The sequence below is a fragment of the Paraplanobispora takensis genome, assembly GCF_016863195.1.
Classification (GTDB): domain Bacteria; phylum Actinomycetota; class Actinomycetes; order Streptosporangiales; family Streptosporangiaceae; genus Planobispora; species Planobispora takensis.
In genome coordinates this window covers 1-57512 of the sequence record NZ_BOOK01000050.1, presented here as the reverse complement: position 1 = coordinate 57512, position 57512 = coordinate 1, and the positions used below count along the sequence as shown (strand labels likewise).

At 73.7% G+C, this 57512-nt stretch carries 46 protein-coding genes and 1 pseudogene (1 of these 47 running past the window's edge); 14 read left to right on the top strand and 33 right to left on the bottom strand.

Features of this window, described 5'->3' with window-relative positions:
* From Pta02_RS31970 to Pta02_RS31960, 3 genes are all read right to left on the bottom strand, one after another.
* Positions 1-518 carry the 5' portion of a hypothetical protein gene (locus tag Pta02_RS31970; protein ID WP_203878714.1) on the bottom strand. The gene continues 445 nt to the left of window position 1, outside the view, so 518 of the gene's 963 nt are visible here — the first part of the coding sequence; its start codon is at positions 516-518; the stop codon falls past the left edge of the window.
* Positions 519-600: 82 nt separating this feature from the next.
* Entirely contained in the window at positions 601-1299 is a 699-nt protein-coding gene (locus Pta02_RS31965) for a DUF4328 domain-containing protein (RefSeq protein ID WP_203878713.1), read from the bottom strand.
* Positions 1300-1461: 162 nt separating this feature from the next.
* On the bottom strand, positions 1462-2427 hold the full coding sequence (locus tag Pta02_RS31960; RefSeq protein ID WP_203878712.1) for a helix-turn-helix domain-containing protein: 966 nt from the start codon (positions 2425-2427) through the stop codon (positions 1462-1464).
* 52 nt (positions 2428-2479) lie between these two features.
* Here Pta02_RS31960 and Pta02_RS31955 point away from each other — a divergent pair, with 52 nt between their 5' ends.
* Entirely contained in the window at positions 2480-2905 is a 426-nt protein-coding gene (locus tag Pta02_RS31955) for a cupin domain-containing protein (RefSeq protein WP_203878711.1), read from the top strand.
* Positions 2906-2907: 2 nt separating this feature from the next.
* Here the strand turns inward: Pta02_RS31955 and Pta02_RS31950 are convergent, their stop codons facing one another.
* From Pta02_RS31950 to Pta02_RS31920, 7 genes are all read right to left on the bottom strand, one after another.
* Complete coding sequence (locus Pta02_RS31950) at positions 2908-3882, bottom strand: sensor histidine kinase (protein ID WP_203878710.1); 975 nt, start codon at positions 3880-3882, stop codon at positions 2908-2910.
* Positions 3883-3962: 80 nt separating this feature from the next.
* Positions 3963-4652 (bottom strand): response regulator transcription factor, encoded by a 690-nt coding sequence (locus tag Pta02_RS31945; protein WP_203878709.1) that lies wholly within the window; start codon positions 4650-4652, stop codon positions 3963-3965.
* A 95-nt stretch (positions 4653-4747) separates the two neighbouring features.
* The gene (locus Pta02_RS31940) at positions 4748-6085 is read right to left on the bottom strand and encodes a cation:proton antiporter (RefSeq protein ID WP_203878708.1); all 1338 of its coding nucleotides are present in this window, start codon (positions 6083-6085) and stop codon (positions 4748-4750) included.
* Entirely contained in the window at positions 6073-7545 is a 1473-nt protein-coding gene (locus tag Pta02_RS31935) for a cytochrome P450 (protein ID WP_203878707.1), read from the bottom strand. Before Pta02_RS31935 ends, Pta02_RS31940 begins: the two co-directional genes overlap by 13 nt.
* Positions 7530-8654, bottom strand: a complete 1125-nt coding sequence (locus tag Pta02_RS31930; RefSeq protein WP_203878706.1) for an alpha-hydroxy acid oxidase — start codon at positions 8652-8654, stop codon at positions 7530-7532. The genes Pta02_RS31935 and Pta02_RS31930 overlap by 16 nt, the downstream gene beginning before the upstream one ends.
* Positions 8655-8667: 13 nt before the next feature.
* Positions 8668-10239, bottom strand: coding sequence for an NAD(P)-binding domain-containing protein (locus Pta02_RS31925; protein WP_203878705.1), 1572 nt, complete (start codon positions 10237-10239; stop codon positions 8668-8670).
* Between the two features lie 84 nt (positions 10240-10323).
* Complete coding sequence (locus tag Pta02_RS31920; protein ID WP_203878704.1) at positions 10324-11901, bottom strand: class I adenylate-forming enzyme family protein; 1578 nt, start codon at positions 11899-11901, stop codon at positions 10324-10326.
* A 227-nt stretch (positions 11902-12128) separates the two neighbouring features.
* Here Pta02_RS31920 and Pta02_RS31915 point away from each other — a divergent pair, with 227 nt between their 5' ends.
* Positions 12129-12818 carry a sulfotransferase family protein gene (locus Pta02_RS31915; RefSeq protein ID WP_203878703.1) on the top strand — a complete coding sequence of 230 codons (690 nt, stop codon included), beginning with the start codon at positions 12129-12131 and terminating at the stop codon, positions 12816-12818.
* A 27-nt stretch (positions 12819-12845) separates the two neighbouring features.
* On the opposite strand, the gene Pta02_RS31910 is transcribed toward Pta02_RS31915, so the two are convergent.
* Both Pta02_RS31910 and Pta02_RS31905 read right to left on the bottom strand, forming a co-directional pair.
* The gene (locus tag Pta02_RS31910) at positions 12846-13361 is read right to left on the bottom strand and encodes a hypothetical protein (protein ID WP_239131384.1); all 516 of its coding nucleotides are present in this window, start codon (positions 13359-13361) and stop codon (positions 12846-12848) included.
* 167 nt (positions 13362-13528) lie between these two features.
* Positions 13529-14680, bottom strand: a complete 1152-nt coding sequence (locus tag Pta02_RS31905; protein WP_239131383.1) for an acyl-CoA dehydrogenase family protein — start codon at positions 14678-14680, stop codon at positions 13529-13531.
* A 467-nt stretch (positions 14681-15147) separates the two neighbouring features.
* Here Pta02_RS31905 and Pta02_RS31900 point away from each other — a divergent pair, with 467 nt between their 5' ends.
* Together Pta02_RS31900 and Pta02_RS31895 are read left to right on the top strand one after the other, a co-directional pair.
* Positions 15148-15471 carry a hypothetical protein gene (locus Pta02_RS31900; RefSeq protein ID WP_203878701.1) on the top strand — a complete coding sequence of 108 codons (324 nt, stop codon included), beginning with the start codon at positions 15148-15150 and terminating at the stop codon, positions 15469-15471.
* Entirely contained in the window at positions 15471-16046 is a 576-nt protein-coding gene (locus Pta02_RS31895; protein ID WP_203878700.1) for a collagen-like domain-containing protein, read from the top strand. Before Pta02_RS31900 ends, Pta02_RS31895 begins: the two co-directional genes overlap by 1 nt.
* A gap of 5 nt (positions 16047-16051) precedes the next feature.
* Here Pta02_RS31895 and Pta02_RS31890 read toward each other — a convergent pair whose 3' ends face one another.
* On the bottom strand, positions 16052-16300 hold the full coding sequence (locus Pta02_RS31890) for a DUF5999 family protein (protein ID WP_203878699.1): 249 nt from the start codon (positions 16298-16300) through the stop codon (positions 16052-16054).
* Between the two features lie 307 nt (positions 16301-16607).
* Here Pta02_RS31890 and Pta02_RS31885 point away from each other — a divergent pair, with 307 nt between their 5' ends.
* On the top strand, positions 16608-16772 hold the full coding sequence (locus Pta02_RS31885; protein WP_203878698.1) for a hypothetical protein: 165 nt from the start codon (positions 16608-16610) through the stop codon (positions 16770-16772).
* 25 nt (positions 16773-16797) lie between these two features.
* Here Pta02_RS31885 and Pta02_RS31880 read toward each other — a convergent pair whose 3' ends face one another.
* Positions 16798-18135: an alpha-amylase family protein gene (locus Pta02_RS31880; protein ID WP_203878697.1), complete on the bottom strand. Its 1338-nt coding sequence runs from the start codon at positions 18133-18135 to the stop codon at positions 16798-16800.
* Between the two features lie 222 nt (positions 18136-18357).
* On the opposite strand from Pta02_RS31880, the gene Pta02_RS31875 reads away from it, so the two are divergent.
* Both Pta02_RS31875 and Pta02_RS31870 read left to right on the top strand, forming a co-directional pair.
* The gene (locus tag Pta02_RS31875) at positions 18358-20469 is read left to right on the top strand and encodes a beta-glucosidase (protein WP_203878696.1); all 2112 of its coding nucleotides are present in this window, start codon (positions 18358-18360) and stop codon (positions 20467-20469) included.
* Positions 20470-20574: 105 nt separating this feature from the next.
* Positions 20575-21471, top strand: coding sequence for a TIGR03564 family F420-dependent LLM class oxidoreductase (locus Pta02_RS31870; RefSeq protein WP_203878695.1), 897 nt, complete (start codon positions 20575-20577; stop codon positions 21469-21471).
* Here the strand turns inward: Pta02_RS31870 and Pta02_RS31865 are convergent.
* The 8 genes from Pta02_RS31865 to Pta02_RS31830 all read right to left on the bottom strand — a co-directional run bounded on the left by Pta02_RS31865 (position 21455) and on the right by Pta02_RS31830 (position 35326).
* On the bottom strand, positions 21455-23401 hold the full coding sequence (locus tag Pta02_RS31865; protein WP_203878694.1) for an ATP-binding cassette domain-containing protein: 1947 nt from the start codon (positions 23399-23401) through the stop codon (positions 21455-21457). The two genes, Pta02_RS31870 and Pta02_RS31865, sit on opposite strands and share 17 nt — an antisense overlap.
* The gene (locus Pta02_RS31860) at positions 23383-25152 is read right to left on the bottom strand and encodes an ABC transporter ATP-binding protein (RefSeq protein ID WP_203878693.1); all 1770 of its coding nucleotides are present in this window, start codon (positions 25150-25152) and stop codon (positions 23383-23385) included. The genes Pta02_RS31865 and Pta02_RS31860 overlap by 19 nt, the downstream gene beginning before the upstream one ends.
* A 173-nt stretch (positions 25153-25325) precedes the next feature.
* The gene (locus tag Pta02_RS31855) at positions 25326-25460 is read right to left on the bottom strand and encodes an ALQxL family class IV lanthipeptide (protein ID WP_203878692.1); all 135 of its coding nucleotides are present in this window, start codon (positions 25458-25460) and stop codon (positions 25326-25328) included.
* A 135-nt stretch (positions 25461-25595) separates the two neighbouring features.
* Positions 25596-27422, bottom strand: a complete 1827-nt coding sequence (locus Pta02_RS42080) for a prolyl oligopeptidase family serine peptidase (RefSeq protein WP_203878691.1) — start codon at positions 27420-27422, stop codon at positions 25596-25598.
* A complete protein-coding gene (lanL, locus tag Pta02_RS31845; RefSeq protein WP_203878690.1) occupies positions 27422-30319 on the bottom strand; it encodes a class IV lanthionine synthetase LanL in 2898 nt (965 codons plus the stop codon). The genes Pta02_RS42080 and lanL overlap by 1 nt, the downstream gene beginning before the upstream one ends.
* 343 nt (positions 30320-30662) lie before the next feature.
* Positions 30663-30905: a hypothetical protein gene (locus Pta02_RS31840; protein ID WP_203878689.1), complete on the bottom strand. Its 243-nt coding sequence runs from the start codon at positions 30903-30905 to the stop codon at positions 30663-30665.
* Between the two features lie 130 nt (positions 30906-31035).
* The gene (locus Pta02_RS31835; protein ID WP_203878688.1) at positions 31036-34362 is read right to left on the bottom strand and encodes an ATP-binding protein; all 3327 of its coding nucleotides are present in this window, start codon (positions 34360-34362) and stop codon (positions 31036-31038) included.
* Positions 34363-34531: 169 nt separating this feature from the next.
* Positions 34532-35326, bottom strand: coding sequence for a PaaX domain-containing protein, C- domain protein (locus tag Pta02_RS31830; RefSeq protein WP_203878687.1), 795 nt, complete (start codon positions 35324-35326; stop codon positions 34532-34534).
* A 112-nt stretch (positions 35327-35438) separates the two neighbouring features.
* Here Pta02_RS31830 and Pta02_RS31825 point away from each other — a divergent pair, with 112 nt between their 5' ends.
* Positions 35439-37190, top strand: a complete 1752-nt coding sequence (locus Pta02_RS31825) for an acyl-CoA dehydrogenase family protein (protein WP_203878686.1) — start codon at positions 35439-35441, stop codon at positions 37188-37190.
* Positions 37191-37202: 12 nt separating this feature from the next.
* Here Pta02_RS31825 and Pta02_RS31820 read toward each other — a convergent pair whose 3' ends face one another.
* Together Pta02_RS31820 and Pta02_RS31815 are read right to left on the bottom strand one after the other, a co-directional pair.
* Positions 37203-40502 (bottom strand): type 2 lanthipeptide synthetase LanM family protein, encoded by a 3300-nt coding sequence (locus Pta02_RS31820; RefSeq protein ID WP_203878685.1) that lies wholly within the window; start codon positions 40500-40502, stop codon positions 37203-37205.
* An 18-nt stretch (positions 40503-40520) separates the two neighbouring features.
* A complete protein-coding gene (locus Pta02_RS31815) occupies positions 40521-41516 on the bottom strand; it encodes a hypothetical protein (protein ID WP_203878684.1) in 996 nt (331 codons plus the stop codon).
* A 497-nt stretch (positions 41517-42013) separates the two neighbouring features.
* On the opposite strand from Pta02_RS31815, the gene Pta02_RS31810 reads away from it, so the two are divergent.
* A complete protein-coding gene (locus tag Pta02_RS31810; RefSeq protein ID WP_203878683.1) occupies positions 42014-42901 on the top strand; it encodes a haloalkane dehalogenase in 888 nt (295 codons plus the stop codon).
* A gap of 54 nt (positions 42902-42955) precedes the next feature.
* Here the strand turns inward: Pta02_RS31810 and Pta02_RS31805 are convergent, their stop codons facing one another.
* Positions 42956-43534, bottom strand: a complete 579-nt coding sequence (locus tag Pta02_RS31805) for a TetR/AcrR family transcriptional regulator (RefSeq protein WP_203878682.1) — start codon at positions 43532-43534, stop codon at positions 42956-42958.
* Positions 43535-43642: 108 nt separating this feature from the next.
* Between Pta02_RS31805 and Pta02_RS31800 the strand changes: the two genes are divergently transcribed.
* Entirely contained in the window at positions 43643-43852 is a 210-nt protein-coding gene (locus tag Pta02_RS31800; protein ID WP_203878681.1) for a hypothetical protein, read from the top strand.
* A 37-nt stretch (positions 43853-43889) separates the two neighbouring features.
* On the opposite strand, the gene Pta02_RS31795 is transcribed toward Pta02_RS31800, so the two are convergent.
* Complete coding sequence (locus Pta02_RS31795) at positions 43890-46154, bottom strand: LLM class flavin-dependent oxidoreductase (protein ID WP_203878680.1); 2265 nt, start codon at positions 46152-46154, stop codon at positions 43890-43892.
* Between the two features lie 100 nt (positions 46155-46254).
* Between Pta02_RS31795 and Pta02_RS31790 the strand changes: the two genes are divergently transcribed.
* On the top strand, positions 46255-46767 hold the full coding sequence (locus Pta02_RS31790) for a MarR family winged helix-turn-helix transcriptional regulator (RefSeq protein ID WP_239131382.1): 513 nt from the start codon (positions 46255-46257) through the stop codon (positions 46765-46767).
* A 20-nt stretch (positions 46768-46787) separates the two neighbouring features.
* On the opposite strand, the gene Pta02_RS31785 is transcribed toward Pta02_RS31790, so the two are convergent.
* The gene (locus tag Pta02_RS31785) at positions 46788-47477 is read right to left on the bottom strand and encodes a CBS domain-containing protein (protein ID WP_203878678.1); all 690 of its coding nucleotides are present in this window, start codon (positions 47475-47477) and stop codon (positions 46788-46790) included.
* Between the two features lie 165 nt (positions 47478-47642).
* A complete protein-coding gene (locus tag Pta02_RS31780) occupies positions 47643-48659 on the bottom strand; it encodes a zinc-dependent alcohol dehydrogenase (protein ID WP_239131381.1) in 1017 nt (338 codons plus the stop codon).
* A gap of 128 nt (positions 48660-48787) precedes the next feature.
* Between Pta02_RS31780 and Pta02_RS31775 the strand changes: the two genes are divergently transcribed.
* The 3 genes from Pta02_RS31775 (at position 48788) to Pta02_RS31765 (ending at position 51535) form a co-directional block, all read left to right on the top strand.
* On the top strand, positions 48788-49555 hold the full coding sequence (locus Pta02_RS31775; protein WP_203878677.1) for a hypothetical protein: 768 nt from the start codon (positions 48788-48790) through the stop codon (positions 49553-49555).
* Between the two features lie 148 nt (positions 49556-49703).
* Entirely contained in the window at positions 49704-50579 is an 876-nt protein-coding gene (locus Pta02_RS31770; protein WP_203878676.1) for a bile acid:sodium symporter family protein, read from the top strand.
* A 254-nt stretch (positions 50580-50833) separates the two neighbouring features.
* On the top strand, positions 50834-51535 hold the full coding sequence (locus tag Pta02_RS31765; RefSeq protein WP_203878675.1) for a hypothetical protein: 702 nt from the start codon (positions 50834-50836) through the stop codon (positions 51533-51535).
* Here the strand turns inward: Pta02_RS31765 and Pta02_RS31760 are convergent.
* The 5 genes and pseudogenes from Pta02_RS31760 to Pta02_RS31740 form a co-directional block, all read right to left on the bottom strand.
* The gene (locus Pta02_RS31760) at positions 51484-52830 is read right to left on the bottom strand and encodes a sensor histidine kinase (RefSeq protein WP_203878674.1); all 1347 of its coding nucleotides are present in this window, start codon (positions 52828-52830) and stop codon (positions 51484-51486) included. The genes Pta02_RS31765 and Pta02_RS31760 overlap by 52 nt on opposite strands.
* A complete protein-coding gene (locus Pta02_RS31755; protein WP_203878673.1) occupies positions 52824-53492 on the bottom strand; it encodes a response regulator in 669 nt (222 codons plus the stop codon). Before Pta02_RS31755 ends, Pta02_RS31760 begins: the two co-directional genes overlap by 7 nt.
* Positions 53493-53731: 239 nt before the next feature.
* Positions 53732-55273: an FAD-dependent monooxygenase gene (locus Pta02_RS31750; protein WP_203878672.1), complete on the bottom strand. Its 1542-nt coding sequence runs from the start codon at positions 55271-55273 to the stop codon at positions 53732-53734.
* Positions 55252-56214 (bottom strand): MBL fold metallo-hydrolase, encoded by a 963-nt coding sequence (locus tag Pta02_RS31745; RefSeq protein ID WP_203878671.1) that lies wholly within the window; start codon positions 56212-56214, stop codon positions 55252-55254. The genes Pta02_RS31750 and Pta02_RS31745 overlap by 22 nt, the downstream gene beginning before the upstream one ends.
* Before the next feature lie 147 nt (positions 56215-56361).
* A pseudogene (locus Pta02_RS31740) lies at positions 56362-57392 on the bottom strand (IS5 family transposase).
* Between the last annotated feature and the right edge of the window lie 120 nt (positions 57393-57512).

The window sequence follows — 57512 nt, the reverse complement described above, 5'->3', positions numbered from 1 at the left end:
GAGGCGGTGAACACGGCGCGCTGCCGGGGGCCCAGCGCCATGGCGGGGACGTGTGGCGGCGGTGCGGCGGTGGCCTCCGGCGACGGCGGCAGCGGGCCCGCCAGCGCCCAGCCCAGCGCGGGCGCTCCCACACTGACGGCGATCTCCACCACCAGGTGCCAGCCGGGCCGGGCGGTCGCGCCCGAGGCCGCCGCGAGCATCGACAACGTCTCCGTCACCGGCACCGACAGGCCGAGGAAGAAGGCGAGGGCGACCAGGACCCGCTGGACCCGGGGCAGATGCCGGTAGCGCAGGAAGGTGATGAGCAGTATCGCCTCGAAGTAGACCATCACGACGACGGCGTGTCCGGCGGACCAGCCCTGCCCGGGGCGGCGGTCCGGAAGGTGCTCGCCGTACAGGCCGAACAGGGCCAGGGGGATGAGCAGGAGGAACACCGGGCCGGCGGCCGTCAGGACCAGCCGGCGCCGCCGCCCCGGCGCGGCGGGGTCGAGGGAGCGGGGAGACGTGAGAGTGACCATGGCCCGACCTCCACTGTTTGGTTTTGAATATAACACTCCAAACAGTTTTGGAAAGCGGCCGATGCCGGACGCCTCTTTCTCATCAGTGGAACAGAGGGCCTGCCTGGCGGCGGCGTTCCTGGAAGTCGGTGATCTTCCAGACGATCACCGCGGCCAGGACGGCGCAGGCCAGGGTCGGTGCGGCGAAGAGGGCCTCGCTCTTGGCGGCCAGGAGATCGGACTCCAGGTCTTTGCCGAGCATGAGGTAGAAGTAGACGGCGGTGGGCACGATCGCGCCGGTGATCCACAGCAGCCACCAGGCCAGTACCAACCCAGGGCGGCGGATGGTGCTCAGGGTGAGCCCCGACAGGGTGGTGATGCCCCTGGCGCCCAGCCGGGAGGTCGTCCAGATGTCGTCGACGATCTGGCGGGGGAACCAGAAGCCGGCGATCGGCATGGCCCAGCCGAAGACGATCCAGGCGGCGTGGCGGCGGTGCGGGACGTCCATCATGGCCTCGGCGTTGGAGCGGGCCCGGAACAGCCAGATCACGAAGACGACCGCGGTGATGAGGTAGGTCGCCATCTGTGCCAGTGAGCTCAACGCATTGAGAATGTCACTGGCCTCCGCCTTGGCCGTCTCCACCGAGTAGGGATCCTCCATGAGGGCGGACAGGACGGGGATTCGTTCGAAGGCGGCGGCCAGGGCGAACAGGTCGGCGAGCGCGGTGAAGCCCAGGAGGGTGATGACGGTGATCGCCAGTCCGCCGACGGGACGGATCGGCCGTACGGGCGCATGCGGCATGGTTGCTACGGGCTGGGGATACATGGCTGTCCTTGTGGTGGGGCGAGGAGCCGCGTTCCCGGGGGCGCTGCCTAGCGAAAAGGGTAAAGCGGCTTTATGTACGATTTATGGCTTTTCGTACTGATTGAGAAGTATATGAATGCCTGCGGAGTGTGATGACGCTCAGCCGACCCGCGCGAACCGGGCCCGGTAGGCCGAAGGGCTGAGGCCGGTCTGCCGCCGCATCTGCGCGCGCAGGTTGGCGGCGCTGCCCAGGCCGCTGGCCCTGGCCACCGCCTCCAGCCTGGTCTCCCCGCGCTCGATGAGCCTGCAGGCCAGGCAGACGCGTTCGGCGGTGAGCCAGGCCAGCGGGGTGGTGCCGAGCTCGGCCTGGAAGCGCCGGTGCAGGGTCGCCGGGCTGACGGCGGCCCGGGCCGCCAGGTCGGCGACAGTCAGCGGGCGGTCCAGGTTCTCCTGTGCCCAGCGCAGGAGGGGCGCCAGTGAGACGTCCGGCGCACCGGCCACCGGGCGTTCGACGAACTGGCGCTGCCCGCCGTCGCGGTGGACGGCGAACACCAGCCTCCGGCTCACCGCGTTGGCGACCTCGGCGCCGTGGTCGCGGCGGATCAGGTGCAGACCCAGGTCGAGCGCGGAGGCGCTGCCGGCGGAGGTCAGCACGTCGCCGTCGTCCACGAACAACACGTCCGGCTCAAGCCGTACGGCGGGGAAGCGGGAGCGGAACAGCTCGGCCCAGCGCCAGTGCGTGGTGGCCCGGCGGCCGTCGAGCACGCCCGCGGCCGCCAGGGCGAAGGCGCCGGTGCAGAAGCTGACCAGCCGGGCGCCGCGCCCGGCGGCGCGCCGGACGGCGTCCAGGACCGCCGGGTCCGGCGAGACCTCCGGGTCGGGCCGGTTGGGCACGATCACCGTGTCCGCGCGCTCGACCGCCTCCAGCCCGGCGACGCCCGACATGGTGAAGAACCCGGCGTGCATGACCACCTCGCCGCCCGCGGCGCACAGGCCGAAGTCGTACCACGGCCGGTCCAGTTCGGGACGGCGCAGGCCGAACAGCTCGGTGGCCACCCCCAGCTCGAACGGGTTCGAGCCGGAGCCGACGATCATCACGATCCGGTGCGAGGATCCTTGCGACATATGCGATTCCTAGCACTCGCCGTTCCGTCCGGCCAGCGGGCATGGTGACCGGGTGAGCAACGAACCGATCGAACTGCAGGCTGCACTGGCCACCTTCACCGACCTGTGGAGTCCGCGGATCGTCACGCGGGTGAACGACTACGACGTCCGGATCGCCAAGGTCGAGGGCGAGCACGTCTGGCACGCCCATGACGACACCGACGAGTTCTTCCTGGTGCTGGACGGCGAACTGGACATCAGCCTGCGCGAGGGCGACGGCGCCTCCGCGGCGGAGCGGACCGTCACCCTTCCCAGAGGGGCGGTGTTCGTCGTCCCGCGGGGTGTCGAGCACCGGCCGTCCTCCTCCGGCGGGGCCTCGATACTGATGTTCGAGCCGACCGGCACCCTGAGCGTGGGCGACCGCCACGAGACCGTGCCCTCCCACGTCGACGTCACCACGGGACACGCGCTCGCCGGCCGGCACGGTACGGCGCGCTGACCTCAGCCGGCCGGCGGCCGCCCGTCCCCGCCGCCGCCGGCCGCGGGGAGGCGGACGGTGAACACCGCCCCCGCCCCCGGCCGGCCGTCGGCGGTGATCGTGCCGCGGTGGCCGTCCACCACCTCGCGGGCCAGGGCGAGACCGAGGCCGAAACCCCGCCGGTCGCCGTTGCCCCCGCCGACGAACCGGGTGAACAGGCGTTCGGCGTCGCGGGGGTCGAGGCCCACGCCGTCGTCCCTGACGGTGAGCTGGACCGTGCGCGGGTCGCCGGAGAGGGTCATCCAGACGTGGCCGCCCGCGCCGGTGTGGCCGAGGGCGTTGTCGAGGAGCGCCGAGATCACCCGGCGCAGCGCCGGCTGCGCCCCGCGCACGATGTGGTCGCCGGCGTCCTGGCGGCGCACCTCGATCGTCACCTCGCGCTCCCGGGCGCGGGCCGCCTCGGCCGCGGCCAGCTCCTCGGCCAGCGCGGCGAGGTCGACGGGGCCGAACGACCCGCGCGCCTGTTTGAGCTGGGCCGCCAGCAGCAGGTCCTCCACCACCTCGCCCAGCTGCCGGGTGCCGGAGACCAGCTGGTCCACGTCGTCCATGACCAGGGCCGGGTCGGTGCCGCGCCGCAGCCGGCAGGCGACGAGCTGGGCCCGGGTGTGCAGGCGGGTCAGCGGCGTGCGCAGCTCGTGGCTGACGTCGGCGGTGAAGCGGCGCTGGCGGGTCAGGGCCTCGCCCAGCGGGGCGATCGCCCTGCGGGAGAGACCCTGGCCGATCAGCAGCGCGGCCAGCAGCCCGGCGGCCTCGGCGGCGATGAGCGTGCGCAGCAGCCGGTCCCGCTCGGCGCCCTGGTAGCGCTCGGCCGCCGCGGCCTGGTAGCGCTCCGTCACGGCGGCGGGCCCGCGCCGCGCGGAGGCCTCCTGGCCGTTGACGGTGACGCAGTACACCGTCGTCGCGACGAGGGCGAGCAGCACGGAGAACGCGCCCGCCACCTGGAGGGTGATCCGGCGGCGGGCGCGGATCAGCAGCCGCCGCTCGGGATCGGGCGGACGCCCCCTGGCGGGAGGTCCCCCTACAGCTCGCCCAGCCGGTATCCCACGCCTCGTACCGTGCATACGACGCCCGCCCCCAGCTTGCTCCGCAGGTAGTAGACGTAGGTGTCCACGACGGACTCCGTGTCGGCACCGTCGAAGACCCGCTGTCGCAGTGAACTTCGCGTGTGAACCTGCCGCGGACGGGCCGCGAGCTCGCGCAGCAGCCGGCACTCCCGGCCGGACAGCGCCACCTGCCCGCCGGCCGGCAGCCGTACCAGGTGGGCCTCGGGATCCAGCCATCCCGTTCCGAGCGGCAGCAGCCCCGCCTGGTCCAGGTGCCTGCGGTGCAGCGCCCGCACCCTGGCCAGCAGCTCGTCGAGCTCGAACGGCTTGACCAGATAGTCCTCGGCGCCCGCGTCGAGCCCGGCGACCCGGTCGGCGAGGCTGCCGAAGGCGGTGAGCACGAGCACCGGCGTGGTGACGGCCCGCCGCCGCAGCCGCAGCAGCAGGTCGATCCCGTCGACCGCGGGCAGTCCGCGGTCGACGATCATCGCGTCGTAGGTGCGGCTCAGTCCCAGGTGCAGGCCGCGCTGCCCCTCCAGCGCCAGGTCGACGGTGTATCCCTGCTCGGTGAACACCTCGACCAGCATCCGCCCGAGCTCGCGGTCGTCTTCGATCAGCAGCAGCCGACGGGAGTGCGGGCCGGCTGTGCCCGATGTCCCAGCCACCCACCAACCGTTGCATCCCCACCGCCGAATTACCAGGGTCCGGCGGGGCGGACGGCCGCAGGGCGCGCCGGGGCCGGGCGGACGACGGCGGGGGCTCAACCGGACGGCCGCGGCGGGCCGGAGGGGACCGGCTCACGGTCGGGGGCCCCGGGCGCCGCGCGCCGGGCGCGCTCGTGGCGCTCCGGCAGCGCCAGCTTGTACAGCGGCAGCGCCCCGCCGGTGGTGATGACGGCCACCAGCACGAGCATGGCGAAGAGCTCGGAGGTGATCATGCCCTGCGCCAGGCCGATGTTGATGAAGATGAGGATCATCAGCCCCCGCGCGTTCATGAGCGCGCCCACCGCGTAGGACTCGCGCCAGCCGAACCCCATGGCCCTCATCGTCAGCGAGCAGCCGAAGTACTTGCCGCAGAAGCCCGCGCCCAGGACCGTCGCGAACGCCAGGAGCATGGCGCCGCCGGTGATGCCGCCGAGCCGGGTGTTCAGCCCGGAGAAGGTGAAGAAGACCGGCAGCAGCAGGGTCGAGACGAGGTCCATCATCCGGCCGTGCAGCGCCCGGCGGAAGGCCGGGTCGCGCGGCATCGCCAGCCCGGCGAAGAACCCGCCGAAGACCGCGTACACGCCGATCCAGTCGGTGAGCCAGCCCGCCGTGAGCGGCACCAGGACGACGACGTACATGCCGGTCGGGCCGATCCGCCCGGTCAGCGCGACGCTCCTGCCCAGCGGGCGCAGCATCGGGGCGACGATCTTCAGCATCACCACAGCGAACACCGCCGTCAGGGCGATGGTGGGCAGCGCGCCGTGCGCCCCCGATCCCAGGTGCATCGCCGACAGCACGGCCAGCAGGCACCAGGCGAGGGCGTCGTCGACGGAGGCCGCCAGCAGGGTGAGCCGGCCGATCGGGGAGTTCTCCAGCCCTCGCTCGTACAGGATCCTGGCCAGCATCGGGAACGCCGTCAGCGACAGTGCGCCGCCGACGAACAGGGCGAACTCCAGCGGGCTGACGTCGGGGCGGGAGAGCGTGCCGTACAGCAGGAACCCGGCGCCGCAGCCCAGCAGCATGGAGGGGAGGATCCCCGAGCCCGCCAGCGCCACGGCCCGGCGGACCTCGCCCGGCGGGCTCGCGCCGTGATCGATCCCGGCGCCCACCAGGAACATGTACAGCGTCAGCCCGATGGTGCTCAGCACGTACAGGATCGGTTTGATCTCCGGTGGGAACAGGGCGGCCTGGACCTCGGGGAACAGCCATCCGAACAGCGTCGGGCCGAGCAGGACGCCGGCGATCATCTCGCCGAGGACGCGCGGCTGCATCACCGTGAGCGCCAGGCGGCCGCACACCGCCGAGGTCAGCAGGATGACGACCAGGGCGGGCAGCACCTTGAGGATCAGTTCGAGGTCGGGGTCGGCGGCTGCGGCCCCGGTCAGAGCGGGCATGGCTTGTCTCCGTCAGAGGTTCGGCCCGGGGGTGCGGCGCCCGCGAAGTGGCGCTCGCACAGCCGCTGGCGGCGCGCGTCCCAGACCATGTAGGTGCCGAGGACGAGTTGCAGGAGGCTGCGCCAGAGGTCCTCCCAGCGGTCGCGGACCCGCATGGACAGCAGCAGTACCGCGCGGCGGCCGGGCCGTACGGCGGCGCCCCGGGGGGTCAGCAGGCACGGCCCGCGGTTGGGCAGGGACCGGGTGTGGGAGGCGGTGGAGGCGAGGGCGTACCTGCGCAGGACCTCCAGGGCCGCGACGCGCATGACGATCGGCGCCAGCCGCCAGGCCGGGCAGGGGCGGTTGGCGGCCACGCCGAACGGGATGTGGTTGGGCTCCCCGGCCGCGGACCGGCCGGGGCCGGAACGATCGGGGCCGGAACGATCGGGGCCGGAACGATCGGGGTCGAATCGGCCAGGGTCGAATCGGCCGGGATCGGCCGGGCCCGAGCGGTGGAAGGCGGGGTAGTCGAAGCACAGCACCGAGCCGGCCGGGATCGTCGTGCGCCCGTCGAGCGGGATGGCGCCGGTGGTGATGCGGTGGGCGACGCCGAAGAGCGGATAGAGCCGCAGCGTCTCCGCCATCACCAGGTCGAGGTGGCGTGCGTCGCCCGCGTGCACCCTGGCCTGCGAGTCCGGGTGCTGCGCCAGGACCATCAGCAGGTGCGCCACGGCCTCCGACAGCTGGACGACCGCGGTGGTGAAGAAGACGCCCTGCAGGTACAGCGCCCGTTCCCGGTCCGTCAGCCCGGCCGGCAGGGGGCGCCGCACCTCGGGCAGGCGGCCGAGGAGATAGCGGGTCAGCCGGTCGCGCCGGTCCATGTGCCGCAGCCCGCAGCACTTCAGGGCGGTGACGACGTCGCCGGCACCGGCGGTGATCAGGTCGCGCGCCGCCCGCGGGCAGCGTTCGCCGAAGACGAGCTCGTAGGCGAACTCCGCCCAGACCGGCATCATCAGATCGCGCAACCGGACCGTCCCCCGTGCCTCCGGCCCCCGCCCGTCCGGCCCCCGCACTTCCGGCAGGGCCCGGGCCACGCAGCGGCGGGCGAGCTCCTCGGCCTCCGCCCGCGGCACGGCCAGGAAACCGCGCGTGGCGCGGGCGACCTCGTCGTAGCGCCCGCCCGCCTCCAGGTGCTCCTGGTGCACCTCGGCGCCGGGTGAGAGCCAGTACCAGAACAGGTCCGACAGCGCGGCCCCCCGGCTCCTGCCCCCGGCCGCCGGGTGGGAGTAGACCTCGGTGAAACGCTCGACGCCCACCAGGTCACCGGGGACGGGGATGCCCTCGTCCCCGTTGACGCGGGCGAACAGGCGCATGCGCAGCGCCACGATCCTGCCGGGCAGCCACCACGGCAGGCTCACCGCCGCGGACGCGGCGAGCGCCGCCGCCACCGCCCTGCCCGGCGCGTTCACCGTGACCGCCACGCCGCGCCGGGCCCGCCGTCCGGTCCCGGGTCGCGGACGCGCGCCGTGCCCGGTCCCGCGCCGTGGACGCGCACCATGTCCGGGCCGAGGTCGTGGATCGAGGTGCAGCCGCACAGGGTGAGCGCGTGCTCGATCTCCTCGCGGAGCAGGCCGAGCACCCGGGCCGCGCCCCGCTCGCCGCCGGCCGCCAGGCCCCAGACCACCGGGCGGCCGACCGCGACCGCGTCCGCGCCCAGCGCCAGCGCCTTCAGGACGTCGGTGCCGCGGCGCACGCCTCCGTCCAGCAGCACGGGTACGGCTCCGCCGACGGCGGCGGCGATCTCCGGCAGCGCGTCGACGGCGGCGGGGACGGCGTCGAGCTGACGGCCGCCGTGGTTGGAGACCAGCAGCGCCGCCACGCCGTGGTCGAGCGCCAGGCGCGCGTCGGCGGGGTGCAGGACGCCCTTGAGCGCGATCGGCAGCGCCGTCATCTCCCGGAGCAGGCCGATGTGCTCCCAGGTGATCTCCGGGGACAGGACGACCGGCCGCACCCGCCCGCCGTCGCGCATGTTCTCGCAGTACAGGCCCGGCGGCAGGTCCAGGAAGCCGTTGCGCCGGTCACGGTCCCGCAGGCCCAGGACCGGCGAGTCCACCGTGACGACCAGCGCCGCGCAGCCGGCCGCCTCGGCGCGCCGGACGAGCCTCTCGGTGAAGGCCATGTCCGGCTGGAGGTAGAGCTGGAACCACAGCCGGGCCCCCGGCGCCGCCGCGGCCACGTCCTCGACGGCGACGGTGGCGGCCATGCTCACGATCATGATCGTCTCGGCGGCGGCGGCCGCCCGCGCCGTGGCCCGCTCGCCCTCGGGGTCGGCGAGCCGGTGGAAGGCGGTCGGCGCCACCAGCACGGGCACGGCCGCGCGGCAACCGAGCAGGGTCACGCCGGTCCGGAGTTTCGCGCCGCCGCGCAGCACGCGCGGCAGCAGCGTCAGCCGCTCGAACGCGGCCTCGTTGGCCCGCAGGGTCACCTCGTCGCCGGCCCCGCCGGCGAAGTAGTCGTAGTGCGCCGGGTCGAGGCGGGCGCGGGCCGCGGCCTCGAACTCGCGCAGGGTGCCCGGCGCCAGGGTGTCCATCCCGCCCCGCCCGTCATGCCGGGATCGGGGCGGTCCGGCGGGCGAAGAAGGCCCGGAGCGGTTCGAGGTGGACCTCCCGGGAGGTCCACTCGTTCTCCAGGTTCTCGGTGACGTGGTGCACCGCCGTCGGCGCCCCCGGCCGGTGGTGCCGCACCACCGGATGCAGGTAGTGGCCCTCGTCCGCACGCCCGGCGTCGCTCTGCCGGATCCGGCCGACCGAGACGTCGAAGGGGTCGGCCTTGTCGTGGTCCGGCCCGTACTCCAGCGTGATCGCGAAGTGGCCGCCGTCGCCGACCGGCGGTCCCTGCAGGCCGACCGGGACCTCCTCCAGATAGCGCGCCGTACCGTCGCCGCCGAGGACGACGACGTCGGCCAGCAGGCCGAACTGCTGCCACAGCGCCGAGGAGCGGTTGACCCGCTCCAGCACCGCGGCCGCCAGCGCTCCCGGCTCGGCGGGCAGCTCGCGGCCGGGCCACGGGACGCCGTGGTGCCGCTGCTCCAGGATGCGGTGCAGCGCGCGCACGCCGTACCGGAAACCGTGGATGAACCCGCTGGTGCCGTGCTTGAAGTCGCGCGACTGCGTCAGCGTCCCGGCGAAGTGCAGGCCGGGGACGTCGACCGACTCGTAGGCGGGGGTCAGCGCGGGGAACCTGTCCCCGATCGCCAGCTCCGGCCGGCACCCGGCGTCGAAGATCGAGGCGTCGAACCGGAAGCCGGTGCAGACGATCACCCGGTCGTAGGGGATGTCCTTGGTGACCTCCTCGGCGCGGACGAAGCTCACCGTCACCAGGTAGGAGCCGTCGGCCTGCCGCTCGATGCGCCTGACCTCGCCGTCCAGCAGCGCGTTCTGGGACTTGAGCTGGTAGGTGTCGAGCAGGCCGTTGTTGACCGCGCGCAGGTGCCCGACGTAGTGCGTCCGCCACGCCATCCGGACGGAGCGCGGCCCGGCGACGTGGATCACCGCCGCCGTCTCGACGAGGTTGTCGGCCGTCTCGAAGCCCGAGTTCCCCTTGCCGACGACGAGCACGCGCAGGTCGGTGTAGTCGGCCGGATCGGTGGAGGCGGTGCCGTACAGCTCGGCGGTCTCGACGCCCGGGATCGGCGGGACGTTGGGCCGGGTGACCCCGGTGGCGACGACCAGCCGCCGCGCCTCACGCGTCCGGCCGCGCTGGTCGGTCACCCGGAACGGGCCCGCGCCGGGCGCGCGGGCGATGCGGACGGCCCGCGTGTCGCAGGCGACGCGCAGAGCGCAGGCGCCGGCGTAGTCGGCGAGATAGCGGACCATGTCGCCGGCGTCGGGGAAGTAGCGGTCGCTGTAGCGGGTGAACAGCAGGTCCGGGTCGTCCGACAGCAGCGAGTTCCAGTCCATCCGGAGGTTGAGCTCCGGGTCGTGCCATCCGGTGTGCCTCTTGTTGATCGAGATGAGCCTGCGGTGGCGCGGGAAGGTCCGGAAGAACATGCCCGGCGCGGGACCCGCCTCCAGGATCAGATAGCTGCGCCCCGCCCGGCCGAGGAAGTACCCCAGCTGCAGTCCCGCCGGGCCGGCGCCGATCACCAGATAGTCCAGGACGTCGTTGTCCGGCACGGGAACCTCCGTCACGACGATGTGATTGAACCTTCAACCGCAATGGTGGCGGGGCATTCTCAGAGAATTATCAGAGCGGGCCGTTCAGGGCGCCGGGCTCGCGTACCGCTCCAGCAGGGCGCGTTTGTCCGGCTTGCCGCCGGGGGCGAGCGGGACGCCGGGCACCGTGGTGACCGTCAGGGGGACGCTGTCCTCGCCGAGCTCGGCGCGGACCAGCGCGGCCAGCGCGTCGCGGTCCGGGACCCGGCCGGGGGCCGCCACGACGAAGGCGTGGACGGCCTCCCCGGTGCGCTCGTCCGGCGCCCCGGCCACGTACGCCTCCTCCACGTCGGGATGACCGGCCAGCACCTGCTCGATCGGGCCGGCGTAGACCACCATCGCGTTGACCATGATCACGTCCCGGGTGCGGCCGGTCAGGTACAGCAGGCCCTCCCCGTCCAGGCGGCCGAGGTCGCGGGTGCGCAGCCAGCCCTCGCGCAGGGTGTCGCGGGTCTCCTCGGGCCGCCCCCAGTAACCCGCCATCACGTACGGGCTGCGCACGTGGATCTCGCCGGTCGTCCCCGGGGCCGCCTGCCGGCCGTCCCCGTCCCGGACGCTGATCTCGACGCCCGGATGCGGGCGGCCGACCGAGGCCAGCACGCGTTCCGGTCCCCGGGCGATGTCGGCGGGGGTGAGCATCGAGATCGATCCGGCCTCGGTCTGGCCGTATCCCTGGTAGACCACGGGCCCCAGCAGGTCGGCCGCCGCCGCCAGCCGGCGCGGGCTGATCGGCGATCCGGAGACCATCAGCGCGCGCAGGCTGCCGACGTCGACCGGCTCGGTCCGCAGCAGGCCGAGCATCCGGCCCAGCCGGGGGACGGTGATGATGGAGCCGGTGATCCGGTGGCGCTCGATCGCGTACGGGAACAGCGGCCGTCCGTCCTCCTCGGGGATCACCGCGGTGCCGCCGCCCAGCAGGCACGGGGCCAGGAACTCCAGGACCACCATGCTGGCCAGGGTGCCGAACAGCAGGTAACGCTCGAAGTCGCGGGCGAAGGCGGCGGCGACCGGGGACCACGCCCGGGGCTGCCACGCCCAGTGCGCGCTCAGCGCCCGGTAGGTGATCGCGCATCCCTTGGGCCGCCCGGTGCTGCCGCTGGTGAAGGTCAGGGCGGCCACGTCGTCCGGACGGGCGGTGACGGCCAGGGGACTGCCGTCGTCCGGTACGGCCAGCAGGTCGGCCGCACCGGGACCGGCGGGTCCGAGGGACAGCACCGCGACCGGCCCGGCGGCCGCCGGCAGCTCCGGGGTGAGGGTGGACGCATCGAGCAGGAGGGCGTCGATCCCCGTGCCGAGGACGTGGGCGAGCTGCCCGGCGGGATAGCCGGGGCGCACGCCCACGACGCGGCAGCCCAGCGCGTGCGCGGCCATGTGGGCGGCGAACGCCTCCGGCGTCAGGGCGGTGCGGACGGCCAGGGCGCGGCCGGGACCCAGACCGGCCCCGCGCATCGCCCCCGCCAGGCGCCGTATCGTCTCCAGCAGCTCGCCCCGTGAGACGGTCCGGGGCCCGTGCTCGAAAGCCGCGCTGTCGGGCGCGTTGCGCAGCGACTCCAGCAGCGGGTGGGGGAAGGGGGGATCGGCGGGGCCGCGCGCGATCGCTTCCTCTGGCCGCGGACTGGGCATGATCGGCTCCTCTGGTCGCGGGCGGGTCGCCGCGGCATCCTCGGGGATCCGCGGCCGGTTGCCATAGGCGCGTCACGACATGTCGGCATATAACCGGATTGTCGGTTGACTCGACGGTAGACGGCGCGGATCAGAGACGGATCAGAGACGTGCCGCCCGGAGTCCGGGAGCGGGCACGGCGCGAGACCCTCCCGGCCCGCGGGCCCGGACGCCCTGCGGAGGTTCAGGTGAAGGTGATCGGCGCGGGTTTCGGCAGGACCGGTACGGCGTCGCTGAAGGCGGCGCTGGAGATGCTGGGGTACGGCCCCTGCTATCACATGTCCACGGTCATCGCGCAGCCGTACCGGGTCCGCCAGTGGCTCGACGTCGGCGAGGGGCGCAGCCGGGACTGGGAGGAGGTGTTCGACGGGTTCCCGGCGGCGGTGGACTGGCCCGCCGCGGCGTACTGGCGGGAGCTGGCCGAGCACTATCCCGGCGCGAAGGTCGTCCTCACCGTCCGCGACCCGGACCGGTGGTACGACAGCGTCAGCGAGACCGTCTTCGAAAGCGCCCTGGCGGAGCGGCGGCCGATGCCCCTGCACCGCAGGATCACGCGCCGGCTGGTGGCGTGGCGGGCCCCGGACTTCGCGCTCTACCCGCGCATGGCCAGGGCGACCGTCATGGACCGCGTCTTCGACGGCCGCATCGACGACCGCGCCCACGTCCTGGCGGTCTTCGAGCGGCACGTCGCCGAGGTGAAGGCCGCGATCCCGCCCGACCGGCTGCTGGTCTTCGACGTCCGGCAGGGCTGGGGGCCGCTGTGCGCCTTCCTCGCGCTCCCCGTCCCGGAGGCCCCTTTTCCCCAGGTCAACGAGCGTGCGGCGTTCCGGCGCAAGCGGCCCCGCAGGCGGTTGCGGCTGATCCTGCTCGGGCGCTGACGGCGCCGGAGCCGGGCGTCACCGGCATCAGGGGGTGTAGATCTCCTGAACCTGGACGATCTTGCCGCGGTACACCGTGATGAGCGCCGGTCGCTTCTCGTTCTCGACCCGCTTGATCAGCGTGCTCCCGGAGCAGCGCTTGGCGCCCAGCCCGGTGCGCCGGTCGACCGTCAGGCCGCCGGCGCTCGTGCATCCGTAGGCGCTGAGATAGCGCACACCGGAGGCGAAGGGGGAGGCGTAGGCGCGCACGTCGCCCTCGGGCGGGCCGACGAAGTAACCCTCGGTGTGCTTGTCCCGCTTCCAGCGGATCGGCTCGTACTCGGCGACCCGGCCGCGCACCGCGGTGATCCAGCCGCGGAGGATGCCGTCGCGGCGGGAGTGGATGCCCTTGGTGAAGTCGTGACCGGGATCGGCCTGGAAGGTCGTGCCGAAGATCTTCGGCTTCTTGAAGTCCGGAATCGTCGCGGCGTGAGCGGCGGTGCCCGACAGCACGGCGGCCGCGGCGGCGCCGGTCGCGATCAGGGTGCGGAATGTGTGTCTCACACCGTTTTGGATCACCGGCCGTCCCGGAGGGTTCGCGGCCCGGGCGGTGACGCCGGTCACATTCCCGGATCCGCGACCTCACCGGCCTCCTCGTTCCAGCGGGCGAGGCCGGCGCTCCCGGGACGGCGGGATGCCTGAACGCCTCGATCGCCCGGGTGGGACCCGCCTCAGACGAAGGCGCCGACGCCGGTGATCGCCCGGCCCACGATCAGGCTGTTGATCTCCCGGGTCCCCTCGTAGGAGTAGATCGCCTCGGAGTCGGCCACGAACCGGCCCATGCCGTAGTCCAGGACGATCCCGTTGCCGGCCATGATCTCCCGGCCCCAGCCCACGGCCTCGCGCATGCGCGCGGTGCAGAAGGCCTTGGCCATCGCCGAGTGCTCGTCCTTGTAGACGCCCGCGTCCTGCAGCTGCGCCAGCCGTACGACCATGCCCAGCGAGCAGGTGACGTTGCCCAGCATGCGTACCAGCAGGTCCTGGACCAGCTGGAATCCGGCGATGGGGCGGCCGAACTGCTCGCGCTCCTTGGCGTAGGACAGGGCGCGCTCGTAGGCGCCCATCATGCAGCCCACCGCCTGCCAGGCCACGCCGCCGCGGGTCTGGCGCAGGATCGTGGCGGTGTCGCGGAAGCCGTTCGCGTCCTGCAGCCGGTTGGTCTCGGGGACGAGGCAGTTGGTGAGGGTGATGTCGGCGTTCTGCACCGTCCGCAGGGCGATCTTGTTCTCGATCTTCGTGGCGGTGAACCCCGGCGTCCCCTTCTCCACCAGGAAGCCCTTGACCTGACCGTCGGCCTCGTCCTTGGCCCACACGACGACCAGGTCGGCGAAGGTCGCGTTGCCGATCCAGCGCTTGGCCCCGTTGAGCACCCACACCTCGCCCTCGCGCCGCGCCGTCGTGCGCAGCCCGGCCGCGACGTCGGAGCCGCCCTCGGGCTCGGTCAGGGCGAAGGCGCCGATCTTCTCCATGGCCGCCATCGGCTCCAGCCACCGCTCGCGCTGCTCCCCGGAGCCGAGCCGGTGGATGCTGCCCATCGCCAATCCGTTGTGCACGCCGAAGAACGTGCCCATCGAGGGGTCCACCCGGTTCATCTCCAGCACCACGAACCCGGTCAGCAGGCTCCGCGCCCCCCGGTACGCCAGGCCCGCGACGTCGAGCTTGGCGAACTCCGGGATCAGGTGGTGGGGGAACCTGGCGTTGGTCCACGCCTCGTCGGCGATGGGCGCGACCTTCTCCGCCATGAACTCGCGCACGCGAAGGACGATCTCCTTCTCGTCGTCGCCGAGCAGTTCGAAGTAGTCATAGAAGTCACCTGTCATCATGCGCCGCCCCCTGCCCAGGAAGCGCCGGGTCAACCGGTCGCGGGACGATCCGGCGGTAGACCGGGCGCCTTTCGCCGGGGTGCTTCCCGATGCGGTTCCCCGGCCGACTCGTCGGCCCGGATGCGCAGGTCGTGCCCCTGACGCCCGACACCGCCGTTTCCATGGACGCCTACGGCTTTCGCTCACGAATGACGGAAAGCGGGCCGATCCGGTGCGAGGGGCGCTCATCATCGGCGCGCAATTTCAAAGAAAGACAATGACGTCCTCACAATGCATTACTGAGTGATTACTTTTAGTAGTACGGTGATTCGGTTCGCGGCACCGTCGTACGACGTCCACCCGCCCGCTCACCACCCCCGGAAGGAGCCGGATGACGCTGCAGCAACCATGCGCGGCGCGAGCACGCCGTGTGGATCACAACCCCGTCACGGGAAGGCCACCGTCCACGGGCGGCCCGGGAGGTGATCATGCATCATGATCCCTCTCCCGGCGAGCTGGCCCGGCGCCTCAACGACCTGCAGTACGCCGCCCAGCGGCTCACCTCCCAGGAGCTGTTCCTGGCCGAGCAGCGGGCGAGCGAGCGTCGGTTCACCTCCATCGAGCGGGACCTGGAGGAGCTCCAGCGTCGCATCGACGAGGAGCTCAAGTCGGTCGTCAGCAGGATCGAGGCCCGCGAACGCGACAGAGGGGCCAACTGGCGGCAGAGCGTCTACGCCGGGGTCATCCCGGCGGGCCTGCTGCTGGTGTCCCTGCTGGTCCAGATCTGGCTCTCACTGAACGGAACCGCCTGATGCGCCTGGCCGGATTGCACGTCACCCGACGCGACCTGCTGCTCGCCCTGACCCTCGGGGTGCTGGTCGCTCTGGCGGTGTGGGTGTCGATGGCCATCCGCGACCTCGGGGAGCGGCTCCAGAACGCCCAGTACGACCGTGAGGTGCTCGTCCAGCAGGTCCGTCAGCTGGGCGGCGTGCCGCAGGTCGGCCCGGCCGGTCCCCAGGGGCGGACGGGCCGCGCCGGGCCGATGGGATCCCAGGGTCCCGCCGGGATCCAGGGCCCGCCCGGCCCGGAGGGATCACCCGGCCCGGCCGGTCCGCGCGGCCGCCCGGGTCTCAAGGGGAGGATCGGGCCTGTCGGCCCCGTCGGTCCCCGGGGTGAGACGGGGCCCAGGGGCGAGGCCGGCCCGCAGGGCGAGCGGGGAGCCGAAGGTGAGCGGGGTCCTCAGGGCGAACGGGGACCTCAGGGCGAGCAGGGTCCACGGGGTGAGCGGGGGCCCGCTCCCGACCGGGTGTTCTGCAGCCCCATGCCCGAGGGGACCCCGTGGCCGTGCACCACGGAGAGCGCGCCCGCCGGGACCACGTCCCCCTGATCGGGTCAGGCGGCCGGGGCCAGGCAGCGGCGGGAGGAGCGCGGCGCGCGGTGGGAGGCGGGCCGGCGGGGAGCCGGCACGGGCCGGTGCGGCGCGACGGCGCGGCCGTCGGGCAGCAGGGCGCCGGTGTCCTCGAACAGCACGACGCCGTTGCACAGCAGGGTCCAGCCCTGCTCGGGGCGGAAGGCGACGGGGCGCGCGGCCTCGCGGTCGGACGCGTCGGCCGGGGGACAGTGGGGTTCGTGCTGGCACATGACAGGCCTCGGGGGTTCGTCTCGGGTACGGATGCTGGCCGTCGAACACCCTCAGCATCGCCTCCCGGCCCCGGCCCGTCCTCGTACAAATACGGGTGAGAGCGCTCTGTGGAGAAGTACGGGTCCGTCGCGCCCGCCCGGCCGTCCAGGATTTTTTACCGGTTGCCGCTGTGCAGGGCTCCATGGTGGCGGACCCGCCGCCGGATGACACTCGGGGCATGTCCTCTCTCACCGATCGACTCCTGGAGCTGTGGCAGGCACCGCCCGCCGACCCCGCGGCCGCCGAGGCGGCCTTCCGCTGATCGACGTGCTCACCGTGGAGGACGGCCTGGTGAGCGCCGTGTGGATGGTCGCCGACGAGCTGGACCTGCTCCGCCAGCTCACCGCCGGGCTGCCCGCGGGCGGGCATCCGATCGACCCGGACAGGACGGTGGAGATCCGCCCCCGCGCGGCCGGTTCACGCGGGCGATGACCCCGGCCCCCGCTCGGGCCGGGGATCAACCGCCGCCCAGGATCCGCCAGCCGTGGGCCGGGACGAGGTACGGGTCCGCGGTGGTCCCGCCGGAGGACTCCAGTACGGCCCGGCCGGTGCTCCCGGCCGGGAAGCGGTGGGGCCGGTCGCCCGCGTTGAGCAGCGTCAGGAGCTCCTCGCCGGGGTGGTCGGGGTCGGCGGAGAGCAGGGCGACGGTCGTGTTGTCCAGGTTCCGGGCGCTGGTGCGGGCCCGCACCAGCCACGGGTGGCGCCGGCGCAGCCCGATCAGCCGCCGGTGCAGCCCGTGGACGGGCCGGCCGGCCGCGGGCAGCTCGGCGGGGGAGCCGGGGAAGGCCGGGCGCACCGCGTCGTCGCCGCCCGCGCGCTCCTCCTTGATCCCCCGGTAGGCCTGCTCGTCGCCGTAGTAGACGCTGGGCACGCCCCCCACGGTGAACAGCACGGCCAGGGCGTGGCCGAGGTGGCGCTCGTCGGTCAGACGGCTGGCCAGCCTGGTCACGTCGTGGTTGCCGGCGAAGGTCAGCGGCGCGAAGGTCTTCAGGAACCCGTTGTGCCGCTCCAGGGCCCAGGCGAGCTCGTAGAAGTTGCCGTCGTTGAGCGAGCTCCAGATCGCCTTCCACAGCTCGTACTGGGTGACCGAGTCCAGCCCGCTCGCACTGACGTACTCGGCGTAGTCACCGTGCAGCACCTCACCGGCGAACCAGGCGCCGGGGTGGCGCGGGCGGACCCGCTCCAGGGCCCGGCGCCAGAACTGCGGCGGTACGGCGTAGGCGGCGTCGAGCCGCCATCCCGACACGCCCCGGCCGAGCCAGTGGTCCATGACGCGTACGACGTGGTCGAGTACGGCGGGCTCGTCGTGGTTCAGGGCCACCAGATGACGGTGCCCCTCGAAGGTGTCGTAGTCCCCGCCGGTGTCCCCGCCGGTGTCCCCGCCGGTCTCCGCGCCGGTCGGGGAGCGGCGGAACCAGGCGGCGGCGCGCGGGTCGGCCTCCGCCCGCCCGAACACCGGGAAGCCCCGGGCGACGTGGTTGAACACCCCGTCCAGGAGCACGTGCAGGCCCCGGTCGCGGGCGGCGGCGACGAAACGGTCGAAGTCGGCGTCGTCCCCGAGGCGGGAGTCGATCCTGAAGTGGTCGACGGTGTCGTACCCGTGGGTCTCCGAGGCGAAGATCGGGCCCAGCTGCAGGCCGGAGCAGCCCAGCTCGACGGCGTAGTCCAGCCAGTTCTCCAGGTGCCGCAGGCGGTGCCGTACCGGCTCGTCGGCCGGGAGGGCGGCGGCCTCGGCACCGGTGAACCCCAGCGGGTACACCTGCCACCAGATCGCGTGGTCGGCCCATGACGCCACAGTCGCTCCTTCGCGGGCGGTCCCCGAGGGGAGACGGTCGGCTCCCGGTGTTTTCCGGTCCATCGGGTTCTCCCATGAATGGCGTACCGGAAACCGCCATGTCGTGTTTCTCGTATCACATGCCACATCGCTCCCGCCGTGTTGTGGCGGGAGGCCATAGATCACGGGCGGCGGGCGGGGCCAGGATCGGCTCCCACCGCCGTGACACTCCAGGGGGCGCCCGTGCCGAGCCTGAGACGTTCCGCCACCGGGGCCGCCGGTCTCCTCGCCGCGCTGCTCGCGGTCCTGTTCCCGGCCTCCCCGCTCCCGGCGACCGGCGCCGCGGCCACCGGGCCGGCCGCGGCGGGGACGGACGGGCGGGACCGGCGGCCCTGGCTCGACGGGAGCAAGCCCGTCGCCGAGCGGGTGGAACTCCTCCTCGACGAGATGACGACGGACGAGAAGCTGAACATGGTGCGCGGCCACGGCCTGGCGCTGGTCCCGCGGGGCCGGGTGAAGGGCGTCCCGAGGCTGGGGATCCCGGAGCTGCGCCTGCACGACGGCCCGCACGGCGTCAGCGACGTCAAGGGCGTGACCGCCTTCCCCGCGCCCATCACCCTGGCCGCCACCTGGGACCCCGCCCTCGCCCGCCGGTTCGGCGCCGCCCTCGGCGCGGAGGCCCGGGGCAAGGGGATCAACGTGCACCTCGCGCCCGCCGTGGACATCCTGCGGGTGCCCCAGTCGGGCCGGGTCTGGGAGAGCTTCGGGGAGGATCCGTACCTCACCGGGGAACTGGCCGCCCAGGAGGTCAGGGGCATCCGCAGCCGCAACGTCATCCCCACCGTCAAGCACTACGTCGGCAACAACCAGGAGACCGACCGCATGCTCGTGAACGCGGTCATCGACGAGCGCACGCTGCGGGAGATCTACTATCCGCCGTTCGAGGCCGCCGTCGAGGCCGGGGCCGGGGCGGTCATGTGCGCCTACAACCGGGTCAACGGCGCGTTCGCCTGCGAGAACCGCAAGACGCTCACCGACGACCTGAAGAGGTCCATGGGCTTCGACGGCTGGGTCATGTCCGACTGGCTGGCCACCCGGAGCGGGCAGAAGGCCGCGCGCGCCGGGCTCGACCAGGCCATGCCCGACGACCCGCTGTTCTCCGCCAACCTCAGGGTGGGGCTGGCCGCGGGGACCTTCCCCGAGGCCCGGCTGGACGACATGGCCCGCCGGGTGCTCACGCCGATGATCGCCGACGGGCTCTTCGAGACGAGGTACGGCACGCCGGGCCGGAACGTCCGCACCTCGGCGCACACCGCCCTGGCCCGCGAGATCGCGGTCTCCGGCACCACGCTGCTGAAGAACCGGGGCGGTCTCCTCCCGCTGCGGGAGGACACCGGCGGCATCGCCGTCATCGGGACCGCCGCCCACGACGACGTCCGGATCACCTCGGCGGGGTCGGGGCGGGTGCTGCCGCCGTACGTGGTCACGCCGTACGAGGGCATCAGGGGGCGGGCCGGCGGCGAGGTGACCTACACGCCGGGGGACGGCGAGGGGGAGGCCGGGCTGCGGGCCGCCGCCGACGCCGCGCGCGAGGCCGACGTCGCCGTGGTCGTCGTGGGGCTGGTCACCGAGGAGGGCGAGGACCGCAGGAGTCTGCGGCTGCCCGGGAACATGGACAGGCTGATCGAGACCGTCGCCGCCGCCAACCCGGACACCGTGGTCGTGCTCACCAGCCCCGCCCAGGTCCTCATGCCCTGGGCCGGGAGGACGAAGGCCGTGGTCTCCTCCTTCCTCGGCGGCCAGGAGCTGGGCAACGCGCTGGCCGCCGTGCTGTTCGGCGACGCCGACCCCGGCGGGCGCCTGCCGATGACCGTCGCCGGGCGCGCGTCCGACTATCCGGCGAACACCCGCCGGCAGTTCCCCGGGGTGGGCCTGCGGCAGGTCTACAGCGAGGGGCTGCGCGTGGGCTACCGGCACTTCGACGCGGCCGGCATCGAGCCGCTGTTCCCCTTCGGGCACGGGCTGTCCTACACCACGTTCTCCTACCGGGGGCTGTCGGTCTCCGGGACCACGGTCCGGGCCACGGTGCGCAACACCGGGAAACGGGCGGGCGTCGCCGTACCCCAGCTCTATCTGCAGTTCCCCCGCGGCGCCGCGGAGCCGCCGCGGCAGCTGCGCGGGTTCGCCAAGGTACGGCTCGCGCCGGGGGAGTCGGCCACGGTCACCTTCCGCCTCCCGGCCAGGGCGTTCCGGATCTGGCGCGGCGGCAGGTGGACGACGGTGTCCGGCGGGTACACCGTGCGCGTCGGGGCCTCCTCGCGGGACCTGCCGCTGCGCGGGACGATCCGCCGCTAGAACCTCGGTGGGCGCGGCCGTGGGGTATGAACGCGAGGCGCCGCTTCGACCGGGCCGAAGGAAGTTCTAGACTGGCCCGAACGACCAGAATGGAGTTCGGTAGCGATGCGAATCGGACTGTACCTCGACGAGCCCCAGGGCCCCGAGGCGCTCGGCAAACTGCGGGACAGGATCGCCCGCACCGCCGACGAAGGCTTCCCCTCGGCATGGGTCTCCAACATCTTCGGCCTCGACGCCCTGACCGCGCTCGCCGTGGCGGGCAGCCAGGTGCCGGGCATCGAGCTCGGCACCGCGGTCGTGCCGACCTACCCGCGCCACCCGGCCGTCCTCGCCCAGCAGGCGCTGACGGTCAACACCGCCCTCGGCGGGCGGCTGGCGCTCGGCATCGGGCTCTCGCACCAGATCGTCATCGAGGGCATGTACGGCTACAGCTTCGACAAGCCCGCCCGGCACATGCGCGAGTACCTGTCGGTCCTGGTCCCGCTGGTGCGCGGGGAGAACGTGGCGTTCGAGGGCGAGACCCTCACCGCGAAGATCGGCCTGAGCACTCCGGGCACGGGCGACATGCCGGTCCTCATCGCCGCGCTGGCCCCGCGCATGCTCAAGCTCGCCGGCGAGGTCGCCGACGGCACCGTGCTCTGGATGACCGGCCCCAAGACCGTCACCGAGCACGTGGCCCCCGCCGTCACCGAGGCGGCCCGCGCGGCGGGACGGCCCGCGCCGAGGATCGTCTGCGGCCTGCCGATCTGCGTCACCGACGACGTCGAGGCCGCCCGCGCCCGCGCGGCCGAGGTCTACGCCGTCTACGGCCACCTGCCCTCCTACCGCGCCATGCTCGACAAGGAGGGCGCGGAGGGCCCCGCCCAGGTCGCCCTCATCGGTGACGAGGACACCGTGGGCGCCCAGCTGGAGACCCTCGCCAAGGCCGGCGTCACCGACTTCGCCGCCTCCGAGTTCGGCCGCGACCAGCGCACGAGGGACTTCCTCAAGTCCCTGCTGTGACCTGACGGGGCGACGGCCCGCCCGCGGCGTCGTCGTCCCGCCAGTGGCCGACCAGCCCGGCGTACACGGGCGAGCGGGCCAGCAGTTCACGGTGCGATCCGGTGAGCGCGTCCGCGCCGTCCATCACCAGGACGCGGCCGGCCCTGCAGGCGGAGCTGATGCGGTGGGCGATCACGATGAGGGTGCCCTCGCGGGCGGCGAACGCCGTCTCCGCGCGCAGTTCGGCGGCGGGGTCGAGGTGGCAGGTCGCCTCGTCCAGGACGACGACGCGCGCCGGGGACGCGTAGGCGCGGGCCAGGGTGATGAGCTGCCTCTCCCCGGCCGAGAGCGCGGCCGGCTCCTCGATCACGGCGTCGAGCCCGCCCAGTCGTTCGACGAGCGCGCGGGCGCCCACGGCGTCCACCGCCTCCCGCACCCGCCTGTCCGCGGTCCGCGGGTCGGACGGGCACAGGTAGGCGAGGTTCTCGCCCAGCGTCCCGGCGAAGACGTAGGCCTCCTGCGGCACCAGCGCCACCACGGTCCGCAGGAGGTGCTCGGGTATCGCCTCGAGCGCAAGGCCGCCGAGCCGTATCCGGCCGCCGGTGGGGCGCTGAAGCCCGGTCAGCAGCATGGACAGCGTGGACTTGCCGACGCCGCTGGGACCGACCACGGCCAGGTGCTCCCCTTCGGCGACGGTCAGGTCGAGGCCGTGCACCACGGGCGCGGCCCGGGAGGCGTAGGCGAAGCTCAGCCCCTCCACCTCCAGCCGGTGGCCGGACAGCGGACGCTCCGGCAGCGGGCGACTCGGCAGCGGGCGACCGGCTCCGTTCCGGGCCGGAGTGAGGGCGGCCGGGGTGAGGGCGGCCGGGCTGGGGGAGGGCGGTCCGGGCGGGATCCGGGCGGGGACGGCGACGGTCTCGGCGAGCCTGCCCAGGACGACGGTGAGGGTCACGCCCCAGGAGCCGACGACGCCGACGAGCATGCGCATCGCCGGGTCGAGTCCGGTCGCCAGGTAGGCCGCCGCGCCGACGACCTCGCCGGGGCTGAGGTGGCCCGCCTCGATCAGCGGCCGGGCGGCGATCAGCAGGCCCGCCAGCGGCAGGTGCGCGCCGAGCGTGACGACGAGCCGCCGGCTCACACCCGCCCGGGCCAGCGCCCGGGTGGCCGCCGCCTGGACGGCGACGGCGGACTCCACCGCGGCGTGCGCCTGCGCCCGCGCTCCGCAGGCGGCGATGTCACGCAGGCCCGCCAGGATCGGGGTGGCCCGGGCGGTGAGGTCCTCGTCGGCGAGGATGAGCGCGCGCTGACGGGCCAGGAGTACGGGCATCAGCCTGGCGAACACGGCCAGTGCCGCGGCGACGGGCACGGCGACGGCGGCGGCGACCACGGGGGACAGGATCAGCAGCCCGCCCAGCGCGGCCACCAGCGACATGCCCAGCGTGCGGGCGCTTCGCAGGAGCGCGGAGACCAGGTTCCGCACCGTCTCCACCTGCTCGGTGAGGCGGGTGGCGGCGGCGGGGTCCGGCGCCGCCCCGCCGGCGGCCCGGGTCACGGTGGCGGAGACGAGCGCACGGACCAGGTCGTCGCGGAGCGGCTCGACCACCGCGGCCAGGCAGGGGAACATCATCCGCATGGCCACGGCTCTGAAGAGCATCGCGAACCCGAGCAGGCCGAGCCAGGCCAGGCCGGCGCCCGGCCGCCCGGCGAGGAAGCCGCCGTCGAGGGCAGCGGCGAGGAGCAGCCCGGACAGCAACGCCGGAACCGCCTCGACGAGGGACCAGGCCGCGGCGGCGGCCAGCGGGCGGCGGCGGGGCCGCAGCAGCGCCGGCAGCAGCCGCCACCCGCTTCCGCCCGCCGGGCCGTCACCCGCCGGGCCGGCAGTGGGGGGTGCGGCGGTGGAGGGTGCGGCGCTCCGTCCGGGCAGGGGGAGTCTCACGGACGGGCCGGGCACGGGTCCTCCTGATCCTGCGGGGACGCCTCGCCCGCGGCGGCGAACAGGGCCCGGTAGGCCGGGTCCCGCCAGAGCCCGCGATGGGTGCCGCGGGCCCGTATCCGCCCGTCCTCCATCCAGACCACCAGGTCGGCGCGGGCGGCGGTGGCGACGCGGTGGGCTATGACCAGCCGGGTGCGCCCGCGCATCCCCTCCAGCAGGGTGCGGGTGACCTGGGCCTCCGTGGCGGTGTCGAGGCCGGAGGTGGCGTCGTCGAGAACGGTCAGGCGCGCCCGCCGGACCAGCGCGCGGGCCAGCCCCAGCCGCTGGAGTTCGCCGCCGGACAGCGGGGCGGTGTCGGCCGGGGTGCCGTATCCCTCCGGGAGGCGGCCGATCACGTCGTCGACGTGCGCGGCGCGCGCCGCCTCCCGGACGGCCTCCCGGTCGACCGCGGGCAGGCCGTAGGAGACGGCCTCGGCCAGATCGCCGCCGAGCAGCACCGGACGTTCGAAGGCGTAGGCGACGGCACCGCGCAGCGCGTCCGGGTCGATCTCCCGCAGCGGGCGTCCGTCGAGCAGCACCTCGCCCCGGTCGGGATCCGTCAACCGTCCGGCCAGCAGGGCCAGTGTGCTCTTACCGGCGCCGGAGCGGCCCACGACGGCGGTCAGCGACCCGGCGGGGACCTCCAGATCCACGTCCTCCACCGGTGCGGTGTTCTCCCGCACCACCGTGACACCGCGGAAGGAGAGCGCACCGGGGCCCTCGGCCGGCGGGCGGGTGCCGGCGGAGGGAACGGGCAGGCCGAGCACCTCGCAGATCCGCCGGGCCGCCGAGCGGGAGTGCGCCAGGGCCATCAGCGCGTCGGTCTGGTCGACGAAGGACAGGCCCAGCGCGGTGTATCCGGCCGCGGCCAGCAGCTGCCCCGGCTCCAGGCGGCCGTCGGCGACGCCCAGCCCGGCGGCTCCGAGCACCGCCACCTCGATGAGCGGCAGCAGCAGGGCGATCTTCCACACGCTGCGGGCCTGCGCCCGCCACAGGGCGTGCCCGGAGCCGGACAGCTCCGGCAGCGGGGCGAGGATCCGGGTGATCTCACGCTCGGCACTGCCCGAGGCCCGCACCGTGCGGATGCCGGCCAGGGCGTCGGTCAGGCGGGCGGCCAACCGGCCCTGCGCCCCCTGGTAGTCGTCGTACAGGCCCGAGACCCGCTCGACGAACACGCGGAGGAGGGCGACCGCGGCGGGGGCGCCGGCCACGAAGGTGAGCCCCACCCGCCAGTCGATCACGAACAGGGCGACGACGCCGCCGACGGAGGTGATCAGTCCGGTCGCGATGCCCACCAGCGTCACCGGGACGCGTCCGGCGGTCGCGGTGTTGCTCACCAGCCGGTTGACCAGCTCACCGGTCGGTGACCGGCGGGCCTCGGCGATGTCGAGCGAGAGCAGGTGGGCGGTGAGCCGCACCCGCAGGGACGACGTGGCGGAGGCGGTGGCGGCGGCCCCGGCCATCATGCCGGCGATCTCGGCGCACGCCGTGAGGGCCAGCACCAGGATCAGGCACACCGTGGCGGTCGGCGGTCCGTGGCCGGTGAGGGCCTCGTCCACCGCGGCGGCCAGTACGGCGGGCAGGACCAGCACGGCGGCGCAGGAGGCGAGGGAGGCGGCGGCGACCACCGCCAGCGGCGCCCGGGAACCGCGCGCGAGGGAGACGAGCAGGCGGTCACCGTGTTCGCGTGTCGCCCGCTCGTGCGACGGGCCCGGCACGGGATCTGGCATCGTCTCCCTCTCTGCGTGGTGGATCCATCGGGACGGCGGCCCCGCGCCTCCGGCGGGGCGGAGCGGGAACCCGCCCCGCTCCGCCGGAAGGTCTACCGGGAGCCCGGCCCGTCACGCCGCGGGTGAACGCCCGCCGGCGCTCACCCGCGGTCCCCGGGCGGGAACTGCGGGGATCAGTACGTGTACCCGGAGCCGTTGCAGCTGTTGTAACAGGTACGGATGTTGATCTCGCAGGTGGAGTTGCAGTCGCGCAGCTGGGTCTCCTCGATCGCGGGGAGCATCTCCAGGGCGTTGATGTCGAGTTCCATCGCGGTTCCTTTCTCCTTGCGGGTTTCTTACGAGGGCGTCACCCCGTTCGGGGTGACCGCCGGTCACGTCCGGACAGGGACGCGACCGGCCACCGGCGAGGCCCCGGCGCGTGTCCGCCCGGGCTCGCCGGAGGTCTACGGAGGGCCGTGCCGATCGCACGGCGGCCGGGGGCGGTCGGCTCCCTCGCTGAGGAAGCCGACGACGCGGTCGAGGAGGAGGTGCCCGCCGGCCTCGGACAGCGGATCGTGGCTGGCGCCGGCGACCTCCAGGTAGGTCAGGCGGGCTCCGTCGCGGTGCCCGCTCCCGCGCAGCCGGTCGCGCAGGCGCCGGGAGTGGGAGACAGGGATGACCGGATCCCGGTCACCGTGGACGATGAGCAGGGGCAGCCGCATCCGGCCGGCCAGCCTCAGCAGGTCGCGGGGGCCGAGGTCGTCGTCGATCTCCTCCCGGCCGCCGAGCCGGTCGATCAGGTTGCGTACCGCGGGCGGCCCGTCGTCGTGCAGGCGCCGCCCGGACAGGAACGGGGCGACGACCGCGGCGCGCGCCCACAGTCCGGGCCGGGCGGCGGCGGCCAGCAACGCCAGGTAGGCGCCGTAGCTGGGGCCGTACAGCATCGGCCGCCCGCGGCCCGGCCCGCGCGCGGCGGACAGGGTGCGGCCCAGATGCAGGACGTCGTCCAGGTCGGGGCCGCCCCAGGCGCCGTGGACGGCGTCGCGGTGCGCCGCGCCGTATCCGGTGCTGCCCCGCTGGTTGGGCGCGACCACGGCGATCCCCGCAGCGGCCAGGCGCCGGAACAGCGGCTCGAAGCCGAGCCGCCAGGAGGACTCGGGGCCGCCGTGCAGCGCGAGCACCACCTGGCGGGCGGTGCCGGGGTCGCCGTACACGACGGCCTCGATGTCTCCCGCCGGACCGTCGTAGGCGCGCACGGAGGGCTGCGCCGGCCGTGGACGGGAGAGGTGCCGGGCCTCACGCGACCTGGACGGCCGGAGCACGGTGATCGGGCCGGGCGGGTGGTCGGGCGTGCTGTGGACGAGGTGGAGCCCGGCGTCACCCCAGTGGGCCCTGCGGTACAGCACGCCTGCCGGGAGGCCGGCCTCCCGGCAGGCGTCCTGCGCCAGGTCGTGCAGGAGCAGGTGGGAGCGGGCGCCGCGGGTGACCGCCAGCGCCAGGTGCCGTCCGGCGGGGTCCAGGGCCAGCGGGGTCACGCCGCCCTCGATCGCGTTCAGCCGGTCGGGGAAGACGGTGGGCCCCTCGTCGCCGCGGCGCCGGACGCCCAGCCGGTAGGCGCCGTCGCGGCGTGCGGCGGTGAGCAGCACCCCGGTGCGGGGGGCCGCCAGCAGCAGGTGCTCGTCATCGGCCAGGCCGTCCGGAGGGGTCAGGACGCCGCGTGCGAGGTCCAGCACCACGGTGCCCCCCGTCCCGGCCCGGCCGGAGGCCAGAGCGAGGCGGTCGCCGGTCCCGTCGAGCCAGATCCCTCCGCTGACCAGGACGGGGAGCTCGGCGATCCGCTCGGGTGGCTCGTCCCGTCCGGACAGCCGCCAGACCGTGGTCGTCCGGTCCGCGCCGGACTCGAAGGCCAGGGCGGCGGTTGCGGGTACCGGGCCGGCGATGAGCCGCAGGGCGGGACCGCCGAAGGTGGCCAGCCGGTGCTCCTGGGCCGGGGCGTCGCCGTCCCGGGAGGGGACGGCGAGCAGGAGCCGGTGCACACCGCCGTCCGGACGGCACAGCAGCACGCGGCCGTCGTCGGTGGCGACGAGTGAGGTCTGCGGGCTCTCTGCGCCGGAGCCGTGCAGGGTCCGGGCGCGCGGGCCGTCCCCCGTGAGGTCCCACAGCTCCGGGGCCAGGCGGTGGCCGCGGCGCACCAGGCAGGCGGCGTACCGCCCGCCCCCGGAGAAGCAGAAGCCGCTGCGCCGGACGTCCTGGAGGACCCCTCGCCCGGTCCCGGCGACGACCCGGTTCATCACGTCCCCGCCCGCCGCGCCGCGCCGGCGTCCGCCGGGTCCGGCGGGCCGTCCCCGGGCGGGTCGGCCATCCAGGGGCGCGGCCCGCCGTGGCGCAGCCGGTGCAGGAAGTCCAGCACACCGGCCAGGCCGGTGTTCCAGCCGACGGTCACCTCGGTCGTGCTCTCGTCCGGGACCACCAGCAACCCGTCGCGGACGACGGCGCGCGCCCACAGGCACCCGGCCAGTTCCCCGGCCAGCTCGTGGTAGACCGGCTCGCCCAGGACGTCGGCCATGTCGAGGAGGAACTGCCCGTCTCCGGCGAGCCCGTGGCAGGCCGCCGTCCCCGAGCTCAGGCGGTGCGCGTGCACGGCGACCGCGGCGCCCCTGGCGGCGTCCAGGAGACGCCGGTCACCGGTGGCCGCGTACAGGCGGATCAGGAACGTGCCCACCCCCGAGGAACCGCTGCACCAGTGCGGGAGCCTGTCCTGTCCGCCGGGGGCGCCCGGCCACCAGAGGGCGTCGCCCTGGCGGTCGGCCGCGGCCAGCAGGGTCTCCCCGGCCGCCACGGCCGTCTCCAGGCAGTCCTCGCGACCCAGAACGGCGCCCGCGGCCAGCAGGAAGGCGCCGACCCCGGCGACGCCGTGGGCGAAGCCGTAGTGCACCACGCCCGCCAGCCCGGAGTCGAAGTCCTCGGGAATCGGCCACAGCACCGTCTCCGGGGTGCGCCGGGCGGCCTTCATCAGCGCGTCGGCGCATTCTCCGGCCCGCTCGCGGAAGCGGACCTCCCCGGTGGCGTACCAGAAATGCAGCAGGGCCAGCCCCGTTCCGGCCAGGCCGTGGCACACGTCCGGGTTCGGCCAGTTCGTCGGCAGACCCAGTGCGAGGCCGGTGCCGGTGGCGCACAGAGCGTCGTCGCCGAGCGCGCGGCCGGCCTCGTACAGGCCCCAGGCGATCCCGGCGCGGCCGAAGTACAGTCCCGGAGAGGGCCGGTGCTCACCGGCGAGGCGGCGCGCCGTCCAGCCCGCCGCGTCCCTCAGCCCCGCCGGCAGCCCGGCGTGCGGCCCCGGCGGTTCCGTCCGCGCCGGCCGGGCGGAGGCCGTGGCGGGCTCGTGCCCCGCCAGTGAGGCGAGCAGGGTGAGCACCCCGGCCGATCCGTACTGCACGGCGCACGGATCGGTGGTCGCCCCGTATCCGTTCGCCCCCTTGAGGGGCCACAGCGCGGCGCGCGCCTCCGGGTCGGCGACCGCGGCCGGGGAGATCGTCCGCAGGATGTGGGCGAGCCCGTCGCCGAGCAGGCGATCCTGCTCGGCCGTGCCCAGCCGGTAGCCGTTCGGAGTCCCGGCGCGGGCCGCGGGCGGGAGCGGTACGGCGGCCAGGCCGTCCAGGAACGCCCGTACCCGCTCCAGGTCCCAGCGCCGTCCGGGCTCCTGCCTCATCAGACCGAGGAAGAGCGGGACCAGCGCCGTCGCCACCGGATCGCCCGCGGTGGCGACGCTCACCAGCGTGCCCAGCCGCGCGTCCCACGACCGCGTCCCGGCGGGCAGGTCCTCCGCCAGCACCGGCTGGCAGTCGGTGGCCGTGAAGAACAGCGTCGCCCCGAGCGCGAACAGGTCGGCCTCCGGGCCGGGCGCGGGGCCGTACTCGGCGCCCCGGACCTGTTCGGGCGGAGCGTAACCGGGGGTGAACGCCCTCACCACCGGCGTGCCGGGCACCGCGGCCGTCTCCAGGTCGATCAGCAGGCAGTCGTCGCCGGTGACGATGACGTTGTTCGGCGTCAGGTCCCGCAGCACGTATCCCCGGCCGTGCACCACGGCGACCAGGGCGGCCAGCCGCCGGGCCAGTCCCATCACCGCGGCGTGGCGATCCGGGTCCGGCGGGGAGAAGCGTCGCCTGCCGGCCCATTCGGTGAGCACGCTCCCGGAGAGGCGCTCCTGGGCGAGGAAGAGGTTGTCGTCCTGCTCGAACAACTCCACCTTGCGCGCCGTGACGCCCAGCGGGGCGAACAGGTCGAGCATGCGCGCCTCGTGGCGGAGCCGGTCGCGCCCGTCCCGCCCGTGCAGGCCTGCGCCCAGGTGCGGGCGGGCGTGCTTGACCACCACCTGACCGCCGGTCTGCCGGTCCTCGGCCAGGAAGACCCCTCCCTTGGCGCCGTGCCGGACGGCCTGGCGCACCACGAACCGGCCGCCCAGCAACACCGCCTCCGGCGCGGTGGTCCGGGCCGGCGCCCGGCCGGACTCGAACGGGCACCGCGCCCACTCCGGAGGGGAGTACCACGCCTTGCGCTCGTCGGTCACCCTGGTGCCGTCGGGCGCGGTCAGCCGCGAGGTGTAGGTTCCGTCGTTGTCCAGTTCGCCGGGGGCGGAGAACACCCCGAAGCGGTAGTGCACCAGGCTGCCGGGCAGGTAGGCGCGGTCGGACAGGATCGGCGGGCCGGGCAGGCCGGAGGTGGCCAGGTGCAGTTCCCCGGCGATCGCCACGGCGGTCTCGTCGTCGGGCGGATAGACCGTGACGAACTTGCCGACGGATCCGCGGTCCCTCTCACGTGACAGGAGGGCGCCCGTCTCGCCGAGCGTGGCGGCGAACTTGAACGGGCAGCGGCGGCGGCCCAGCACCTCCGCCACCCGCGCCAGCACCACGGGGGCCGACAACGGCGTCGCCGACACGTGGAGCTTCCAGCCCTGGGCGCGCCGTACCGAATCAGCCGGAGCCGCGTAGGTCCACGGCGTACCGGGGTGGATCTCCCAGCCGGGCAGGAGCCGTCCGGCGGAGGGGACGGGGCCTCCCGCGGCGGGCTCCGCGCCGGCGTCCGCAACGTCCGAAGCCCGGCCCGCCACCCGCCCGAGGGTCGCCCTGGCGATGTCCTCCAGCAGATGGCGATCCCCGTCCGGACGCCCGACCTCATCCGTACTCCGCACAGCCACGCCTCTCCAGCCCCCTCACCCTCGCCCGACGATCCGTGCGGGGTCCGGGCGGACGGGGACCGGCGGGCGCCCCGTGGCGGAAAGATCCCGCCCGTCCTCGCACCCCACCGGGAACCCGCCGAACGGATCCACGCTGCGGGGATGCTCTCCGACAGCGTTTGCGAGCGGCTTGGAGGAGCTTTTCCGCGAGCTGCTTGGAGCCGCTTGGAAGCGCTTGGAACCACCGGGAACCGTGGCCCGGACGGGGAGCCGGCGATCACGGAGCCGCACGCGACTGACCCCGGCCGCGGGATCCGGGGCCGGGGTCAGGGCGTGCTATCCGTGGCGGCGGGGCCTGTTACTCGTGGTAGAGGTAGAGGTCGAAGAGGGAACCGGTGCGCCTGCACTGGAAGTCCAGGGCGTTGGTGTTGAAGAGGGCTCTGACGCCGGCGCTGCTGCAGCCGCCGCTGGTCGTGTACTGGCCTGCGAACCACCAGCTTCCGGCGGACTGCGCGGAAGCGGCCGTCGCGGGAGCGGTCATGGCGCCGAAGGCCAGGCCTCCGGCTACCAGCGCCACCGCGGCCAGACGACGAGTTCTCATTCTCTTTCCGCCTTTCGTGAAGAGGCGCGCCCGTGAGCGGCGATCACGGTGAGAACCGCACCCGGGCACGTGTTTTCCTGCTGAAGGGTGCATCGGCCTGCTTGGAAATCACTTGGAGGGAGGGCCGGGCTCAGCCCGCACGCCGCGGCGCCGCGCTCCGTCCCCCCGAGATGATGAGCCCGAGCTCCGACCTCGCCCGGTCCCGCCATCGCACGAGCCCGTTGCGGCCCGCCAGCCGTGCCAGCGTCACCAGGTGCCGGACGGCGGTCTCACGCTCGCCCAGCGCGGAGGCGAGCAGGGCCAGGAACCAGTCCACCGGGCCCGCGAACGCGATCGCGGAGCCCACGGAGACGCCGCCGCCGTGCGGCAGCAGCGCCGAGTAGCTCGCCCGGCAGGCGGAGACGTCGCCGAGGGCCGTCTGCGCCGCCGCCTGCAGACAGGTCATGGTCAGCCAGGACCAGTCCCGCGGCGGAGTGCCCCAGCCGTGCTCGGCCAGCCGGCGGGCCTGTGCGGTACGGCCCTGCGCGCACAGGTGCAGGATCCGCGAGTCACGGTCCATGGTGGTGTGGATGCCGGCGACCGAGTCGATCAGGGCTCCGGCGTCGGCCATGGAACCGCGCTGGAAGTGCAGCATGATGCGCCCGGTGGCCACCACCGCGCCCGCGTACCACATGCCGAGCCGCCCGGCCTGCCGCTCGGCCTCGCCGTACAGGACGTCGGCCTCGTCGAAGCGCCCCTCCAGGACCAGCCTGCCGGCGCGCCACATCGTGTGCTGGAAGCGCGGCCAGGGGAGCGGCAGCCGTTCCAGGATCGCGTCGCAGCGGGTGGCGGCCTCGTCGGCGCCGGCCAGGTCGAACAACTGCAACCGGTGGTGGGTGAACAGCATCTGCGCGAGCAGTTCGAACTCGGGCGTGCAGGTGCGCGCGGCCAGGCCGAGCAGTTCGGCGGCGATCCCCAGCAGCTCGCGGGAACGGACGGACTGGGGCAGCGAGAGCTGCCGCGCGTTGAGCGTCTGCATCAGCAGGTGCGGATCGCCGAGCCGGCGGGCCCCCTCGACGGCCTCGGCCGACAGGCGGTCGCAGCGCGGGTCGTCGCTGCCGTCGTACAGCTCCTGCGCCAGCCCGGCCAGCAGCCGCACGCGTTCGGCCCCGTCGTCGGGGGGCAGGCGGTCCAGCGCCGCCTCGAACCGGCGGACCAGATGCAGTTCCACCTCTTCGTAGGGGTTGCGCAGGGTCCAGACCGATGGGGCGTCCAGCGCGGTCAACGCGCGGGTCGTCAGCACGGGGTCGTCCCGCCCGCCGGTGCCGTCGCCGCGGTCGGCGACGCGGATGGCCTGCGCCCGCGCTTTGCGGGCGCCGAGCGCGTCTCCGGCCGCCAGCAGCGCGCGGACCTGGTGGAGCAGGAGGTCGACGTGGTCGAGGGGGTCGCCCGCGGAGGCGCCGTGGGCCGCGACCGCCCGGCCCCACCACAGGGCCGCCTCCTCGTAGGCCAGCCGCAGGGACGCCTGCCGGGCGGCGGCACGGGCCCAGCGCGCCGCCTCGCCGTAGGCCGCCGGACCGGCCTCGACGGCGTGGTGGGCGATGACCGCCACGTCCACGCCGGGGCGGTCGGCCAGGGCGGCCGTCACCTCCCGGTGCACCGCCGCCTTGCGCAGCGCGGGAAGGTCGCGCAGGAGGGCCTCGCGGACCAGGTCGTGGGCGAAGGCCATGCGCGGGGGGCAGGAGACGAGCAGCCCGGCGTGTACGGCCTGGTCCAGCACGCCGTACACCTCTGCAGGCTCCGCGCGGCAGATCTGGGCGACGACACCGGGATCGAAGTCCCTGCCGATGACCGCGGAGACGTTGAGGGCCTCGACGGCCTGCGGGCCGAGCGCGGTCACCCGCCGCCGGATGAGGTCGGCGACCGCGATCGGTACGGCGCCCAGCGTGCCGCCCTGGGCGAGCACGCGGGCCGTCTCCCTGGCGAACAGGGGATTGCCGCCGGTGCGTTCGGTCAGCCGCAGAGCGGTCGGCCCGTCCAGTTCGACGCCCATGCCGTGAGCGATGGTCGTTATGGTCTCCGGGCCGAGGCCGGTGAGCCGGACGTGGCGCAGGTCGTGACGGGCCAGCCGGCCGAGCACGTCGTCCAGGCGCATGCGGTCCGGCCCGTCGCGGAAGGCGGTGACCAGCGTGACGGGGACGGGCTCGGTGGCGTCCGCCAGCAGCGTGACCAGGTCGCTGAGCAGCCGGAGCGATGCGGGATCGGCCCAGTGCAGGTCGTCCAGGACGACGACCAGAGGCCGGGACCGCGCGGCGGTCCTCAGCCAGTCCGCGATGGCCTGATGGCGGCGCAGCAGCGCGGCCTCGGTGGATCCGGCGGGGGTCTCGTCGTCCAGGAGGCCGGTCAGGGCCCGGCGGTCGGGCGGGGGACAGAGCCGGGTGAGCGCGCGCAGCAGCTGCAGCCACGGCCACAGGGGCGGGGAGCCCTCGGTCTCGGGGCAGCGGCTCCAGAGCACCAGGCGGCCGGCGGCGGTGCAGCGGTCGCGGAACGCTCCGAGCAGCCACGTCTTGCCGATGCCCGGCTCGCCGCTGACCGCCGCGACGGTGACCTCTCCCCGCTCCGGCAGGCCTTCCAGCTCGGCCAGCTGCCGTTCCCGGCCGTGCGGGGCACGCGGTCTCACGGGGGTCGCGGGGACGGGCGCCGGGGGAACGGGCACCTGGGGGGCGCAGGGGAGCAGGAGCGAGTCGTCCTGCCGGAGGATGGCCTCCTCCAGGGTCCTCAGCCCCGGACCGAGGCCCAGCCCCAGCTGGTCGGCGAGCAGCCTTCCGGCGCGGCGCAGCACGGCCAGCGCGTCGGCCTGCCGCCCGGTGCGGTAGAGGGCCAGCGCCAGCAGGTGCCACAGCCGCTCACGCAGCGGGTGCGCGGCCGAGTCGGCCTCCAGGCCGGTGACGACGGCCTGCGGGCGGCCGAGGTCCAGTTGCGCCCGGGCACGCCGCTCGACCGCGACGAGACGCAGCTCGCAGAGGCGGGCGACCTCGGAGGAGGCCCACAGCTCCCCGGTGAACTCGCCGTAGGGCGGCCCGTGCCAGAGCCGCAGCGCCGCCTCCGAGCAGGCGAGCGCCTCCTCGGGCGGCAGGGACTCCGAGCGGGTGACGAGTTCGGTGAACCGGAGCGCGTCGAGGTCGGTCGCGGCGAGCAGGTACCCGGGAGGCCGCCCGACGAGCAGGCGGGGGAGGGCGCGCGGCGGGCGTCCCGGCTCGAGGGCCCGGCGCAGGTTGGACACGTAGGCCTGGACCGTGGTCACCGCGCTCGGCGGAGACGCGTCGCCGTACAGATCCTCGATCAGGGTGTCGGTGGAGACGACGGCTCCGCCCGCGACCAGCAGCCGGGCGAGCACCGCGCGCTGGCGCGGGCCGCCGAGCCTGACGGGAACCCCGTCGTCGTAGACCTCGATCGGGCCGAGAACCCGGAACCTCATCCCTACCACCCATGGTCGGCACAGTAGGTGCGGCCACTGCGACAGGAACGAACCCACGTATCAAACATCGCTTCCGCGTGAAGATCAAGTATGTCCGGAACCTGTGACAAACGCTGCTCCGGGAGGTGGCCGGCGCCGGCCGGAACCGCCTCCGACGGGCGGCGATCCGCTACAGGTGATCGCGCAGGAGGGCGCCGAACTCGGCTTCGAACAGGTCGTAGCGGTGGCGCAGACCGGCCCCCGGCCAGTCGCCGGGCAGGAGGCCGGGCGGGAGCAGGGGGTCGGTGAGCAGGTGCCGCAGGATCGCGGCGGCCAGAGCGAACCGGCCGGCGACGGAGGAGGCCGAGTCGAACCCGGCCCGCAGCGCCCGCGCCCGTCCCGCCCAGGCCGGCAGGTCCCACAGGGAGGCCGCCAGCACGGCCGGGTCGCCCTCCGGTACGGCCCGCAGGAACGTGCACTGCCCGGCGACGATCGCGGGGTGGGCGGTGCTCCCGGGAGGGGTGCCCGCGTCCTCCGGGTCGTGCGCGTTCTGAAGGGGCGTGTCCCGGACCAGGTTGTCCGGGCGCATCCACACGCCCTCGCGGATCTCGGCCATGCGCAGCGCCGCCATGGCGTCCCGGAACGCGGCGCGCTCGGCGGCCGGCCGTCGCTCGGCGGTGACGATCGCGACCTCCCACGAGCCGTCCCACCCGCGGGTGAGGGGGGCACGGCTGGCGTCCTGACGGGCCTGGCGTTCGCGCAGGCGCCCGCTGAGCCGGTAGCCGCCGTCCTCCTGGAGGAGGTCGCCCGCCGCGACCATGCGCGACAGCGCCACCCGCACCGTGCCCTCGGAGATGCCGAACAACTCGCCCGCGCGCACCAGGTGGCGGGCCTTCAGGTGGGGCGGGTGGGCGCCCAGCAGCGTGCTGAGGACGACCGAGCGCGCGGTCAGCGGCCGGAGGCCCAGCGGGTCTTCGTTCTTCATCGGAGGTCCAGAGCATAGAGCCTGCCCGGCGGGACTTCGGAGCGCGAGCCGTCCCCACGATCCTTGCCATTACATCTTCCCATCACGTGTCGGAAAAACGTAATATCCGCGTATGGCTTCCTATCTCGTCGAGCCGGTCGACCGGCTGCCCTTCGGCACCCCGGACAAGTCCCGGCGCTACGCCACCGAGCGCTACCAGGGCGCGGCCGGGCTGAACTGGTACGGCTGCGACCCCACCCTGGGCTTCCTGATGCGCCGTCACCTCGGCACCGAGGGCCTGCGCTGGGCCGCCCCCCACCTGGAGCGGGCCGGTAAGCTCATGGCCGGGCCGATCCTGGAGCACGCCGAGGAGACCGACCGCAACCCGCCCCGCCTGGAGCGCTACGACCGCTGGGGCCGCGACGTCAGCCGGATCGTCATGCCGCCGTCCTTCGAGGCGGCCCGGCGCGAGCTGGTCGCGCGCAGCTTCACCCGGCCGGAGTTCGGCGCGGAGGCCAAGGAGGCCGGGGTCGAGCCGTCGGTGATGACCGCGGCCTGGCACTACCTGCTCTACCAGGCCGACATCGGCATGGGCTGCGCGCTCGGCACCGGCGGCGACATGGTGGTGCTGATGGCCGAGTCGTTCGCGCCGGAGGACGTCAAGGCGCGGGTCCGGGAGATCTTCGCCGACGGCATGTTCTCCGGCGAGGCCGCGCAGATGTTCACCGAGCGCTCCGGCGGCTCCGACCTCGGCGCGCTGGAGACCACCGCCACCCCCGACGGCGACGCCTGGCGGCTGAACGGCCTGAAGTGGTTCGCCTCCAACGCCAACGGCTCGGCGTTCGTCGTGCTCGCCAAGCCCGAGGGCGCCGAGGACGGGGTGCGCGGGGTCTCGCCCTTCCTGGTGCTGCGCGAGCGCCGCGACGGGAGCCACAACGGCATCCGGATCCGCCGGCTCAAGGACAAGCTCGGCACCCGCTCGGTGGCCTCGGCGGAGGTCGAGTTCGCCGACGCCGAGGCGTTCCTGCTCGCTCCCGACCCGCGCGGCACCGGCGACGGCAAGGGCCTGGCCCGGATGATGACGCTCACCAACGGCGCCCGCCTGGCCATCGCCATGATGGGCCTGGGCTGCGCCCGCCGCGCGTTGGTCGAGTCGATCTGCTACGCCCGCAGCCGTGAGGCCTTCGGCGCCGCGCTCATCGACCAGCCGCTGATGCGCCGCAAGCTGGCCGAGCTGATCGTCGAGGTCGAGGCCGCCCAGGCGATGGTCTTCGACGGCACCCTCAACCCCGGCCTGCGCCTGGCCCCCGCCCTGGTCAAGCTCCGCGCCGCCCGGCTCGGCGTCACCGCGGCCAGCGACGCGATCGAGATCCACGGCGGCAACGGCTACATCGAGCAGTGGCCGGTCGCCCGCATCCTGCGCGACGCCCAGGTCAACACGATCTGGGAGGGCGGCGACAACATCCTGTGCCTGGACGTACGGCGGGCGATGCTGCGCGGCAACGCCCACGAGCCGTTCCTGGACCGCCTGACTGCGGCCGTCGACCAGGCTCCGCCCGGTGACGAGGCCACCGTCGATCTCGTCCGGGGACGGATCGAGGACCTGCGCAAGGCGATCACCGCCTGGTCGGCGCTCGACCCGGCTCAGGCCGAGGCCCGGCTGTTCCCGCTGGCCCAGTTCATGTGCGACGTCTACGCCGCCGCGCTGCTGCTGGAGCAGGCCGGCTGGGAACGGCGCGAACTCGGCACCGACCGCAAGGCGTTGGTCGTCCGGCTGTACGCCGAGGCACACCTGGCCGACCACGGCCCGCTGCGCGGCCTCGACCGCCCGGCCGAGGACCTGACCCGCTTCGACGATCTCCTCGCCGGAGCCCTCACCCTCTGATTCCGGCCGCGGTCACGGTCCTTCCAGGAGCAGGACGGACGGGAGGGAGGGCTCGGCGAGCCGGAGGAGTCCGTATCCGATGCCGGCCAGGCCCGTCATCAGGCCGGGTGATTCGACGCCGATCGGCAGGCCGCACCGCCGGTGGCCGCGCTCGGCGGCGTCCAGCACCCGGGCCGCCGCCGACGCCGCGCGGGCCGACAGCTCCGACTCGCCCAGCGTGTCCGCGGCTCTGGTGAGGAGTTCGAGGTTCCCCAGATCGCCGTGGCAGAGCGAGTGGCTCTGACCGAAGCCCTGGGCCGTGGTCGTGGCCGCGGCGGTCAGGGCCTCGGAGCGCAGGGTGGCGGCACGGTCCGGTTCGCGGCAGTGCGAGAGCATCGCGAGCCGGCCCAGGCCGATCCCGGCCGCCCCGTGGCACCACGCGACCATCGGTCTCCTGTCGCCGCCGGGATCGCCCCAGGTTCGCAGATCGGGCCAGTTCGCCGGTTCGGCGTCGAACTGCTCGCGTTCGTAGGACAGAGCCTGGTAGGCCGTCGTACGGAAACGTTCCAGCCCGCTGAGCTCCGCCAGTTCGCTCAGGGCCCAGGCGATGCCCGCGGCCCCGTGCGAGAAGCCGGTGAGCGGCCGAGGCCCCAGGGCGGGGTTCGGCCAGGTCGGAACGCCGTGGGCGAGCCGGCTGCGGGAGAGCAGGTGGTCGCCGCACCGGACCGCGGCCGACAGCGTGCCCGGGGTGGGACGCACGCGCTGAAGGCAGGCCAGGGCGCCGACGCATCCGGCCGCGCCGGCGATGACGTCGTACTGGTCGTCCAGCTCGATGAGCGGTGGGATGCGCTCCGCGACCTCCTGCGCCCGGTCGAGCAGCCGCGGTGCGCCGGTGAGCACACCGAGATGCGTCAGAGCGTAGACCGCTCCGGCCAGGCCGTTGAACGCACCGAGGCTCTGCGGCGCGTCCCCGGCACGTGACACCTGTCTTTCCAGGGTCCGGGTCGCGGCCCGCGCGAGGCGGGCGTAGCGCTCCTCCCCGGTGACGGAGGCGAGCCGGCCGAGGAAGAGAGCGATCCCGGCGGTCCCGTCGTACAGGTCGGGACCGAGCACGATGGGCGCCCACTGCCCGTGGCCGGCCAGGCTGAAGCCCGGCCAGGCGGCGTCCTCGCCACCCTTGCCCCGCAGCGCCAGCGCCTCCAGCCGATCCCCGGCCGCCCTGGCGGCCGACAGGAGGCGGGCCCGGCCGGGGAAGGCCGGGCCGGCGACGTCGCGCACCGGCGGCGCGCCCGCGGCCCGGCCCGCGGGCGGGGTCTGCGCGTCCTGCGGATCGAGTCCGCGGCGCGCGGCCGCCAGCGTCCCCTCGATGAGCCAGACCTGCCGTTCCAGGTCCTCCGGCCCGAGCCGGCCGATCCGCCTGCGCACGCGGTCGAGCCCGCTCTCGGGCAGGAAGTCGTCGAACCGGGCACCGGTGCCGGCGATCAGGTCGCGTGAACCGGCCCGTGCGGTGAAGACCGGCACGTCGCCGTCCCACAACTGCTCGCGCTCGCAGGCCACCACGCGGGCCAGGTACGGACGGGTGGCCACCTGCGACCACAGCCGGGCGAACAACAGCTCGCACTCCATCCCGTCGCGCAGCACGCTGGGATGGAGGCTCTCGTACAGCAGCGTGCCGTACGTCCGCGTCTCCCGCAGGACCACGCGGACCTCGTCTTCGGCGAAGGCGGCCAGGGGTCCCGCCGGGGCCAGCAGCTCGCCGCGGTGGGCGAGCAGGAGCCCGTAGAGGTGCCGGAACCCCTGGAGGACGGCGTCGGCGTGGTCGCGGAAGTCGGCGTCGCCGCCGTCGGGCAGCCGGGGGCGGCTGCGGCATCCGCGCACCGGCTTGGGTTCCCTGACCACCCGCATGACGTCCGTACCGGCGTCCTTGCAGTGCGGCACCCCGTAGGGGGTGAGCTGGCCGTCGGCCGCGCCGATGCCGCTCATGTCGAAGCCCGGGGAGCCGGCCGTCGCCCATGTGCGCTGCGGGAGCAGTCCCACCCGCAGGACCGATTCCTCGAGCAGTTCCGCGGCCACCTGCTCGGCGGAGGACAGGTCACGCTCCACCGGCGTGGGATGGAACAGGGCCTCGAGGTCGACCATGACGGGGTGGGCACCGGAGGCGAGCACGTTCTCCCCGTGGAAGTCCGTCGCCTGAAGCGCGTGGAGCAGTGCCAGGAACCCGCCCTGGCGCAGATAGAAGTCCCGGACCTCGCCGGGGGACGAGCACGGCGTGTGCGTGACGTACTCGGCCCAGCCGTAGGCGCCGCGATCCACGACCGTGAGCACGCGCAGCGCGGGGGTCGCCCCGGCGCGGTTGAGCCATGACAGCAGCTGCTGGAAGTGCGCCGCCACCGCCATCGGCCGCGGCTTGTAGACCACGCGCAGCCCACCGGCGAACTCGGCGATCAGGACCGAGCGGCCCCGGCAGTGGCTGTCGCCCAGGTTCCCGGCGACCGCGACCACGCCTCCGGGGTCCCGGCCGGGGCTGAACGCGGCGCGCAGCGCCCGATGGTCCGCGGCGAGCCGCCGTGCGAACTCCAGGCCGGCATGAAGCCACCACTCCGTCCGCACGGCCAGCCGGCGGCCGAGCACCGGATAGCGCTCCAGCAGCTCCAAGGCGGTGCCGGCGTCTGTGAGCCCCTCGACGAACGAGGCGAACCGCTCGCGCGCGGTGGCGCCGCGCAGCTCCCCCCGCAGGCGGTGGAGGTTCAGCTCCATGACCAGCGTACGGTTGACCATGCGCAGCAGTTCGGGGAGCAGTACGTCCAGCAGCGACTCCTCCAGCCCGCGGGGGTCGAAGACCTCCGCGCCCGCGGTTTGCGCGACAGCGGCCAGCCCCGTACGCAGCCGTTCCCGGGCCCGTGTCACGAGCGGCTGGACCAGCCACAGGAACGCGCGCTGCTCCTCACCCCAGGCCGACTTCAGCCGGCGCCCGGCAACCCCGGGTCCGGTGACCGGGGTGCCGTACGGCTGCGGCCGCCCGTAGGCCTGCTGGAGCTCAAGCCGCCACCACGGCGGCGGATCCGTCTGCGACGGCCACGGCGGATCGGCCCGGAGCGCCTGCCCGAACTCCGGCTCCGTCACGCCCGCGTGCTCCAGCCAGGCCGGCCACTGCCCGGCGGGGGCGAACTGAGGCTCCGCGCGCCACCGGGCCAGCACGGTCCGGTCGGCGTCGCGGCCGTCGCCCCGTCCGGCGGGGGCCGTACCCGCCGCCGCGCGCAGTAGCCCGACCCGCTCGTCGAGCCCGAGCGCGTCGGCCCAGCGGCCGGCGGGGCCCGGTGACACCGAGGTCACGCGCCGCTCGCGTCCGGCTCAGGCCTCACAGGCGCAACCGCCGCTCGACTGACACGAGATCGAGACGCAGCCCGCGGTCGAGCAGCAGATCTCCATGTCGATCGTCAGGGTCACGGTGTGGGGGAGTCCCTCTGCGGCCATCACCTGCAGACCCGGGACGTCGAGCTCCACCTCGCCCACGGGATTGACCGGCAGGATGTCCCGCTCCGGCAGCTGGAGGGCGAACAGATAACGCCGGTCGACCCAGGCCCTCGCCACGTCGATCCCCGCGATGAGGTCCTGAAGCCCCCGGGCCCAGCCGTAGGCGCTCTCCATCGCCGCGTCCAGGCTCTCGTCGTCCTTGGCGACCATCGCGAGGGCGAACGTCTCGGCGCCGCGCCGGGCGACCCGCTGGAAGGCCGCCATCCGGCGCTGCTGCCGCAGCCCCGTGAACTCCGGCCGTGTCACCGTGGCGGCGACGGCGTCGTACAGGACGGTCATCTCCCGTCCCAGCAGAGACGGCAGGCACGACGTTCCGCCGGTGTCGATCGGTGAAGCGCCGAAGACCCCCGCCACCGCGGGGTTCCCCAGCACGTCGCGGGCACGGCCGAACACGGCGTCCAACCGGCGATCCGCCAGTCTCAGCGGAGAACCCTCGACGCGCTCGCACGCCTCCTGCAGCGCCGTGACCGCCTCCCGGCCGGCACGGCGCAGCCGCGGCTCGGCGGCACCGGTACCGCGCTCGGTGAAGACGATGGCCGCCTTCCGCACCGCGGCCGCCTCCACGGCCAGCCCGTCGAGCACCCGGCCCGACAGCGCCGCCCGCTCCGCGACGGCGGGCCGGCCCGGGTCGTTGCCCAGCCGGGAGGAGAAGTCGCTCAGCAGGTCGGCGACCTGCTCGGGGACCTGGCCGTAGGGGATGGGACGTTCCGCGAAGTCGTCGGCGATGGCGGCGACGAGACCGATGACGGGATCCAGTGCCCGATACGCGTATAACGATCCGATCGGATTCCAGGCCGAGGCTTGATGGTCCATGCCGCACCGTCCTAAAGAGCATTTGCGGAACGGCGAAACATCGATGGACGTACGCATCGACGTGTCCCCGCTGCCCAAATATAAAGAATGCAATGAATCAGGTGAAGACCTCGCAGAAAGAACGCTTAATGGGATGCGGAGGCGGGGTGCCCGGTCGAGATCTCCGTGGCGTGCCGGTCGCGGTTCAGGGCCGGTTCACCGGTGTCTCCGGCTTGGCGGTGCGATGAGGACGGGCTGGGAGACGTGTCCGAACGTGGCTTTCGGGAGCATTTGATTTGAGTTAATTGCGCCTTTTGTCCTTGCACTCCACGGGTGTTGCCGACAATGGGGCGGAACCCGTCCGTCATGCTCGCCCGCTCGCGTTTCCGATCACGGTTTCCGGGATCGTCCGGCCGCTGTCGCGCCGCCGTTCCATCGGAGGCCGGGCGCGTACGGCGAGTGGATCATTTCACCCGCCCCGCTGGCTTGTAGACGAATGTTCTGGTACGTATGCGCGTATGGACTTGCTGCGCACTCCCGACGAGCGTTTCGCCGCCCTGCCCGACTTCCCCTATCAGCCACGCTATGTCGATCTGCCCGACGGCCCGCGCATGGCCTACGTCGACGAGGGCGAGGGCCCCGTCGTGCTGCTTCTGCACGGTGAGCCGTCCTGGTCGTTCCTGTACCGGCACGTCATCCGGGTGCTGGTGGAGGGCGGCTGCCGTGCCGTGGCCCCCGACATGATCGGCTTCGGCCGCTCCGACAAGCCGGCCGGGATCGCCGACCACACCTACGCCCGGCACATCGCCTGGACCGCCGCGTTCGTCGACGCCCTCGGCCTCAAGGACGTCACGCTCGTCGGCCAGGACTGGGGCGGCCTCATCGGCCTGCGCCTGGCCGTGGCCGACCCCGGCCGCTACGCGCGGATCGTGGCCGCCAACACCGGCCTGCCGACCGGCGACTTCCCGATGCCGGAGACCTGGCTGCGCTTCCGCGAGGCCGTACGCAGCGCGGGTGCGCGGTTCGACGTGCCGCGCGGCATCCAGTCGGGCTGCACGGGCACGCTGCCGCCCGAGGTGCTGGCCGCCTATGACGCGCCCTTCCCCGACGAGAGCTACAAGGCGGGCCCGCGGGCCATGCCGGGTCTGGTGCCCGCCGAGCCGGACGACGTCGAGGCCCAGCCGAACCGCGACGCCTGGGAGGTCCTGCGCGCCTGGGACAAGCCCTTCCTGGTCGCCTTCAGCGACCGCGACCCGATCACCGGCCCCATGGCGGGGCTGTTCCAGAGTCTCGTGCCGGGCGCGCGGGGGATCGACCACCCGGTGCTGGAGGGTGCCGGCCACTTCCTGCAGGAGGACGCCGGCGAGCGCCTCGGCCGCGAGATCGTGCGTTTCGTCCGGGACTGAGGGATCGCGGCGCGGTCCGCGCCCGGGCCGTGTCCCGCGCCGTACCGGCCCGTCTCAGGGCAGGTCGTGCAACGCCGCCAGCGCCTGGTCGATGTAGTCGCCCGGCGGGCGCACCCGGCCGTCGAGGTGCCACTGCTCCAGCGAGCCGAAGTACACGCCGAACCAGTAGGTGCGGGCGGTGACGCGCGCCTGCGTGGCGGACATGCCGCGCTCGCGCAGCAGCTCGGTGAAGCGCCGGCTGCCCTCGTCCAGCGCGGTGTACACCGCGGCGCGCACCGCCGGTTCCTGCAGTACGTAGTGCATGCCGCGCCAGGGCGGTCCGGCGGGTACGGCCTCCTGCGGGGGCGGGTCGGTGACGGCGGCGATGATCCGGCGCAGGGTGCCGGGCAGGTCGTCCGGATCGATGTGGGGCTGGATCTGGTCGGCGCCGATGACCGTGTACGGGTCGGTGGTGAACAGCCCTTCCTTGGAACCGAAGTAGCGGTAGAAGGTGCGCGGTGACACGCCCGCGGCGGCGGCGATCTGCTCGACGGTGACCTGTCCGTAGCCGTGTTCGTCGAAGAGGTCTATCGCGGTGTCGATGATGTGGTGCGCCGCGGCCAGCCGGTTGCGCTCGCGAAGGGGCAGTGCCATCACTCCAGGCTACCAAGCCATGTCATCTTGGCATTCGGTGACTTATTGACAGAGTGTGCCACTAAGGAAGACGCTGTCGCTGATGCCCCTCCCCGGAGGTTCCCGACCATGCCGGTCCACGTCCTCGCCGGTCATCTGGTGATCGTCACCGCCCCGCTGACGGCTCTGCCGGCCCTCTGGGCCGAACAGGCCGGCTCCGGGCTGTACGAGCCTGGAGGTGCCCGGCCGCACATCCCGGTCAGCCGGCGTGCGGCGCCGGAGTCCTTCGAGGCCGTGGCCCCGCACCATCCGGTCTTCCGCGTCCACCCGAACCCGTGATCACCTGCTTGGGGCGCCGCCCGCGGTGGGCCCCGGATCAGATGTCGGCGGGCCGGATGGGGAAGTTGGAACGGAAGACGTTGTCGGGGTCGTAGGCGCGCTTGACCTGCCGGAGCCGGGCGAGATTGGCGCCGAACGCGTCGTGGAGGCGTTCGGGCCGGGGGTCGGTGTCGAAGGACAGATAGAGGCCGTCGGTGTGCGGGGCGACCTCGGCGTCCCACAGGGCGTCGAGCGAGGCCTGGGTGGTGCCCATGGCGCTGAGCAGGAAGTTCTGGTGGCGGTGGGGGTAGGCGGTGGCGTCGGGGGCCAGGTCGTGGGCGGCGCCGCCGGTGGCGCGGATCTGCAGGAAGTAGGACAGCCCGGAGCGCGAGACCGTCTCGAACGCGCGCGTCACCTTGTCGTCGAGATGGGTGACCAGGCCGGAGCGCACGGCGGGGTCCCCGCCGCCGGTGTAGTGCCTGTCGCCCGGCTGGACCACGCCGGAGTAGGGCATCACGTATCCCTGGTGGTCCAGGAGCGGCCCGGCCTCGGCGAGCCGCTCCAACTCCCCGACCGCGGCATCGGTGTCGCCGCCGGCGTAGACGGAGAGGAGCTGGGCGACCGCGCCGCGGCCGCGGGCGGCCGGGGACAGGATGAGGAAGCTGGTCAGCTCACGGGGGGCCTGCTCCATGGCGGCGCCCCAGCGCTGCAGGAGCCCGGCGGTGTCACGGGCGTCGAGGACCATCTGGGAGAAGACGACGTCGCCGAGTTCCATCGCCTCGATCTCGACCCAGGAGACGACGCCGAGGTTGCCCCCCGCGCCGCGCAGGCCCCAGAACAGGTCGGGGTTCTCCTCGGGGGAGGCGTGCAGGATCCGGCCGTCGGCCGTGACGACCTGCGCGGCGACGACGTGGTCGACCGTCAGCCCGTAGGCGCGGCCGAGCAGGCCGATCCCGCCGGTGGTCGCCAGGCCGCCCACGCCCACGCCGCCGTAGTCGCCCGAGCTGATCGCCCACCCGTGCGGCACGAGCGCCTCGGCGACCGCGCCCCAGGTGGCGCCGGCGCCCAGCCGTACCCGGCGGGTGGCCGGGTCGACGACCTCGACGGTGTCGAGCGCGCCGAGGTCGAGCACGATGCCGCCGTCGTTGGTGGACCGGCCGCTGATCCCGTGCCTGCCCGAGCGCACGCCGAGCGGCACCTCCTGGGACCGGGCGTAGGCCAGCCCCTCGGCGATCTGCCCGGCCGTCCGGGGCCGCAGCACCAGGCCGGGTGATCCGCTGCGGAGATAGTTGTGCCGCACCGACTCGTAGGCCCGGTCGCCGGGTTCGACGGCGTCGGCCGCCAGGCTCGCCGGCACCCCGTCGTAGTCGATCGCGTCGCGCCGCAGGGTGAGGGCGGCGCTTCCGCGGCGGGCGGTCGCGGGAGGGGTGCCGGTGGCGGTCCGTTCGCGCGCCACCGCCTCCCGGACGGCGGGGGCGATCTCCCGCCCGAAGATCTGGACGAACCGGGGGTCGTCCGACCCCAGGATGAACGTGCCGACGCCGTCCTCCAGCGCCAGCGCCGTCAGCTCCTCCACCCACTGCTCGACCGGCCCCTGCAGGAAACCCTGCGAGGTCTCGGCGACCGCGCCGCCGATGTTCAGCAGGCGGCGCACCTGGGCGGGGTCGCGCCCGGCCTCCTCGGCCGCCTCATCGATGATCTTGTTGCCGCGTCGCAGGTCGCCCTCCTGGAGATAGGAGAGCGAGGGCAGCCAGCCGTCGGCCTCGCGCGCGAGCAGGCGCTGCATCCGCGGCTTGTAGGCGCCGACCCAGATCGGGATGTCGTGCGCGGGAGCCGGGCCGCGCTTGGCGCCGGAGACGCGGTAGCGCGTGCCGTCCACCCGCAGGACGCCGCGCCCGTCCGCGTCCCAGATGCCACGGATGATCGCCAGAGCCTCCTCCAGCGCCGTCACGGACTCGCCCGGCGTCAGGCGGGTGCCGCCCATCGCCTCGATCGCATCCCAGAAGCCGCCCGCGCCGATGCCGAGCGCGAACCGGCCGCCGGACAGCAGGTCGAGGGAGGCGGCGGAGCGGGCCAGCACCGCCGGGGGCCGCAGCGGCAGGTTGAGCACGTTGCCCGCGATCGTGATCCGCTCGGTCCGCGCAGCCACCCACGACAGCAGCGTCCAGGTGTCCAGGAACCCCGGCTGGTACGGATGGTCCTGGAAGGTCACCAGATCCAGCCCCGCGGCCTCGGAGGCCTGGGCCAGCCGTACCGGCGCCTGCGGATCCCGGTTCTGCGGGGTCAGGAAGCTGCCGAAGGTCAGTTCGTGGCCGTAGTCCATCGTGCCGGGCCTCTCTGGAGGAACGAGATAATCTGCCTGACAGACTATATTGGCTACAACTCATCGTGTTCGCAGCGTATTTCCGGATATGGTGGAGAACGTGACCACCCGCGACCCGGCCGACCTCCCTCTCCCGCCCGCCAGCCCCTCCACGCTCGGGTGGTCCCTCGGCGTGCTGCTGCGGGAGTGGAGCGACCGCGTCGAGAAGGTCTCACGCGACCTTCCCCACGGGGTGCGCGGCTACCAGGTGCTCGCCGCCGTCGTCCACGACGCCCCGCCCACCCAGGCCTCACTCGCCGCCCGGCTCGGCATCGACCGCACCGTCATGACCTACCTGCTCGACAAGTTCGTGCAATGCGGTCTCCTCGAACGCAGGCAGGACCCCGTCGACCGCCGGGCCCGCCGCATCGTCCCCACCGACCAGGGCCGCCGCGTCCTCGCCGACCTCGACGCGGCCGTCGCCGGGGCCGAGGACGAGCTCCTGTCCGGGCTCGCGCCCGGGGAACGGCGTGTCCTTCTCGCACTGCTGGAGCACGCCGCCTCCGGCACCGCGCCCGACGAGGACCGCTGCGCCGCCGTCGCCAGAACGATCGGACCGCCCCGGCACGCCTGACCGCTCCGGGGACGCCGCCCTCAGGCGGGGACGTCGTCCTCGTCCCACTCGATCTCGTTGACGACGTCGACCACCCCGTTGACCCGCAGCGCCATGCGCGCGGCGATCCGGGCCTCGCTGCCGTGCTGCATGTGACCGGCCATCGTCACCACACCCCGGTCGACGGCGACCTCCACCTGGGAGGTGTCGGTCCACACGGAGTGGTCCAGGATGTCCTTGCGGATCTCCGCGGCGATCGTCGCGTCAGGCCGTACGAACACCTTGATCAGGTCATGACGGCTGACGATGCCCTGCAGGACCCCGTTCTCGTCGACGACCGGCAGGCGCTTGACGCCGTGCTCGTCCATCAGCCGCATCGCGTACACCACGGCGGACTGCGGGCGGATGGTGACGGCGGGGGAGGTCATCAGCTCGGCGGCGCTCTCGCCGCGCGCCTTGTCCCGGCCCGACCCCTTCTCCTGGGCGAGCCGGTGGCGCAGCCGGGTACGCAGCGGCGGCCGGTAGCCCTCCCCGTAGTACTGCTCCTTGAACTCCTCCTTGCACAGCAGGTCCGCCTCCGAGACGACGCCCATGACACGGTTCTCGCCGTCGACGACCGGTACCGCGCTCACGCCGTTGGCGATGAGCGCCTCGGCGACGTCCTTGAAAGAGGCGTCGCCGGTGACGGACGCCACCTCGCACGTCATGACCTCGCTGACCTTCACACGCATTGTTCTCTCCTGTGACCCGTGGATTTCCCTCCCCTTCATTCCACCCGCGCCCCAGGGGCCACGGGCAGGGCCGTAAGTCCTCAGCGGCCGGGCCATCGTGCTGTTTTCGCAGCTCCCCGGCCTCCTCGCGGCACCCGCCGGGGAGGGCGCCGCGAGGAGAGGCGATCACATCTCGAAGACCAGCCGGGCCGGGACGGCGCTGCCGAGCACCTCGGCGAAGGAGTCGTTGATCTCGTCGAGCTTGCGGGTCTGGTAGATCACCCTGGTCCGCCCGGCGGCGTGCAGCCGGAAGACCTCGGCCAGGTCGGCGCGGGTGCCGACGATGGAACCGATCACGCTGATGCCGCCCAGCACGGTCTCGAAGATCGGCAGGCTCATCGCGTTGTCCCTCGGAAGGGAGACCAGCACCAGGCGGCCGCCGCGCCGCAGGCAGGCGTGCGCCTGCTCCAGCACGCGCGGGCTGGCGGCCAGCACGATCGCCACGTCGGCCCCGCCGAGCGCCTTGATCTCGGCGACCGGGTCGCCGGTGGCGGCGTTGACGGTGTGGGCGGCGCCCAGCTGCTCGGCCAGGCGGAGCTTGTCGTCGGTGACGTCGACGGCGATGGTCTCGGCGCCGAAGATCTGCGCGTACTGCTGGGCCAGATGCCCCAGGCCGCCGATGCCGAAGACGGCGGCACGCTCGGCCGGGCGCAGGCCCGAGACCTTCACGGCCTTGTAGGTGGTCACCCCCGCGCAGGTCAGGGGAGCCGCCTCGACGGGGGAGACCCCTTCGGGGACCGGGACGACATAGTCGGCGTGGGCGACGGCGTACTCGGCGTGGCCGCCGTCCAGGGCGTAGCCGGTGTTCTGCTGGGACTCGCACAGGGTCTCACGTCCGCTGACGCAGTACTCGCAGGTCCCGCAGGCGTAACCCAGCCACGGGATGGCCACGCGCTCGCCGACGGCCCGCCCGGTGACCGCCGGGCCGAGCTCGGTGATGACGCCGACGCCCTCGTGCCCGGGAGTGAAGGGCGGCGTCGGCTTGACCGGCCAGTCGCCGTGGGCGGCGTGGATGTCGGTGTGGCACAGGCCGCTGGCCTCGATACGGACGAGGACCTGGTGGGCCCCGGGCTTCGGGACGGGGACCTCGCGGATCTCCAGGGGCCGGTCGAACGCGGTGACGACGGCGGCGCGCATGTTCATGTCCTCTCGCTCTCCTCGGTGTCGTCTTCGAGCCTCTGTCCGTACGGCCCGGAGGGGGAGGGCCGAAAGTCCCGGGAGAAGGTGCTGTTCGGTCCGAACCGGCACCGGCGCGGGTACGTGATGAGGACATGGGATACCGCTCGCTCGCCGCCCCGCTGCTCCTGGCCGCCGCCGTCGTCGTGGCGGTGCCCGGTACGGCCTGCGCCTGCAGTTGCGCCGCCCTGGAACCGGCCGAGCAGGTGGAGAACGCGCAGACCGTCTTCACCGGGACGGTGGTGGCGGCCCGCCGGCTTCCGGGAGACCGCTCCGGACCCACCCCGCCGATCGTCTACCGCCTCCGGCCGGACCAGGTCTACAAGGGGGTGCCGGCCGCCGAGGTCGAGGTGGCGACCAACCCCGACGGAGCCTCGTGCGGGTACGCCTTCACCGTCGGCTCCCGCTATCTGGTGTTCGCCAGGGGCGGGGAGACCGGCCTGTTCGCGACCGATCCGGGCGTGCCGCTGCACACCTCGCTGTGCGACGGGAACCGGCCGGTCCGCCCCGGCGACCGGCCGCTGCGCCGGGAGGACGGCGTCGAGGGCGGCGAGCCGCTCGCCCGGGATCTCCTGGCCGCGCTCGGTACGGCCAGGCCGCCGTCGGCGGCTCCCGGGGGCCGGGACGCGACTGAGCCTTCGGAAGCGACGCCTCCGGAAACGACGCCTCCGGAAACGACGCCCTCCCCCGCGGTGAGCTCCCTCCCGGAGGCGACGATGACCGCCTCTCCCGTGTCCGGCCGTACCGACGACGGACCGTCCGTGCCCTGGGTCCCGATCGGCGGGACCGCGGCCGTCGCCGTGCTCGCCCTGGCCGGATGGGGACTGCGGCGGCGCGGGGTACGGCGGCCCCCGCAGGACTGATCCGGAAATCCCGGGCGCGGACCCCCGGCTCCGGTCGTGGGCAGGAAGTCAACGCATCGGATCGGCAACGGAGGCCGGTGCCCCATGGACAACACCGGTTCCAGACGGAGATTCTGTCGCCCAAACCCCCCAGCGGTAAGGATCGTCCGTGAACTCCGCTCTGACCAGTGTCTTCCTGCCCGCCGCCCTCGCCATAATCATGTTCGGTCTCGGTCTGGGACTGACCGTCGCGGACTTCCGCCGCGTCGTCGTCTACCCCAAGGCCGCCTTCACCGCCCTGGCCTGCCAGATCGTCCTGCTGCCGCTGATCTGCTTCGGGCTCGTGCTGGTCTTCGGCCTGGCTCCGGGCCTGGCCGTGGGCATGATGCTGCTGGCCGCCTCGCCCGGCGGCACCAGCGCCAACCTCTACAGCCACCTGTTCGGCGGTGACGTGGCGCTCAACGTCACCCTGACCGCGATCAACTCCGTCCTGGCGGTCTTCACGCTGCCGTTGGTCACCAACCTCGCCATCGCCCACTTCCAGGGCGGAAGCGGCCAGGTGGGCCTGCAGTTCGACAAGACCGCGCAGGTCTTCCTGATCGTCCTGATCCCCGTCGCGATCGGCATGGCGGTCAAGGCCCGGTTCTCGGCCTTCGCCGATTGGATGGAGAAGCCCGTCAAGATCCTGTCCGCGGTGATCCTCCTCGCCGTGATCGCCGGAGCGATCGTCAAGGAGGCGGCGAACCTCGGGGACTACATCGCCTCGGTGGGACTGATCACGCTGGTCTTCAGCGTCATCAGCCTCACCGTCGGCTACTGGGCGCCGCGCCTGGCCGGAGCGGATCCCCGCCAGGCCATCGCCTCCTGCATGGAGATCGGCATCCACAACAGCACCCTGGCCATCACCGTGGCGATCAGCCTGCTGGGCAGCACCGAGGCCGCCGTCCCGGCGGCCGTCTACGGCGTCCTGATGTTCTTCACCGCGGCCGCGGCGGGAGCACTCCTGCGACGGCGCGCGGTGCGGGACGCGGACGTGCCCGTCTGAGGCCGACGGCGAGGTGAACCGCGGACGCCGGCGACCGGTGACCTGAGGGCCCGGTCGCCGGCGGCGCGAGCCGTCGGCGGGCCGGGGCCGGTCAGCGGCGCGGGATCCGGTCGTCAGCGACCGGGAGGTCCGGCTGTCAGCGATTCTGCGGAGGACGGCCGACCTTCAGGGGGACGACCTGTGGCGGTGCGGGCGCCTACCTTCCCCTGACTGAACCCGCACGTTCCGGTGCGGGCTGAAACAGGGAAGGTCTCATGTCGGTTCTCTCCGACCCGCACGGGTTCCGCAGGCGGGCGGCGGGTCTCTGCCTCGTCGTCGCACCGATCGTCTACGTCACCGGCCTGCTGGTCGACCCGGCCATCCGGCAGGGCGGCGATCCCACCGGGATCTACGGCGCGCACCCGGAGCAGGTCTCGGTCAGCGCCGCGCTTCTGCACTGGAGCTGGGTGCTGCTGATCCCCGGGATCATCGGAATGATCCACCTCGTCCGGGACCGGGCGGTGCTGCTCGGCCACATCACCGGCGGGCTGGCCCTGCTCGGCGTCGTGAACTTCTCCGCGCTGATGCTGGGCGACTTCTTCTACTCCCGGCTCGAACGCGCCATGCCGCCGGCCCGGGGAGCGGCACTGGGGGATGAGGCGCTGGCCGACCCCGGGTTCGTGTTCGGGTTCCAGATCCCGGGTTTCGCCGGTCTGCTGGGCCTGTTCGCCCTGGGTTTGACCCTGGCCCGCATCCGCCGCGGGCCGTGGTGGGCTCCCTTCGCGATGCTCCTGGGCATCTTCGGCGCGCCGATCTATCCGATCGGCACCGTCGTGGGCGGCTCGCTCTATCTGGCCGGGGCCGGCGCGATCGGCCTGCGGATGCTCCGCATGAGCGACACCGAGTGGGCCGGGCCGGGACCGGTTCAGCCGGTCTCCATCGGGACGCCGAGCGGGAACCGGGCGACCACGGCGTAGCCGCCGCCCGGCAGCGGGCCGGCGGACAGCTCGCCGCCGTGCATCGCGGTGCGCTCACGCATCCCGATGAGCCCATGCCCGCCCGGCCCCCGGCCATCCGGACCGTGCCCGCCCGGCCCCCGGCCATCCGGGCCGTGACCGCCTGGGCCACGGCCATCCGGACCGCGGTCGTCCGGACCGCCGCCGGCCGGGTCCCGGCCGGTCGGCTCGCGCGGCTCCCCGCCCGGATCGCGCCCGGTGGGGCCGGACTCGGACCAGCCCGCCCCGGTCCCGTCGTTGACGATCTCGGCGACCAGTCCGTCGCGGCCGTAGGCGACGACGACGCGGGCGCCGGCGCCCCCGGCGTGCTTGCGCACGTTCGTCAGGGCCTCCTGGATCACGCGGTAGGCCGACAGGCCGATCTCAGGCGGCAGCGGTCGCGGTTCGCCGGCGATCAGGAGACTGACCTCCAGCCCGGTCCCCCTGACCCGCTGGACGAGCTCGTCCAGGCGGTCCAGGTCCGGCTGGAAGGGTTCCGAGTCGTGATCCTCGCTGCCGCGCAGGACCCCCAGCATGAGCTGGAGCTCCCGGATCGCCTCGCGTCCCGCCTCTTCGATCCCGGACAACATCTCGCGCTCGCGATCGTGTTCTCCCCGCGTGCCGAGCAGCATCCGCACCCCGCCCGCGTGCAGGGTCATGACGCTCACGTTGTGCGAGATGACGTCGTGGAGCTCCCGGGCGATCCTGGCGCGTTCCTCCTCCACCGCCCGCCGGGCCCGCTCCTCGCGTTCCACCTCCAGCCGCGTGGCGCGCTCGGTGAGCCGCAACGTCCGGTCGATCTGGCGGCGCAGCAGGATGCCGCTGCCGTACGCCACGCCCACGAAGATCGCACTGATCATGGTCTCGGCGATGTCGCTGTCGTTCAGCGTCAGCAGGAAGGCGTACGCCCCCAGCACGCAGCCCAGTCCCGCCGCCCCCTGCGGACTGCGCAGCTCCCTCGCGCTGGCCACGGTGTGGATGAGGATGAGCATGGAGTAGAGGTGCCAGGCGGCGTAGTAACCGTCATCCGTGACGTGCCGTAGGACCAGGCCGACCGCGACCAGGAGCATCAGCATGATCGCGGGAAAGCGACGCCGGGCCAGCAGCATCACCCCGGCCGTGACCGCTCCCGCCGCCCACGGCACCGGGTTGTGGATCTGGCCGTAGTCCGGCCCCTGGCGGCCGAAGGACTCGACGAGCCCGGAGACCGTCACGGCGAGGGAGAGCAGCAGGTCCAGCCAGGTCGGCCGCCAGTGACCGGGCGCCGGCCTCAGCACGTCCGCTCCTTCGAGCCGGGCCGTACGATCCCCGTCTCGTAGGCGAAGACGACCGCCTGCACCCGGTCGCGCAGGCCGAGCTTGTTCAGCACCCGGCCGATGTGGGTCCTGACGGTCGCCTCGCCGATGCCCAGCTCCCGTGCGATCTCGGAGTTGCACAGCCCCCGCCCCAGCAGGCGCAGCACCTGCGACTCCCGTTCGGTGAGCTCCGCCAGCGCGGGCGGGGTGACCGGCTCGGCCTGCGCGGCGAATGAGGCGATCACCCGCACGGTGGCCGCCGGGTCGATGAGCGCGTCCCCGGCCGCCGCGATCCGGATGGCCGAGATCAGCTGCTCCGGTGGGGAGCTCTTCAGCAGGAAGCCGTTGACCCCTGCGCGCAGCGACGCGTGCAGGTTGCCGTCGGTGCCGAAGGTCGTCAACATGACGATCTTCGGCGGCTCGGGATCCGCGAGCAGCAGCCGGGCGGCGCCGAGTCCGTCCAGGTGGGGCATCGCGATGTCCATCAGCAGCACCTCCGGCCGGAGCCGCCGGACCAGGGCGACGGCCTGCCGCCCGTCGGCGGCCTCGCCGACGACCTCGATGCCGGGAGCCATCTCCACGACCAGGCGCAGCCCGGCGCGGATCATCGCCTGGTCGTCGGCGATGACCACTTTGATCGTCATGGGTGCGTCCATCTCCCGTCATGCATGCGGAGAACCTATGCGATCGGCGGCTGACCGGCGCCCATCCGGAGCGGGAGGCGTACCGGAGCCCGGGTCACCCGCAGCGTTGACCCGGCCTCCATCCCGGGGAGGACCGCGCGGGGCCCGGACTCTGACGGAACCCGGCCCGGGCCCGTGCCCCGGTGGAACCGGCGCCGTCCGGGCGGTCCCGGGAAGCGGGAAGAGCCGGGAGACGTGCCCTAACCCGGGGACTCTCCCGCGGCGCGGCCGAGGGCTCCGCGCAGGGCCGTACCGGAGAAGGCGGGCAGCACCGCGGCCAGGTGGCCGTCCGGCCGGACCAGGTGAACGCTGTCACCGCAGGCGCGCAGCGCGCCGGTCACCACGCCTTCGGCGTCGATGTCGGTCAGGCCGTACACCTCGACGGGAACCGGGCCCGCGCAGGCCGAGCGGGCCGCCTCGACGCGGTCGGCGCGTGCGGTGAGCACGACGAACCCCGAACCGAGAAGCCGCCTCAGCCGCGTCGGGCGCCCCGCCACGACCACCGGTCCGTCGGGGCAGATGACCCCCGGCGACGGCGGGCGCGGCACGCCCGGCTCGGTCGGCACGGGGCCGCCGGAGGTGGTCAGGGGGGAGTCCACGTACCAGTACGGCTCGGCCAGCTTGCCGGAGTCGATCTCGGCGCGGGCGGCGGGATCGGTCAGGGCCCGGGTGAGCGCCGAGCGCCGTGCCTGCCACCGGGCCTCGTCCTGCGGCACCAGGAACGCCATGGTGTCCCCGGTGACCTTCAGGTTCTCCAGGGCGGCGGCCCGCCGCTCCAGGCCGTAGCTCTCCAGGAGGATCTCGCCGCCCAGCGCGAGCTTCCAGGCCAGGTTCTCGGCGTCCTGGATGCCGGAGTTCAGGCCGCGGGCGCCGAAGGGCGCGTACAGGTGTGCGGCGTCCCCGGCCAGGAAGACCCGGCCGTCCCGGAAGCGGGAGGCGACCCGCTCGTGGAAGCGGTAGAGCGACCGCCAGACGATCTCGTACGGCCGGTCGCCGGTGATCCGGCGCACCATGGCGTCGATGTCGGCGGTGGCCGCGTCGAACGTGGGCGGCACCTGCCAGTCGATGCGCCAGACGGAGTCCGGGCACGGGTGGACCAGGACCTGCCGGCCGGGGTTCCACGGCGGGTCGAAGGAGAAGCGGCGCTCGTCGGGGAAGGGCAGCGCGGCCTTGATGTCGCAGATGAGGAACAGGTCGTCGAAGGATCGGCCGGGGAAGCCGATCCCGGCCAGCCTGCGGACGGTGCTGCGTGCGCCGTCCGCGCCGACCAGGCAGGCGCCTCGCACGCGCGCCCCGCCGGTCGCCGTCGCGGCGTCGACCTCGACGCCGTCGGCGTCCTGGCGGTAGCCGGTGACCGAATGACCGGGGCGGAGCTCGATCAGCGGCTCGGCCCGGGCCCGGGCCAGCAGGAACTCCTCCACCCGGGCCTGGGAGATGTTGATCCACGGCGGGAACAGGCTTCTGCCCGGGGCGGGGAAGGTGACGGAGAACAGCTCCCGTTCCCGGTAGTAGGTGCGGCCGGTGGTCCAGGTGACGCCCTCGGCCACCATGTCCTCGGCGCAGCCGACGCGGTCGAGGACATCCAGCACGTCGCGCTGGAAGCAGATCGCCCTCGACCCCTCCGCCTCCCGGTGCGGCCGGGACTCCAGCACCGTGCTCGGCACCCGCCGGCGGGCCAGCAGCAACGCCAGCGTCAGGCCCACCGGCCCGGCTCCGGCGATCACGACTGCAGGGCGGTCCATACTTCCCGATCCCTCTCGGCGGTCCAGATCACCGGGCGCTCGGTGCCGGACAGCTCATCCCACAGACGCGAGACGTTGAACGGCAGGCAGTGCTCGAAGATCGGCCAGCGGCCGTAGCGGGGCTCCAGAGCGGCGTGCACCGCCGCGAACGCCTCCTTGAGCGTGCCGTGGGCGGCGTGCACCCGGCCGGTCTCCTCCAGCATGGTGCGCAGGAAGGCGCGGGTCTGCTCGATGGCGGCCTCCACCGCGGGGCGGCCGCGGGCGACCGCTCCACGCCCGCCGACGAGAGCCTCCGCGCCGAAGGCGGCGACGTGATCAAGGGTGGTCGTGGCCCACGGGCGGTGGAAGGCGTCGCCGGTGTACAGCGCGGCCTGGGCCTCGACCAGGTCTCCGGCGAACATGATCTTGTTCCGGGGCAGCCAGGCGACGAGGTCGCCCTCGGTATGCCCGCGCCCGCAGTGGGCCAGGACCAGCTCGCCCCGATCCCCGCCCAGGTCGATGGTGAGCCGGTCGGAGAACGTCACGGTGGGCCAGGTCAGGCCGGGGATCGAGGCGGGATCCTTGAACAGCCGGGGCATGCGGGCCAGCTCGGAATCCCAGTCCTGCTTGCCGCGCTCGGCGATCAGGGCACGGGTGGCGTCGTGCGCGATGATCACGTCGGCGCCGAAGGCCGAGGCGCCCAGGGTGCGCACCGCGTGATAGTGCGACAGGACCAGATAGCGCACCGGCTTGCCGGTGTGCTCGCGCAGCCGCTCCAGCCACGCGCGGGCGGCGACCGGGGTGGCCATGGCCTCGAAGCACACCAGGAAGTCATCACCCTCGACTGCGCCGACATTGGGGTCGCCCTCGGCGGTCAGGGCGTAGACGCCGTCGGCGAGCACCTCCAGGGTCTGCTGCTTGTCGGCCAGGTCGGCGGAGGAGGCGAACGGCTTTGCAGTCATGAACGAGCTTTACACCCCGCCACCGCCCCTGGCCAGGGCGCGGCCATCACTCCCGACCAGGGTGCGGCCATCGCTCCTAGTCCGGGCACAGCCATCGCCTCTGGCCAGGGTGCGGCCATCGCTCCTAGGAGCTGTTTGGGGTTCGGATCATGTGGTTGAGGCCAGGAGCTTCAGCCACATGACCGAACCCCGGAGATAGAGCCCGGCCTCATAGCTTTCCGGGGCCTTGTCGTAGCGGGTCGCCAGACCCCGCCAGGTCTTGATCTTCTGGAAACAGCGCTCAACGGTGTTGCGCTCCTTGTACAGATCGCTGTCGTGACTGACCGGCCGACCGCCCCGGCGGCCCTTCTTCCGGCGATTGGCCACCTGGTCCCTCTTTTCTGGAATGACCGCCTTGATGCGGCGTTTCCTCAGATAGGCGCGGTTGGCGCGCGAGGAGTACGCCTTGTCCGCGGCCACCGCGCCCGGCCGGGTGCGGGGCCGGCCGACCGGACCGGGAACGCGGATGTTGTCGATGACGGTGATGAACTGCGGGCAGTCGGCGGCCTGACCGGGAGTGAGCACGAAGGCCAGCGGCAACCCGGCGGCATCGACCGCGGCATGGATCTTGCTGCTCAGCCCGCCCCGGGAGCGGCCGAGCCCGGCCACCTTCGCCCGGGCCCGGCGGCGTCGCCGTACCGCGGCGCGATCGTGGTCCGCCGACGCGTCCGGACCGTCGATGCCGTCGGTGCCGGCGGTGACTTGCGGCGCATCACTCTCAGTACCGGCGGCTGCTGCGGTAGCGCAGCCCCCTTTTCCTCGGTCAGCGCCTGCTCCAGCGCATCCAGCGTCTCCCCGGCCACGGCCAGCCCGGCCGATTCCTGATGGGCCCGCACGATGGTGGAGTCCACGCTGACCAGCTCCAGCCCGACCTGGCCGCGCGCGGCGGCCTCGGCGATCAACGCCTCCATCAGGGCGCAGAACACCCCGGCCTTGGCCCAGGCATTGAACCGGGAGTACAGGGTGGACCAGGGCCCGTAGCGGTCCGGGACATCGCGCCAGCCCGATCCGGTGCGAAACCGCCACAAGATCCCGTTGAACTGATCCCGCAGCCGCCGCGGCAGCGGCCCGGTGGCCGCCACCGGCAGATACGGCTCGATCAACGCCCACTCGGCATCGGTCACATCAAAACGCGCCACGTCTGAGTTCTACCAGCCCTGGCCGGCCCGCTACTGCGCCCATCAAGATCTGAACCCCGAACAGCTCCTAGGGCCTGTATCAAAGCCTGCCGTGGCGGCCCCGCCGCGCTGAAGCTCATG

Bases quoted from the DNA above. Each gene is read 5' to 3' on its own strand.
- Pta02_RS31965 (WP_203878713.1), bottom strand. From the start codon at position 1,299: ATGCCGCATGCGCCCGTACGGCCGATCCGTCCCGTCGGCGGACTGGCG.
- Pta02_RS31960 (WP_203878712.1), bottom strand. From the start codon at position 2,427: ATGTCGCAAGGATCCTCGCACCGGATCGTGATGATCGTCGGCTCCGGC.
- Pta02_RS31940 (WP_203878708.1), bottom strand. From the start codon at position 6,085: ATGCCCGCTCTGACCGGGGCCGCAGCCGCCGACCCCGACCTCGAACTG.
- Pta02_RS31930 (WP_203878706.1), bottom strand. From the start codon at position 8,654: ATGGACACCCTGGCGCCGGGCACCCTGCGCGAGTTCGAGGCCGCGGCC.
- Pta02_RS31920 (WP_203878704.1), bottom strand. From the start codon at position 11,901: ATGCCCAGTCCGCGGCCAGAGGAAGCGATCGCGCGCGGCCCCGCCGAT.
- Pta02_RS31905 (WP_239131383.1), bottom strand. From the start codon at position 14,680: ATGATGACAGGTGACTTCTATGACTACTTCGAACTGCTCGGCGACGAC.
- Pta02_RS31900 (WP_203878701.1), top strand. From the start codon at position 15,148: ATGCATCATGATCCCTCTCCCGGCGAGCTGGCCCGGCGCCTCAACGAC.
- Pta02_RS31895 (WP_203878700.1), top strand. From the start codon at position 15,471: ATGCGCCTGGCCGGATTGCACGTCACCCGACGCGACCTGCTGCTCGCC.
- Pta02_RS31890 (WP_203878699.1), bottom strand. From the start codon at position 16,300: ATGTGCCAGCACGAACCCCACTGTCCCCCGGCCGACGCGTCCGACCGC.
- Pta02_RS31870 (WP_203878695.1), top strand. From the start codon at position 20,575: ATGCGAATCGGACTGTACCTCGACGAGCCCCAGGGCCCCGAGGCGCTC.
- Pta02_RS31860 (WP_203878693.1), bottom strand. From the start codon at position 25,152: ATGCCAGATCCCGTGCCGGGCCCGTCGCACGAGCGGGCGACACGCGAA.
- Pta02_RS31855 (WP_203878692.1), bottom strand. From the start codon at position 25,460: ATGGAACTCGACATCAACGCCCTGGAGATGCTCCCCGCGATCGAGGAG.
- Pta02_RS42080 (WP_203878691.1), bottom strand. From the start codon at position 27,422: ATGAACCGGGTCGTCGCCGGGACCGGGCGAGGGGTCCTCCAGGACGTC.
- Pta02_RS31840 (WP_203878689.1), bottom strand. From the start codon at position 30,905: ATGAGAACTCGTCGTCTGGCCGCGGTGGCGCTGGTAGCCGGAGGCCTG.
- Pta02_RS31835 (WP_203878688.1), bottom strand. From the start codon at position 34,362: ATGAGGTTCCGGGTTCTCGGCCCGATCGAGGTCTACGACGACGGGGTT.
- Pta02_RS31830 (WP_203878687.1), bottom strand. From the start codon at position 35,326: ATGAAGAACGAAGACCCGCTGGGCCTCCGGCCGCTGACCGCGCGCTCG.
- Pta02_RS31825 (WP_203878686.1), top strand. From the start codon at position 35,439: ATGGCTTCCTATCTCGTCGAGCCGGTCGACCGGCTGCCCTTCGGCACC.
- Pta02_RS31815 (WP_203878684.1), bottom strand. From the start codon at position 41,516: ATGGACCATCAAGCCTCGGCCTGGAATCCGATCGGATCGTTATACGCG.
- Pta02_RS31810 (WP_203878683.1), top strand. From the start codon at position 42,014: ATGGACTTGCTGCGCACTCCCGACGAGCGTTTCGCCGCCCTGCCCGAC.
- Pta02_RS31805 (WP_203878682.1), bottom strand. From the start codon at position 43,534: ATGGCACTGCCCCTTCGCGAGCGCAACCGGCTGGCCGCGGCGCACCAC.
- Pta02_RS31800 (WP_203878681.1), top strand. From the start codon at position 43,643: ATGCCGGTCCACGTCCTCGCCGGTCATCTGGTGATCGTCACCGCCCCG.
- Pta02_RS31795 (WP_203878680.1), bottom strand. From the start codon at position 46,154: ATGGACTACGGCCACGAACTGACCTTCGGCAGCTTCCTGACCCCGCAG.
- Pta02_RS31785 (WP_203878678.1), bottom strand. From the start codon at position 47,477: ATGCGTGTGAAGGTCAGCGAGGTCATGACGTGCGAGGTGGCGTCCGTC.
- Pta02_RS31780 (WP_239131381.1), bottom strand. From the start codon at position 48,659: ATGAACATGCGCGCCGCCGTCGTCACCGCGTTCGACCGGCCCCTGGAG.
- Pta02_RS31775 (WP_203878677.1), top strand. From the start codon at position 48,788: ATGGGATACCGCTCGCTCGCCGCCCCGCTGCTCCTGGCCGCCGCCGTC.
- Pta02_RS31765 (WP_203878675.1), top strand. From the start codon at position 50,834: ATGTCGGTTCTCTCCGACCCGCACGGGTTCCGCAGGCGGGCGGCGGGT.
- Pta02_RS31755 (WP_203878673.1), bottom strand. From the start codon at position 53,492: ATGACGATCAAAGTGGTCATCGCCGACGACCAGGCGATGATCCGCGCC.
- Pta02_RS31750 (WP_203878672.1), bottom strand. From the start codon at position 55,273: ATGGACCGCCCTGCAGTCGTGATCGCCGGAGCCGGGCCGGTGGGCCTG.
- Pta02_RS31745 (WP_203878671.1), bottom strand. From the start codon at position 56,214: ATGACTGCAAAGCCGTTCGCCTCCTCCGCCGACCTGGCCGACAAGCAG.